Annotated in this window: 55 protein-coding genes and 3 pseudogenes (1 of these 58 running past the window's edge); 20 read left to right on the forward strand and 38 right to left on the reverse strand. The window is 42.3% G+C overall.

What is annotated here, in order from left to right:
- Positions 1-1,620: pseudogene (locus tag V5G28_RS10930) on the reverse strand (hydantoinase/oxoprolinase family protein); the annotation flags it as partial.
- A 136-nt stretch (positions 1,621-1,756) separates the two neighbouring features.
- On the opposite strand from V5G28_RS10930, the gene V5G28_RS10935 reads away from it, so the two are divergent.
- Both V5G28_RS10935 and V5G28_RS10940 read left to right on the forward strand, forming a co-directional pair.
- On the forward strand, positions 1,757-2,146 hold the full coding sequence (locus V5G28_RS10935) for a type II toxin-antitoxin system RelE/ParE family toxin (protein WP_332987422.1): 390 nt from the start codon (positions 1,757-1,759) through the stop codon (positions 2,144-2,146).
- The gene (locus V5G28_RS10940; RefSeq protein WP_332987423.1) at positions 2,139-2,468 is read left to right on the forward strand and encodes a helix-turn-helix domain-containing protein; all 330 of its coding nucleotides are present in this window, start codon (positions 2,139-2,141) and stop codon (positions 2,466-2,468) included. The genes V5G28_RS10935 and V5G28_RS10940 overlap by 8 nt, the downstream gene beginning before the upstream one ends.
- Positions 2,469-2,482: 14 nt before the next feature.
- On the opposite strand, the gene V5G28_RS10945 is transcribed toward V5G28_RS10940, so the two are convergent.
- From V5G28_RS10945 to V5G28_RS10965, 5 genes are all read right to left on the reverse strand, one after another.
- On the reverse strand, positions 2,483-2,722 hold the full coding sequence (locus tag V5G28_RS10945) for a hypothetical protein (protein ID WP_332987424.1): 240 nt from the start codon (positions 2,720-2,722) through the stop codon (positions 2,483-2,485).
- Positions 2,723-2,839: 117 nt separating this feature from the next.
- The gene (locus V5G28_RS10950; RefSeq protein WP_332987425.1) at positions 2,840-3,238 is read right to left on the reverse strand and encodes a type II toxin-antitoxin system VapC family toxin; all 399 of its coding nucleotides are present in this window, start codon (positions 3,236-3,238) and stop codon (positions 2,840-2,842) included.
- The gene (locus tag V5G28_RS10955; protein WP_332987426.1) at positions 3,220-3,498 is read right to left on the reverse strand and encodes a type II toxin-antitoxin system Phd/YefM family antitoxin; all 279 of its coding nucleotides are present in this window, start codon (positions 3,496-3,498) and stop codon (positions 3,220-3,222) included. Before V5G28_RS10955 ends, V5G28_RS10950 begins: the two co-directional genes overlap by 19 nt.
- A gap of 298 nt (positions 3,499-3,796) precedes the next feature.
- Positions 3,797-4,759, reverse strand: a complete 963-nt coding sequence (locus tag V5G28_RS10960) for a protochlorophyllide reductase (protein ID WP_332987427.1) — start codon at positions 4,757-4,759, stop codon at positions 3,797-3,799.
- A gap of 170 nt (positions 4,760-4,929) precedes the next feature.
- Positions 4,930-6,105 carry a GNAT family N-acetyltransferase gene (locus V5G28_RS10965; protein ID WP_332987428.1) on the reverse strand — a complete coding sequence of 392 codons (1,176 nt, stop codon included), beginning with the start codon at positions 6,103-6,105 and terminating at the stop codon, positions 4,930-4,932.
- Positions 6,106-6,110: 5 nt separating this feature from the next.
- Here V5G28_RS10965 and V5G28_RS10970 point away from each other — a divergent pair, with 5 nt between their 5' ends.
- Positions 6,111-6,233 (forward strand): hypothetical protein, encoded by a 123-nt coding sequence (locus V5G28_RS10970; RefSeq protein ID WP_336230387.1) that lies wholly within the window; start codon positions 6,111-6,113, stop codon positions 6,231-6,233.
- Here V5G28_RS10970 and V5G28_RS10975 read toward each other — a convergent pair.
- Complete coding sequence (locus V5G28_RS10975; protein WP_332987429.1) at positions 6,223-6,996, reverse strand: amino acid ABC transporter ATP-binding protein; 774 nt, start codon at positions 6,994-6,996, stop codon at positions 6,223-6,225. The two genes, V5G28_RS10970 and V5G28_RS10975, sit on opposite strands and share 11 nt — an antisense overlap.
- 254 nt (positions 6,997-7,250) lie before the next feature.
- Here V5G28_RS10975 and V5G28_RS10980 point away from each other — a divergent pair.
- The 3 genes and pseudogenes from V5G28_RS10980 to V5G28_RS10990 all read left to right on the forward strand — a co-directional run bounded on the left by V5G28_RS10980 (position 7,251) and on the right by V5G28_RS10990 (position 11,141).
- Positions 7,251-8,887 (forward strand): annotated as a pseudogene (locus tag V5G28_RS10980) (ABC transporter permease subunit).
- A gap of 514 nt (positions 8,888-9,401) precedes the next feature.
- On the forward strand, positions 9,402-10,298 hold the full coding sequence (locus V5G28_RS10985) for a helix-turn-helix domain-containing protein (RefSeq protein WP_332987430.1): 897 nt from the start codon (positions 9,402-9,404) through the stop codon (positions 10,296-10,298).
- Positions 10,299-10,403: 105 nt separating this feature from the next.
- Positions 10,404-11,141: an SDR family oxidoreductase gene (locus tag V5G28_RS10990; protein ID WP_332987431.1), complete on the forward strand. Its 738-nt coding sequence runs from the start codon at positions 10,404-10,406 to the stop codon at positions 11,139-11,141.
- Positions 11,142-11,333: 192 nt separating this feature from the next.
- Here V5G28_RS10990 and V5G28_RS10995 read toward each other — a convergent pair whose 3' ends face one another.
- From V5G28_RS10995 to V5G28_RS11035, 9 genes are all read right to left on the reverse strand, one after another.
- Positions 11,334-11,879, reverse strand: coding sequence for an EF-hand domain-containing protein (locus V5G28_RS10995; protein ID WP_332987432.1), 546 nt, complete (start codon positions 11,877-11,879; stop codon positions 11,334-11,336).
- Between the two features lie 484 nt (positions 11,880-12,363).
- Positions 12,364-13,686 carry a cytochrome P450 gene (locus V5G28_RS11000; protein ID WP_332987433.1) on the reverse strand — a complete coding sequence of 441 codons (1,323 nt, stop codon included), beginning with the start codon at positions 13,684-13,686 and terminating at the stop codon, positions 12,364-12,366.
- 75 nt (positions 13,687-13,761) lie between these two features.
- Positions 13,762-13,911: a hypothetical protein gene (locus tag V5G28_RS11005; RefSeq protein ID WP_332987434.1), complete on the reverse strand. Its 150-nt coding sequence runs from the start codon at positions 13,909-13,911 to the stop codon at positions 13,762-13,764.
- A 44-nt stretch (positions 13,912-13,955) separates the two neighbouring features.
- A complete protein-coding gene (locus V5G28_RS11010; RefSeq protein ID WP_332987435.1) occupies positions 13,956-15,278 on the reverse strand; it encodes an amino acid permease in 1,323 nt (440 codons plus the stop codon).
- A 364-nt stretch (positions 15,279-15,642) separates the two neighbouring features.
- Positions 15,643-17,040, reverse strand: a complete 1,398-nt coding sequence (locus tag V5G28_RS11015) for a sensor histidine kinase (RefSeq protein WP_332987436.1) — start codon at positions 17,038-17,040, stop codon at positions 15,643-15,645.
- A 130-nt stretch (positions 17,041-17,170) separates the two neighbouring features.
- The gene (locus V5G28_RS11020) at positions 17,171-18,052 is read right to left on the reverse strand and encodes an aspartoacylase (protein WP_332987437.1); all 882 of its coding nucleotides are present in this window, start codon (positions 18,050-18,052) and stop codon (positions 17,171-17,173) included.
- Between the two features lie 32 nt (positions 18,053-18,084).
- On the reverse strand, positions 18,085-18,567 hold the full coding sequence (locus tag V5G28_RS11025) for a GNAT family N-acetyltransferase (protein WP_332987438.1): 483 nt from the start codon (positions 18,565-18,567) through the stop codon (positions 18,085-18,087).
- A gap of 106 nt (positions 18,568-18,673) precedes the next feature.
- Positions 18,674-19,660 carry a homocysteine S-methyltransferase family protein gene (locus V5G28_RS11030; protein ID WP_332987439.1) on the reverse strand — a complete coding sequence of 329 codons (987 nt, stop codon included), beginning with the start codon at positions 19,658-19,660 and terminating at the stop codon, positions 18,674-18,676.
- Between the two features lie 214 nt (positions 19,661-19,874).
- Positions 19,875-20,669, reverse strand: coding sequence for a methyltransferase domain-containing protein (locus tag V5G28_RS11035; RefSeq protein ID WP_332987440.1), 795 nt, complete (start codon positions 20,667-20,669; stop codon positions 19,875-19,877).
- Between the two features lie 104 nt (positions 20,670-20,773).
- Between V5G28_RS11035 and V5G28_RS11040 the strand changes: the two genes are divergently transcribed.
- The gene (locus tag V5G28_RS11040) at positions 20,774-21,694 is read left to right on the forward strand and encodes a LysR family transcriptional regulator (protein WP_332987441.1); all 921 of its coding nucleotides are present in this window, start codon (positions 20,774-20,776) and stop codon (positions 21,692-21,694) included.
- A 63-nt stretch (positions 21,695-21,757) separates the two neighbouring features.
- On the opposite strand, the gene V5G28_RS11045 is transcribed toward V5G28_RS11040, so the two are convergent.
- Complete coding sequence (locus V5G28_RS11045) at positions 21,758-22,444, reverse strand: class I SAM-dependent methyltransferase (protein WP_332987442.1); 687 nt, start codon at positions 22,442-22,444, stop codon at positions 21,758-21,760.
- A 747-nt stretch (positions 22,445-23,191) separates the two neighbouring features.
- Here V5G28_RS11045 and V5G28_RS11050 point away from each other — a divergent pair.
- Positions 23,192-23,578, forward strand: coding sequence for a phosphomannose isomerase type II C-terminal cupin domain (locus tag V5G28_RS11050; RefSeq protein WP_332987443.1), 387 nt, complete (start codon positions 23,192-23,194; stop codon positions 23,576-23,578).
- An 897-nt stretch (positions 23,579-24,475) separates the two neighbouring features.
- Positions 24,476-24,883, forward strand: a complete 408-nt coding sequence (locus V5G28_RS11055; RefSeq protein WP_332987444.1) for a phosphomannose isomerase type II C-terminal cupin domain — start codon at positions 24,476-24,478, stop codon at positions 24,881-24,883.
- Between the two features lie 3 nt (positions 24,884-24,886).
- Here the strand turns inward: V5G28_RS11055 and V5G28_RS11060 are convergent, their stop codons facing one another.
- Positions 24,887-25,936: an isopenicillin N synthase family dioxygenase gene (locus tag V5G28_RS11060; RefSeq protein ID WP_332987445.1), complete on the reverse strand. Its 1,050-nt coding sequence runs from the start codon at positions 25,934-25,936 to the stop codon at positions 24,887-24,889.
- A gap of 482 nt (positions 25,937-26,418) precedes the next feature.
- On the opposite strand from V5G28_RS11060, the gene V5G28_RS11065 reads away from it, so the two are divergent.
- Complete coding sequence (locus V5G28_RS11065; RefSeq protein WP_096561316.1) at positions 26,419-26,925, forward strand: sterol desaturase family protein; 507 nt, start codon at positions 26,419-26,421, stop codon at positions 26,923-26,925.
- 16 nt (positions 26,926-26,941) lie between these two features.
- On the opposite strand, the gene V5G28_RS11070 is transcribed toward V5G28_RS11065, so the two are convergent.
- From V5G28_RS11070 to V5G28_RS11090, 5 genes are all read right to left on the reverse strand, one after another.
- On the reverse strand, positions 26,942-27,682 hold the full coding sequence (locus V5G28_RS11070; protein ID WP_332987490.1) for an amino acid ABC transporter ATP-binding protein: 741 nt from the start codon (positions 27,680-27,682) through the stop codon (positions 26,942-26,944).
- Between the two features lie 258 nt (positions 27,683-27,940).
- The gene (locus V5G28_RS11075) at positions 27,941-28,975 is read right to left on the reverse strand and encodes an amino acid ABC transporter permease (protein WP_332987446.1); all 1,035 of its coding nucleotides are present in this window, start codon (positions 28,973-28,975) and stop codon (positions 27,941-27,943) included.
- Complete coding sequence (locus tag V5G28_RS11080; RefSeq protein WP_332987447.1) at positions 28,972-29,889, reverse strand: amino acid ABC transporter permease; 918 nt, start codon at positions 29,887-29,889, stop codon at positions 28,972-28,974. The genes V5G28_RS11075 and V5G28_RS11080 overlap by 4 nt, the downstream gene beginning before the upstream one ends.
- Before the next feature lie 135 nt (positions 29,890-30,024).
- Positions 30,025-31,068, reverse strand: a complete 1,044-nt coding sequence (locus V5G28_RS11085) for an amino acid ABC transporter substrate-binding protein (RefSeq protein ID WP_332987448.1) — start codon at positions 31,066-31,068, stop codon at positions 30,025-30,027.
- 122 nt (positions 31,069-31,190) lie between these two features.
- Positions 31,191-31,709: a flavin reductase gene (locus V5G28_RS11090; protein WP_332987449.1), complete on the reverse strand. Its 519-nt coding sequence runs from the start codon at positions 31,707-31,709 to the stop codon at positions 31,191-31,193.
- A 276-nt stretch (positions 31,710-31,985) separates the two neighbouring features.
- On the opposite strand from V5G28_RS11090, the gene V5G28_RS11095 reads away from it, so the two are divergent.
- The 4 genes from V5G28_RS11095 (at position 31,986) to V5G28_RS11110 (ending at position 37,199) form a co-directional block, all read left to right on the forward strand.
- Positions 31,986-33,020 (forward strand): tetratricopeptide repeat protein, encoded by a 1,035-nt coding sequence (locus tag V5G28_RS11095; RefSeq protein ID WP_332987450.1) that lies wholly within the window; start codon positions 31,986-31,988, stop codon positions 33,018-33,020.
- 592 nt (positions 33,021-33,612) lie between these two features.
- Positions 33,613-35,067 carry a PQQ-dependent sugar dehydrogenase gene (locus V5G28_RS11100; protein WP_332987451.1) on the forward strand — a complete coding sequence of 485 codons (1,455 nt, stop codon included), beginning with the start codon at positions 33,613-33,615 and terminating at the stop codon, positions 35,065-35,067.
- A gap of 175 nt (positions 35,068-35,242) precedes the next feature.
- A complete protein-coding gene (locus V5G28_RS11105) occupies positions 35,243-36,172 on the forward strand; it encodes an SMP-30/gluconolactonase/LRE family protein (RefSeq protein ID WP_332987452.1) in 930 nt (309 codons plus the stop codon).
- 34 nt (positions 36,173-36,206) lie between these two features.
- Positions 36,207-37,199: a hypothetical protein gene (locus V5G28_RS11110; RefSeq protein WP_332987453.1), complete on the forward strand. Its 993-nt coding sequence runs from the start codon at positions 36,207-36,209 to the stop codon at positions 37,197-37,199.
- A 264-nt stretch (positions 37,200-37,463) separates the two neighbouring features.
- Here the strand turns inward: V5G28_RS11110 and V5G28_RS36645 are convergent, their stop codons facing one another.
- From V5G28_RS36645 to V5G28_RS11165, 11 genes and pseudogenes are all read right to left on the reverse strand, one after another.
- Positions 37,464-37,739 carry a glycoside hydrolase family 30 beta sandwich domain-containing protein gene (locus tag V5G28_RS36645; RefSeq protein ID WP_442994247.1) on the reverse strand — a complete coding sequence of 92 codons (276 nt, stop codon included), beginning with the start codon at positions 37,737-37,739 and terminating at the stop codon, positions 37,464-37,466.
- A gap of 88 nt (positions 37,740-37,827) precedes the next feature.
- A complete protein-coding gene (locus V5G28_RS11120) occupies positions 37,828-37,971 on the reverse strand; it encodes a hypothetical protein (RefSeq protein ID WP_332987491.1) in 144 nt (47 codons plus the stop codon).
- Positions 37,972-37,986: 15 nt separating this feature from the next.
- A complete protein-coding gene (locus tag V5G28_RS11125; protein ID WP_332987455.1) occupies positions 37,987-39,696 on the reverse strand; it encodes an ABC transporter ATP-binding protein/permease in 1,710 nt (569 codons plus the stop codon).
- Positions 39,697-39,728: 32 nt separating this feature from the next.
- Positions 39,729-40,583, reverse strand: coding sequence for an SMP-30/gluconolactonase/LRE family protein (locus V5G28_RS11130; protein WP_332987456.1), 855 nt, complete (start codon positions 40,581-40,583; stop codon positions 39,729-39,731).
- A 377-nt stretch (positions 40,584-40,960) separates the two neighbouring features.
- Positions 40,961-41,929, reverse strand: coding sequence for an aldo/keto reductase (locus V5G28_RS11135; protein ID WP_332987457.1), 969 nt, complete (start codon positions 41,927-41,929; stop codon positions 40,961-40,963).
- A gap of 831 nt (positions 41,930-42,760) precedes the next feature.
- Positions 42,761-43,135 carry a response regulator gene (locus V5G28_RS11140; RefSeq protein WP_332987458.1) on the reverse strand — a complete coding sequence of 125 codons (375 nt, stop codon included), beginning with the start codon at positions 43,133-43,135 and terminating at the stop codon, positions 42,761-42,763.
- 50 nt (positions 43,136-43,185) lie between these two features.
- Positions 43,186-43,398: pseudogene (locus tag V5G28_RS11145) on the reverse strand (sensor histidine kinase); the annotation flags it as partial.
- Complete coding sequence (locus tag V5G28_RS11150) at positions 43,368-43,979, reverse strand: PAS domain-containing protein (RefSeq protein ID WP_332987459.1); 612 nt, start codon at positions 43,977-43,979, stop codon at positions 43,368-43,370. The gene V5G28_RS11150 and the pseudogene V5G28_RS11145, both read right to left, overlap by 31 nt.
- A gap of 333 nt (positions 43,980-44,312) precedes the next feature.
- Entirely contained in the window at positions 44,313-46,622 is a 2,310-nt protein-coding gene (locus V5G28_RS11155) for a response regulator (protein WP_336230394.1), read from the reverse strand.
- 89 nt (positions 46,623-46,711) lie between these two features.
- Positions 46,712-47,404, reverse strand: coding sequence for a haloacid dehalogenase type II (locus V5G28_RS11160; RefSeq protein WP_332987461.1), 693 nt, complete (start codon positions 47,402-47,404; stop codon positions 46,712-46,714).
- A gap of 17 nt (positions 47,405-47,421) precedes the next feature.
- The gene (locus V5G28_RS11165; RefSeq protein ID WP_332987462.1) at positions 47,422-48,120 is read right to left on the reverse strand and encodes a GntR family transcriptional regulator; all 699 of its coding nucleotides are present in this window, start codon (positions 48,118-48,120) and stop codon (positions 47,422-47,424) included.
- A gap of 565 nt (positions 48,121-48,685) precedes the next feature.
- On the opposite strand from V5G28_RS11165, the gene V5G28_RS11170 reads away from it, so the two are divergent.
- Positions 48,686-48,895, forward strand: a complete 210-nt coding sequence (locus V5G28_RS11170; RefSeq protein WP_332987463.1) for a hypothetical protein — start codon at positions 48,686-48,688, stop codon at positions 48,893-48,895.
- Positions 48,896-48,963: 68 nt separating this feature from the next.
- A complete protein-coding gene (locus V5G28_RS11175) occupies positions 48,964-50,385 on the forward strand; it encodes an MFS transporter (RefSeq protein ID WP_332987464.1) in 1,422 nt (473 codons plus the stop codon).
- 207 nt (positions 50,386-50,592) lie between these two features.
- On the opposite strand, the gene V5G28_RS11180 is transcribed toward V5G28_RS11175, so the two are convergent.
- Both V5G28_RS11180 and V5G28_RS11185 read right to left on the reverse strand, forming a co-directional pair.
- The gene (locus tag V5G28_RS11180) at positions 50,593-51,705 is read right to left on the reverse strand and encodes an NAD(P)/FAD-dependent oxidoreductase (protein WP_332987465.1); all 1,113 of its coding nucleotides are present in this window, start codon (positions 51,703-51,705) and stop codon (positions 50,593-50,595) included.
- A 14-nt stretch (positions 51,706-51,719) separates the two neighbouring features.
- Entirely contained in the window at positions 51,720-53,177 is a 1,458-nt protein-coding gene (locus V5G28_RS11185; RefSeq protein WP_332987466.1) for a LodA/GoxA family CTQ-dependent oxidase, read from the reverse strand.
- 317 nt (positions 53,178-53,494) lie between these two features.
- Between V5G28_RS11185 and V5G28_RS11190 the strand changes: the two genes are divergently transcribed.
- Complete coding sequence (locus V5G28_RS11190) at positions 53,495-54,856, forward strand: flavin monoamine oxidase family protein (protein WP_332987467.1); 1,362 nt, start codon at positions 53,495-53,497, stop codon at positions 54,854-54,856.
- A 17-nt stretch (positions 54,857-54,873) separates the two neighbouring features.
- Here V5G28_RS11190 and V5G28_RS11195 read toward each other — a convergent pair whose 3' ends face one another.
- A complete protein-coding gene (locus tag V5G28_RS11195; RefSeq protein ID WP_332987468.1) occupies positions 54,874-55,011 on the reverse strand; it encodes a hypothetical protein in 138 nt (45 codons plus the stop codon).
- Positions 55,012-55,163: 152 nt separating this feature from the next.
- On the opposite strand from V5G28_RS11195, the gene V5G28_RS11200 reads away from it, so the two are divergent.
- On the forward strand, positions 55,164-55,469 hold the full coding sequence (locus tag V5G28_RS11200) for a hypothetical protein (RefSeq protein WP_332987469.1): 306 nt from the start codon (positions 55,164-55,166) through the stop codon (positions 55,467-55,469).
- Positions 55,470-55,573: 104 nt separating this feature from the next.
- Here V5G28_RS11200 and V5G28_RS11205 read toward each other — a convergent pair whose 3' ends face one another.
- A complete protein-coding gene (locus V5G28_RS11205) occupies positions 55,574-56,602 on the reverse strand; it encodes an aldo/keto reductase (protein WP_332987470.1) in 1,029 nt (342 codons plus the stop codon).
- A 317-nt stretch (positions 56,603-56,919) separates the two neighbouring features.
- On the opposite strand from V5G28_RS11205, the gene V5G28_RS11210 reads away from it, so the two are divergent.
- Both V5G28_RS11210 and V5G28_RS11215 read left to right on the forward strand, forming a co-directional pair.
- A complete protein-coding gene (locus V5G28_RS11210; RefSeq protein WP_332987471.1) occupies positions 56,920-57,126 on the forward strand; it encodes a hypothetical protein in 207 nt (68 codons plus the stop codon).
- Between the two features lie 96 nt (positions 57,127-57,222).
- Positions 57,223-57,671, forward strand: the 5' portion of a protein-coding gene (locus V5G28_RS11215; RefSeq protein ID WP_332987472.1) for a Uma2 family endonuclease. The gene runs 190 nt beyond the window's last position; 449 of the gene's 639 nt are visible here — the first part of the coding sequence; its start codon is at positions 57,223-57,225; its stop codon lies beyond the right edge, outside the window.

A 57,671-nucleotide genomic window follows, 5' to 3' on the forward strand; every position in this document is an offset into this window, starting at 1 on the left:
AAGATTCCATTAACTGCACTAGTTGAGGGATTAATGCTTGGGTTAGAGGCTTTTCTACTCCCCCTCTCTAATTGCCCGGACATCAGCTAATCCCATTCCATAAGCAGAAAGAACTCCAGCATAAGGATGAAGAAATATCTTTTTCATCCCCAAAGTATCGGCAATTAAACAAGCAACTTGCCCTCCTGCGCCTCCAAAACAACAAAGCACATATTGGGTGACATCATAACCCCGTTGTAGGCTGATTTTTTTGATCGCGTTTGCCATATTCTCCACAGCGATCGCAATAAATCCAGCTGCGACTTGTACGTTCGTACGGGTATTTCCTGTGACAGCTTCAATCTCTTGAGCTAATTGTGTAAATTTTTCAATGACAATATCTTTATCTAAAGGCAAATTGCCATCTAATCCAAAGACAGAAGGAAAATATTGAGGATGAATTTTGCCTAACATAACATTGGCATCAGTAACTGTTAATGGTCCGCCACGTCGGTAACAAGCAGGACCAGGATTTGATCCCGCAGATTCCGGTCCGACACGATAACGAGAACCATCAAAAAATAGAATTGAACCGCCACCAGCAGCAATCGTATTAATTGCTAATACGGGGACTCGCATCCGCGCCCCTGCAATCTCCGAATCTAGTTGCCGTTCATACTCTCCTTTAAAATGGGCAACATCTGTACTTGTCCCTCCCATATCAAAGGTAATGACTAACTCAAAACCCGCCCTTTTGCTAGTTTGTACTGCGCCGACAATTCCCCCAGCAGGACCACTCAAAATACTATCTTTTCCTTGAAATTGTTCGGCTGCGACTAAACCCCCGTCAGATTTCATGAACATTAATCTGACTCCAGGTAGGTGACTAGCTACTTGGTTAACATAGCGACGCAGAATCGGAGTTAAATAAGCATCGACGACTGTTGTATCCCCTCGGCTAACAAGTTTCATTAAAGGACTCACTTGATGCGATACGGAGATTTGCGTAAATCCTATTTCTTGGGCAAGTTGGGCGACTTGTTGTTCGTGGTAGGGATAGCGATCGCTGTGCATAAAAACAATTGCACAAGAGCGAATTCCTGTGTTGTAAACTGCTTGTAAGTCATTTTTGACTTGTTCAATATTTACCCGGATTAATTCTTGACCGTTAGCATCATAGCGTTCTGAAACCTCAATCACCTGCTCATAAAGCATGGTTGGTAAAATGATATGACGGGCAAAGATGTTAGGACGGTTTTGATAGCCAATCAAGAGTGCATCTTTAAACCCTTTGGTAATCACAAGTGCGACTCTATCCCCTTTCCTTTCTAACAGTGCATTTGTTGCTACTGTTGTCCCCATTTTGACCACTTCTATTGCTTCAGTTGGAATAAGTTCGTTGCCTGAAAGACCGATGATATCCCGAATACCTTGGATGACTGCATCTTGATACTGTTCGGGATTTTCTGAGAGTAATTTGTAAACTATGATCCATTGCTGGTTGGGAAGAGGCACAATTAAAAAACGTAACGGACTTCCTCCTACAGAATGTCTTGAGAGTTTATCTATAATTGCGCGATCGTCAGTCACCGCAACCAAATCGGTAAATGTACCACCCCGGTCAGCAAAAACTTTTAACATTGCTCTGTTTCCTCAACGGTCTACAGGTAGGATAACAAGGAGATTTGCAATGTTTCTACTTCAGGTAACGATTGAACCTCGACCAATGCCAAGATGTATCATTGACAAAATATGCCAAAACTAGCATACTGTCAGTATGAGTTTTTCATTAAAACCAGTTGAGTGGGTTGGAAGCTCGCTTGATGATTTGAGAGAGTTCCCAGAAGAAGTTCAGCAGGTGATGGGTTACGCTCTTTATTTAGCTCAGTGTGGCGAGAAGCATAATTGTGCAAAACCGCTTAAAGGATTTAAAGGTGCTGGGGTATTGGAAGTTGTAGAAGACTTTGATGGGGATACTTACAGAGCCGTTTACACAGTGAAATTGGAAGGCGTAGTTTATGTTTTACACGCGTTTCAGAAAAAATCAAAGCATGGTATTGCTACGCCAAAGCAAGACATTGAACTCATCGAAGCAAGATTCAAACGAGCAAAAGAACATCACGCCCAGAACTATAGCGCCAAGCAAAAGGAAGAGAAAAATGACTGAGGAAATCAACGTCAAAGCAAGTAGTGGTAATGTTTTTGCAGATTTAGGTCTAGCTAATCCTGATGAGCTACTTGTTAAAGCAGAACTTGCACGTCAAATTAGCGAAATCATCACCAAACACGATATGACTCAAATTGAAGCTGCTGAACTTTTAGGAGTCGATCAACCTAAGATTTCTGCCCTAATGAAGGGAAAACTATCAGGTTTTTCAACAGAACGGCTTTTCCGATTTTTGAATGCTTTAGGTTGTGATGTGCAGATTGTGGTGAAGGCGAAACCAGAATCTCGAAAACACGCTCAGATAAAAGTTTATAGTCTGTAGTAGGGTAGATTGGCTTACCTGAAATTTTGGTCTTCTAACTTAACTTGACAGAGCGACAACCTCTGTGGATTTAACCTCATATCAGCAATCGATGGATTGATCGATAAAGCGATCGCTCCACCAATTGGTACACCCAGCGCGGATCTTGTAGGTTGGGTTAAGGCAACGAAACCCAACAAACCAACCATCGTCTTGGTGGTGGATTGGAGAAAAATCAAATTGTAACTAAATGTTGGGCGGAGCGATCGCTCCACCCAACCTACATAAGATGTGGGATCGCTAATCTTGTAGGGACTATGTTAAAAGGAAGGCGAGCGCTCATGGATGATGGTTGATAAGAGTGCGATCGCTTTCTTAGGGGATAAAATCAACTACCATTCTACCTTGACTGAATAATTAGCAAAAACAGAATCACAACTAATCAGCACTGCATTTTCTATATTAGCCTGAGCAATCAGTAAACGATCAAAAGGATCTTTGTGAGAGATAGACAAACTATCTAAAGCTAAAACATGAGCAACAGTAATTGGTAATATTTCGATAAAATTATTTTGTTGAATAGCAACAATCTCTCCTAAGGTTTTATTTAATGTTAGTTTGCCTAACTGATGTTTAATTTGAATTTCCCAGAGACAAACTACACTCAATAACCTCAGATTATTCTTATCTTTTAATAACTCTAATGCGCGTTTAGAAAGTTTTGAGGGGTCACTATCCCACCAAATAAATGTATGTGTATCGAAGAGCAATTTCATGGATTTTGCAACCAAAATTCATCTGGTAAAGGTCGATCAAAATCATCACTCATTACCATAGCACCTAAATTTAATCCGGGTTGAGGTGTTTTTTCTAATTTCGATCTAATTTGAGCGACAGGATTAAGTAGAGTTAATCTAGCAACCGGAGTATTATCACTAGTAATGACTATCTCTTGGTCATCTTGAATTGAAGAGAGTAATTCAGTAACACTAATTGGCAATTCTTTAAGGTCGAATGTCTTGTTTGACATAGCTTTCGATCTAAAAATCATATCTCCTATTATAGGGTGATATCATGTCCGGCTAATCACTTGTCATTAAAATCTCTCCGCGTCCCCGCGTCCCCGAGTCTCTGCGTCAGTCTATATGATAAGTCTTTAAGCGGACATGATATGACGATATTGTAGTGCGCTGTGTAGCACCGCGAAAGTGCGATTAATTACTTACAATTAAGCCCGATTTGAGCTTACCAATGAAAACCTGTTAATCCCTGAATCAGAATACCAGCAATCGATGGATTGATCGATAAAGCGATCGCTCCACCGATTGGTAACGCCCAGTCCTACCTCGTTACGCAAGTCCAACCAGCTTGGCGCTTAGTTCCCACATGCGATCGCCTTTTTCATCATCGCGGGCTTGAGGAGAGACCTTTTGAACAAACGACTTACCATTTTTCTTCTGTCGATTCCCCCAGCTCCAATAAGCACCAGATTGTTTGTACTCGGGATCGGCTACCACCACTGCGACTCGCTCGCCAGCCAACTCCTGAGACACGTACCCCCCGGTGATGTACTTTTGGAATTTTGGGAAGAGTTTCTGAAACAGGGGATAATGGTTGCGGAATAGTGGCGTTTCTGCAACACACCCCGGATAGAGAGAGGTGAAGGTAATCCCGGTGGATTCGTGATAGCGTCGATGCAGCTCTCGCATGGTTAGCACATTGCAGACTTTGCTGTCCTTGTAAGCCTTAACTGGTTCAAACTTCTTGCCATCAATCATCGAGATTGGCTCTTTAAATCCTGCTGCAAAGCCATCCAGATTTCCTAAGTCCGGACGCGGCGGAATCTTGCCGCCAAGCTCGTCTGGATTGTGCGTTACAGTTCCCAAAATCACCAGCCTCGGGTCGGAAGAGGATGCGTGCTTCAGGTCTTCAAGCATAAGGTTACACAAAAGGAAATGACCGAGGTGATTTGTGGCAACGCTCAACTCAAATCCTTCAGGCGATCGCAACGGCTCTTTTAGTAAAGGCATATAAATTGCGGCGTTGCACACCAAAGCGTCTAGGGACTTTCCGCTTGCTCTGAAGTCCTTGACAAACTGTCGAACACTCTCTAAAGAAGCTAAGTCGATATGCATGAGCGTGTAGCTGTCCTGGGACATTCCCACCGTTTGGGCAGCTTTTTCAGCCTTCGCTAAATCCCGACAAGCCATCACCACATGCCATCCCTTTTGGGAAAGTGCTTTCGCGGCGTACAAACCGACCCCTGAGGATGCGCCCGTGATCACGACCGTTGAGTTCGGATGTTGTTCCATTCTGTTCAGACTTCGTTGACTGTCGTTGACTGTCTCTATGATCTCACACCACGCTCACCACCAGCGTTGATTTTTCGAGATGTCCTGCGGTTATTATTCACACTCCGTTAACTAAGCATAGGGGTGATTCCCATGCTTAGTTAACGGATGAACTTAAAAAGAACACAATCTTAAAAGAAATCAGCCATCCAAGGAGATGCGCCAGCAAATATTTGAGTTGCGGCTGACATGGCTGTTTCTGTAGCATCCAGTTGTCCTGCAAGCTGCAACTGCTGTGGGGTAAATAAGCCCGTGTACAGAGGTGCCAATCCTCTAATGTCTAGCTTCATCTCGCCTGTTCCACCGCTTGTGACTTCACCTCGTCCATTGGCAACAGACAGAATGAATCTACCATTGTTTTCAGCAACCAAATCATCTTGAACTTCCAAGTGCAGTTCTGCTTGAATTGCTGGCGAATAACCACGCTTTTCCAAAGCTGTACTAACATTAATCACGCGTAGCATCCAGCGCATGGCAGATTTTTGCTTGGCTGTTTGTTCTGGTAACAGTAAAGTTAGGGAGTCGTTAGCAGACCCTCTCCATCGCACATATTTAATTTGGGAGCGATGATTGGCAAGAAAGCTCCATAAAGTTTGTGCAGCAGCGGTTGTGAGAACTGTCCAATCCCTCAGCCGTATAGAAGAGCCATCTTGGTTTTGATGCTGGCTGAAGATGATGTAGCCTTGGGGTTGGTCTGCACAACCGATAAGATAGGCGTAGATTGCTTCATTCTCATCTGGTGTAGATATGCGCTGCCAAAGACCTTGGTGTCGGTCTAAAAGTCCATTATTGAGTTTTGCCTGATGCTGATAGAGTTGACGAAAGATTTCATGATTACCAGGAACATCGCAAACAGGTAGCGGCTTTTCCTTGACTAGGATGCTTTCAGTAGGAACTTCCCAAATACAAGAGAAACCCCCCTGCTCATACCCTGCTTTGCGGTATAGGCGTTGAGTCGCTGGATAGAGAGCGGAAATGGGTACTCCCTTGGCATAAAGTTCCTTAACAACGTGCTGCATCATAGCTAATGCAGCTCCACTTCCGCGATATTCTGGAGCAATGCCTACTGCTGCTATTCCCGTCATAGGTACGCGCTGACCGCCCCACCACTGACCCATTGAGATAGTTGCTAGTCCACCAGCAATTTGCTCACCTTGGTGAATGATACGGAAGTTTTCTAAGCCGAGGCGGTTGAAGAAAATTTCACTCTCACCTGGCGACATGAGAAAACACTGCTCGAGGATATTCCCTAGCCGCGCAATGTCCTTTTGATTAGCAATCAGGCTATATTCAAATTCAGAAGTCATAGTATATGCTGCTTAGCACGAGCACACTACAAAAATACTACAAGAAGCGATCGCGCCAGCACCTCACCCAAAAGGTTCACCCAAATGGGGGAAGTTTTTTAGCTTTATTCTTTATTCCTAACCTTTAATTCCCAACTCTCTACCATTGAGACGACTCAGAAAAGTACGTAGGCGATCGCTCTCTGGATTAGAGATAACTTTGGCAGCCGAACCTTGTTCTACCACGACACCTTGATCCAAAAACATAACTTGATGTGCCACTTCACGAGCAAATTGCATTTCATGAGTGACAACTACCATCGTCATACCTTCTGCTGCTAGTTGCTGCATGACTTGCAACACTTCACCAACAAGTTCCGGATCTAGGGCGCTGGTTGGTTCATCAAAAAGCATGACTTGGGGGTTCATACACAAACTGCGGGCAATAGCTGCCCGTTGCTTTTGTCCACCCGAAAGTTGTTCTGGATAAGCAGATGCTTTGTCAAAAAGTCCAACTTTTTCGAGATAAAATCCCGCCAGCTGTGTACTTTCTTTCGCAGATTTCCCCAGCACTTTACGCGGAGCAAGTGTGAGGTTTTCTAGTACGCTCAGATGAGGAAACAGGTTAAACTGCTGAAAAACCATGCCTACTTGTGTTCGTAGTTGGCGCAGTTGCCTGTTGCTAAAACTAGGTTGTGATACCTCAATACCATTGACGACTAAACGCCCAGAATCTATATTTTCCAAGCGGTTGAAGCAGCGCAGCAGAGTACTTTTGCCACAACCAGAGGCACCAATGACTGCGACGACTTCTCCTCGTTTGATTTCGCCCGTGATTCCCTTGAGTACTTTTAGGGAACCATAGCTCTTTTCAATGTCTTTAAAGATAATTGCAGGGGTGGAATTGTCCATTTCCCATGTTGATTACACTATAGCTAATTATACCTAAACAGTCTGGAATGAGAAAAAACAAAAGTTAAGCTAGTACGTATTTAATATATTTAGTTTTTCATGTTATTAATAGCATAAAATACAAAAAATAAAAAAGAATCTACACTTGATAGAAACTTATTACTCGCTTCTGTAGTACCTGAAAAGATGGTTCTTTGAAAATCTCATCTATGTTAGCAATTATTTATCCGAAAAAAACAATGTTCGAGGAAAAAATGAGGCGATCGCATTTCATTAAACATTTTTTAGCGGGTTTTGGTGCAGCTATCATTTTGTCAGCTTGTGACTCAGGCAGCAATACTAGCAGTTCCTCTAAGAACGGAAATTCTCAACAAACAGCTACAGCAGGTAAAACCATCAAGATTGCCACAGACGGAACCTTTCCGCCCTTTGTATTTAAAGGAACGGGAAATGAAATTGTGGGTTTTGACATTGACGTGATCAAAGCAGTCGCAAAAGTAGCTGGAATGACAATTGAATTCCAGACTATGCCTTTTGATGGCATGATTCCCGCACTACAGGCAAATACTGTAGATGCAGCCGTCGCTGCTATGACGATAACACCCGAACGCGCCCAGACAGTATCCTTTTCTCGACCTTATTTTAAAGCAGGGTTGGCGATCGCAGTCCGCCAAGACAACGCAACTATTACCAACTTAGATAGTTTAAAAGGCAAAAAAATTGCCGTCCAAATTGGTACAACCGGAGCTAAAAAAGCCAGAAGCATTTCAGGTGCCGAAGTGCGGGAATTCGACTCAGCCCCTTTAACTTTCCAAGAACTAGCAAATGGCAATGTGGATGCAGCCATTCATGATGCTCCCGCGATTCAAGAAGCTATCAAGACTGGTAACATCAAAAGTATAAAGGTAGTTGGCGAACTAGTTACCGAAGAATATTATGGCTTTGCCCTGCCGAAAAACTCTCCCAACCTCAACGCCATCAACACAGCTTTGACAAAGATAATTTCAGATGGTACCTACGCTCAAATTTACAAAAAGTGGTTCGCTTCAGAACCTGGAAAACTGCCAGAAAGTGTGCCAGGTTCCTCATGAGGACTGGGGAGAATCAATTCACGCCACTGCATTCACGCATTATAAGTCTCTTCCTCATCACCCCACCTCCCCACCACTCCATAATGATTCAAAGTCTAACTATCATTCTCAACGCCCTGCCAGATTTACTTCTTGGCGCTGTAGTCACACTTGAGATTACTGCACTGTCCGTGATTTTTGGAATGATTGGCGGCTGCTTGATAGGAATTACCCGACTTTCGCCAATTGTGCCTCTGAGATGGGCAATTCGCGCTTATATCGATTTCTTTCGCGGTACGCCTCTGCTTGTGCAGATTTTTATGATTTACTTCGGCTTGCCAGCACTGGCGCAAAGCTTAGGCATACCCCTGCGCTTTGACCGTTTAGTTGCTGCGGTTGTTGCTTTGAGCCTCAACTCTGCTGCATATATGGGGGAAATTGTTCGCGCTGGAATTCAATCGATTGAACCAGGACAAGCAGAAGCAGCAAACTCCCTAGGTATGAGTGGAGTGCAGACCATGCGCTACATCATTTTTCCCCAAGCGTTGCGTCGCATGATTCCACCACTAGGAAATGAATTTATTACCTTGCTCAAAGATACCAGTCTCGTAGCAGTTATCGGCTTTGAGGAATTATTCCGACGCGGTCAATTAATTGTGGCTAATACTTATCGGGCTTTCGAGATTTACACGGCAGTTGCCTTAGTTTATCTGGTTCTCACCTTAGCTTTATCTCAATTGTTTTCTTTTCTGGAACTTTGGATGAACCCAATCAAGCGTAAAAAAAGCAAGCCAAAGTCGATTGAGTCTCTAAAAGCTTAACGGAGAAGTTATTCTTCATATTACTAATTTCTTTGGAGATAAAGCAAGCGTCACCCCTTCGGGGAAGTCAAAAGTCAAAAGTCAAAAGTCAAAAGTCAATAAGCTGAAAATCCTATAATTTGCATACTATATTTAAATGAAATTATTGTGGGGTAGGCATCCTGCCCGCCCAGATTGTGCAAATTAAAGGCACAACAACTTAACACAATTTTAACTTAGGGATTTCCAAGAAATAAATTATCCATCTTGTGGGGGAACCAGCGCGAATGACGGCTTCGCCGTGAGCGCTCAGCCGAACGGTTTCCCTCGTGCCGGCTCTGGCGTTGGGCAGAAAAGCCCGCCCTGAATATTGGGACGGGTGGGGACACCCATCCCACAAGAAAATTTGGGATATTTTTTTATTTGGAAGTCCCTTAGCGCGCGCTTGAACTTTGATACCAGTTTTAGACGAAGCGAACCGTGGATAAAATTGAGAAACTGCAACTACAACCTAGCTAACAAAACAAGAGCAAGATTGAAAGCACAAAAAGAAATCCAATTTTTTCAGGAAATTAACGAACTATATAAAGCTACGAATTCTCGACATAGAGCAGTTTGTAATTTTTTTGATCTTCTTAAATTAGAGGACTTAGAGGTAGAAGCAGTAAAAGCACTGCCGCCCTACCGAAAAGGCTTTTATCATGTGAGCTTCAAGAAAAGCCCAAGTAACTCATCTATTTTTATAAATGCTGACAAATTTGAAAACAGACGAGGTTGTCTTGTATTCAGTTCACCCTATCATATCTATTCTTGGCAAAGAGACTCAAACACCAAAGGCTTTGTCTTTTACTTCAAAGATGAATTTTTATCCTGCGATATTTTGAGCGAGTTTCCCTTCTTCAAGGTTACGGAAAGCAATCTCTTTGAGCCGGAACAAGCGGAATCAGAAAAGCTACTAGGCTACTTTCAAATGATTTGGGCAGAGTTTACAGGTACAAATTCCTACAAAACTCATATCACTCAATCGTTGGTACTGGCTCTACTTTATTATTGCAAATCACTTTATGAAAAATATACAGCCCAAGCAAAAAATCAACCTCGTAGCCTCATCATCTTAAACCAGTATCAGCAACTCATTAATAAATTATATTTACAGAAAAAGACAGTTGAGGAATACGCAAGTTTGTTAGGCATTACCTCTAATCATCTAAACGATGTTATAAAGCAAGCCACAGGTAAAACAGCCCGTAGCTTTATCGTTGAGCGTATTCTGTTAGAGGCTAAGAGCCTTTTAACTCATACGGAATTAGATATTGCTGACATTTCCCATAATTTACAATTTGACGAACCCACGAACTTTGGCAAGTTCTTCAAAAAATATGTTGGGCTGACACCCCTGCAATTTCGTAATCAGAAGCAGCTTAAGAATTAATCCGAGTTATTTACCATTTTATCCACCAATTGTATTACCACCGCGTAGCAACTAACGACTACCTTTGGAATGTCATGTTTTGGTCGTCACATTATTGTAATAACAATGAAAACCACAAATAATACTATCCTCATTACAGGTGGAGCAACGGGAATCGGATTAGCCTTAGCAGAGGCTTTCCTAAGAGAAGACAACAAGGTAATTATCTGCGGAAGAAGAGAGAAAAAATTACAAGAAGCAAAGACAAAGCTTCCTTCGCTTCATGTCATGAACTGTGATGTTTCAAAAGACAGCGCCAGAGAAAACTTGTTTCAATGGGTTACGAATACATTTCCAAATTTAAACATATTGATAAATAATGCAGGGATTCAAAAAGAAGTCGATTTGACAAAAGGAGCAGTAGATTTATCGGGAGAAGATGAGATAGATATCAACTTAAAAGCTCCAATTCATCTATCCACAATGTTTATACCTCACCTAATCAAGCAGAGAGAATCGGCAATTGTAAATATTACCTCTGGTTTAGCATTCACACCGCTTGCAGTTGTTCCTATCTATTGTGCGACAAAAGCAGGTTTGCATTCATTCAGTCAATCTTTAAGGCATCAATTGCGAAATACATCAATGAAAGTCTTTGAAGTAGCCCCACCCATTGTTGATACAGAGTTAGACAGGGGTGCAAGAGAAAACCGAGAACAAGAAAACGTAGTCATTTCACCTGTGGAGGTTGCTGAGGCAACTCTTAAAGGTATAAGAGAAGACCAGCTTGAAATTGTCATTGGTTTAGCAAGTAACTTACGTTCTGCTCCTGAAAAAATGTTTAATATCATTAATCGCTTTTGAGTCCGCTGTGGAGTACTTTGATTAACCCGCAACTCGTGAGGAGGCTTTTGCTGACTTCAACACAGATCAATATGCCTACCTATCGACAACATTAGACACTGCCCCTTGGGCGATCGCCTGTTGAAAGCCAGTTAGAGAGTAGTATTGGCATTTTTCGGAGATGTTTATTACAACAGGTGGTGGACGTAAGACCTATATATGCGGACCAAAAAGTAAGTTTCCAGGAGCGTTCGGATCATCACTGAGATAAAATTCACTAATCAACTGCAATACCTCGTCTTTGGAGAGGATGCCGTCACCATTGAGATCCAGTTGTGGAAAAGTATATTTCACATAGACGCGAGGAATATTGCACGTTACGAAAAGCTCTTCCCATTTTTCAGCAGTCATCTTCTCTTTGCCATCAGGATTAAATAGGTCAAAAACCGCAGAACCCAACGACTCGATTTCATTGTATTTGTTCGCTGCACTCAGTAGCTGCTCGTGATATTCTAACCACTCCTCTAAAGTCACTTTTTCGTCACCGTTTTTGTCAGCCGCCTCTTGTACGCGCTTCCAGTAGAGTAATTGCTTATCATGAATGTTGCTATATTCTAATGAGCCCGGTTGCCAACCACGAACTTGTGCCAGCCGCTGAACAAATTGCTCAAAATCTTTTTGGTCTAGCACCCCATTATTGTTTGCATCGAAGATAGCAAAAAGAGTTGTCCATTTTCGCTTTTGCAATTCAGAAACCATGAAAACTCCTTAATTTTGTTATTTTTTACTCTAAATCGCTTGAAGTGTGTAACATTACATTCCATATTTGTTAATTTCTCAGACTAATAATAAAAATGCAAGGACAGTTAAGACCTATTAAAAAAAAATATTAATTTAATATATGCATTAACTTTATTTATCAAATATAGAGATTTTGGCAGAAAAATCTGCTTGACTCAGATCTTGCACCTCTCCGTAGAACCCAGAGCTTAGTCAAAAGCAGCGCAATAAAGTTATATTGTTTTACAATGAGGCTGCATAGAATAAAAAATCACTTGCATTGTGATTACCCTTGATTGATAACCATCTTAAAGTTTTAACATTCTGTGCAAGCTCAATGTAATTTGATATCATAAAGCAAGGCAACAGACGAATATGCCTAGCTATCGACAACATTAGACTTCTTGCAAAAGTCAAAAAAATCGGCATAAGTCATCTTTGGGCTTTAAAAAGCTAAAGAGGATTATACTTTGTAGATTTTAACTTTTAAACCAGAGTGAGGATGCAAAATTGGGATAACCTTGAAAGTTAAGTTTTGGTTTGGTAGCAATTCCCAATTATATTTTCCTAATAGATGTGAAGCAAACACTTTAATAAGTGTTTTGGCGAAAGCTATTCCTATACAGCTATGTGTTCCTCCTCCAAATCCAACTAAACTATAGTCTACAGTTTTATTACTTATTTGTTCTGGAGCAAAACGATCTGGGTCAAAGCGCTCTGGTTCGGAGTAAATTCGGCTGTCTTTGTGAGTACCGATGATAGAATACATTACATTCCAGCCTTGCGGTATGTAATAGTCTTTAAATACGAAAGGTTTGAGTACTCTCCGGTAACCTGAGGGGATTGGCGGGTAACAGCGCTCAATTTCTTTTAAAACCCGATCAAGGTAGATTATCTGTTTCAGGTTTTCAAGAGTTAAAGGAGATTCGTTAACTATTTGTTGTTGCTCATCTTTAACTTTCGCCAAAATATCTGGGTGCTGAGCGAGTACCATGCATAAGCTGGTCAACATTGATGCCGTATTAGCAATTGTTCCAATAAAAAGAGAAAAAGCTTGAGATTTTATTTCATCGTCACTCAAACCTTTACCGTTTTCATCTTTTGTTTCCATCAACATTCCCAATACATCTTTGGTAGGCGATTTTCTCCGTAAATCCATAGCTTTTTCGATATAAGCTAGAGTTTGCTTACGGGCTTGGAGAGCTCTACCAAAGGGAGTCCAAGACCAAGGAGTTGGTAACGATAATAGTCCTGCAGTAATTTCTAGAAACCACTGACATAATCGCTCATTATCCTCTCGAGATTTACTTCCAAGCAATAGTTGGCAAGCAATCTCAATCGTCATCTTCCTTAGCTCTGGAAACCAAGTCACGCTTTCCATTTGTTCCCAGGCTTGTAGATAGGTCAGAGAAATCTCTTCAATAGTAGCGAGATAATTGGCAAGCGCTGAACCATGTAAGGTCGGCGTCAGCAGCTTGCGACTGCGTCGGTGTTCTTCCCCTTCTTGAAATATAAGAGCCTGCTTGCCAAACAAAGCTTTGAAGTTATCTGGCCAGCCTTCAGTGGAAAAATGATCTGCATGACTGGAAAAAATGAATTGATTGGCTTCATAACCAACCATGACAGCTGTTGGACGATCAAATATTTTAGTTTTAAAAATTGGACCATAGAGTTTTTGCCTTTTCTCGAGAAACTTTGAATCGTTTATCAGACTAAGTGTTTCTCCAAGAAGAGGGAAACCAAAACTACCGGGAGGCAAAGTTTCTTTTTTGTTAGCAAAAGTCATAAAGAAAAAGCCAACATTTTCCTTTCACAAAATAAGAGTGCATCTTTAAAGATAAGAATAGAAGATTCAACTGCATTACAAAGGTGAATTTTTGACCTGATCAGGTTTTTGGGACGGTTGTCGTTTAACCCACCCCAGAGAACTCAGGTAGGTTAGCGATCGGTACGCCTCTAATTCCTTGTTTTCACTACCACCAATACTATTACTATCTTTTTTTGTCAACATTTCTTTCTTGCTCGACGCTCTAACAGGTGCGTTAGTCCAAATAATCAGTGTTCCAATAAACCCCACATTGACACAACTTGTTTCCCTATCAAAACCAACGCAACACCAATGATCACAATCAGCGTCACCCGACCACCAGGAACAAGCGGTTGGCTCATGCCATTTGATTGTTCCTGCTCTTGACGTTGCTTCCAAATCATCAACGCAGGAATAATCCCTCCTAAAACTGAAACACTGAATGTTCCAGCATAGTCTAAAGCAGCCACGAAAATGTTGGGATTGAGCGCCCCAAGACTCATAGGCGGAAAAAGAATCAGTGAATAAAGCGGTAGGCGCTTAGACGGTTCACCCTGTGTAACAAGTGAAATATCTTTGAAGAAATCCAGCAAACCATACACAAACCCAATAAATGATGTGACGATCGCAAACTCAGAGAAAATGGACACTAACACTCCCAACCATTCTCCCGCGCCTCCACTACGTAACATTTGCAGTGGATCAAAAACAGTTGTGCTACCAGAGGTACCGTGTACCATATCGGGACTGACGCTTCCCAAAATCACGGCATTCCAAGCCAAGAACATGACCAAGGGAATCGCAGAACCAATAAAGATGGATTGACGTATCTTACGGGCATCTCCTTCAAGTTGAGTCACAACCGTTGGCACTACATTATGATAAAACAGTGCCACAAACATCACCGAAACGGCTGGAGGAAGCGCACTCCAATTTTGAAATGAGAAAGAGGAAGTGTTAACGTGCGTTGTTCCCAGCAACAACAGTCCGAGAAATGAAGCAAGGACAATTGCCACAAACGCGCTGTTTAATTTTTCTACAAACTTTTCTCGCCCAAGATACATGATGCCGCCAAATAAGAGAGTGAAGGTGGTTGTCCCTACCCAAGGAGGCAGAATGTTCTGCACACCTAACACTTTTTCAACCGCAGATATTAAAATCTCTCCACCTTGGGCAACATACGCTACAAGCAAGGCGTAGTGCAAGAACAGATACGCGCCACCAGCAACCCGCGCACCCAGCTTCCCAAGCGTCCTCTCAATCATCGTTAACAAACCTAAACTCGGACGTCCCACAAGACGCATCGTGTTCAAAGTCACTTCTGCAATCAAAAGACCAGAGACTAAAGCATAAAGCCAAACAGCAATCAGTAGAACTGTCGATGGCACAACGCCAGATGGCAGAGTCACGGCAGGTAAAGCCAGAATACCAGCACCAACCGTCGTTCCAGCAATAAGTGCAGTACTTCCTAAAATACTACCCGGTTGATGACTGAGTTTACTGCCATAGAGTTCAAGGTTAGAAAATAACCGAGTGACTTGTGGGGTTTGCGAGTTGATAACAGCCTTCATATGGGTTTTACTAAAAGACGCACATTCTGAAACAATATGAAACAGAATATAAATTAATGTAAATTATCTTATACCAATTCGGTATGAAGATGCACTTAATATTTTTAAACGAACCACAAAGACGCAAAGAACACGAAGGAAGAAGGAATAATTATTAAGTGCAAGTTTACGGAGAATTGGTATTAGCAAAAACTCTTTCAGGACTTCTGCCCTAAGTACAACTTTTCATAAATTCATAACGTTATCGTAAATTAGGGGGTTTAAGACCCCTTTGTCTATAGGTAATCTCAGTTTCAAACGGGGATTTCAACCCCGACTGAAACTGTCTTGAATTTTGAATTTTGAATGAGCGAATTTTGAATTGTTAATGAGTGGGCAACCAGACGGTAAAGCAAGTTCTTCCGGGGACAGACTCAACTAAAATGCTGCCGCGATGACGATTTTCTACAATTCGCCGGACAGTTTCTAAGCCAAGACCCGATCCCTTACCTACGGGTTTGGTCGTAAAGAATGGCTCAAAGATGCGGGATTGGATATCTGCTGGGATGCCTGAACCTGAATCGATAATTTCAACCCGGACATGATTTGGTTTAGAGAATGTGGTAATTTCCAAGGTGCCTTGACCGTTCATTGCGTCAATGGCGTTGTCAATGAGATTGGTCCAGACCTGATTAAGTTCGCTGCCGTAGGCTAAAATTTTGGGAAGGGAAGGATCGTAGGAGCGATGCACCGTAATACCGTATTTCAGCTTATGGCAGAATAACTGCAACGTGTCTTCTAGTCCTTCATGGATGTTGACAATTTGTTGTGCGCCTTGATCTAGATAGGTATAGGATTTCATTGCACTGACAAGCGTAGCAATCCGTTCAGCTCCACGTAGTCCGCCACGAATCATAGACAAGACCTCAAAGGATAATGCCAGCCAGCGAAGTCCTTGATCACGCAGTTCTGTGGGGTCATTTTTCCAGGGCTGAGTCAGTTCCTCAAGAGTCTGAATCTCGACTCCTGCGGCTGCTAAAGGTGCTGCTAGTTTCCACGCTTGGTTAACTCCGTAGTTTTCTAGCCATTCCAACAGTTCATCTTCGCGATCGCTTAAGCTAATCAGGTCAACACGATTATTGGCAATAGCATCAAACCCAGCATCTCGCGCTGCTAGCCATCGTTGGGTATCTTCAGGCGCTACTTGGCGTTGCCCATAGATCAGGTTCATCCGCTCCAGTTCCTGTATTGCTGGAATAATCCCATTGAGCGATCGCACAAGGGCAGCTGCCGGATTGTTGAGTTCATGAGCTAATCCCGCAGCCAGAGTTCCCAGTGCAGCCATTTTCTCGCGAACGCGAATAAAGGACTCCAGACCCCGCAACCGTTGTTGAAAGGTGCGAAAGACAGCTCGCTCGAAATCACGACACTCGTGCAGCAGCGTTAGGAAGTCAGCAGCAGCAACTTCGTAAAACTGACAGTCGGTTACGGCTCGCATGGTTACTAGTGCTGGTTCTTCGGTCAACACCGGAACTTCCCCAAAATAATTAGGAGCATCGTGCTGTCCAATGGGCATTTCAACTCCATCCTGCAAACGAGTAATGCTCATTCGTCCTTTAGCCAAAATAAACACGCCTCTTGTACTTCTCTTGTCACCTTCTGGAAAGAGTATTTCTCCTTGGAGCAAATGGATAGGTTTGACGCGATCGCATACCCATGCCAGTCGCGCTTGCGGAAGCTGCCGAAAGGCATCCAGTGTCACCAAATCATCCACGCACAGCATTCTTGCATCTCCCTCTGAATATGAAGGCTTCAAGTCTTATCGCACATCACTAAGTACAAGATTGCACAAGTTCGTAACGATTTTCATCTCAATGCAATTGCGTCCCGTCATCAGCACTGACTAACAATTTTTACTCTGATACCTGCTTTTTCCTTGTAAAACACATTGCTATTCCCTTTTCATAATAAGCAGCTTCATTAATAAACACGGGATAGACCGATGATTCTTCTTCATAGTAAATAGTTTTGCCATCAAAAGTGATAAACAGAGGGTCGCCTGGTTTCAATTCCTCATAATCTCTACCTTGAAGCTGAGGATGAATCATGCCTTCAATTTCCCCATTTTCATTCTTAGGATAATCCACGACTTTTAAATGTTGATAAATACTTACATTATGACTGACTTGTGGAATTTCGCCTTGATTATATTTATCTAAATAATCCAGAATGGCATGAATAAGCTCTTCAGTTTTTTGAAACAGACTTGCTTGGAGAGTTCCCTGTGGAATGGGACCAACTTCAATACCAAAACCTTTGTCACGTATAGAATTTAAAAAAGATGATTCTTTTTCTGGTTCAATCCAACTGTATATTTTCACTGTAGGTTCGATTGAATTCAAATAAGCTGCCAATTTTATATTAAATGGGTTGTCATCCAAAAGGACGATACTCAGTCCCATATTAGCTGTAGAACTGTGCAAATCCATGATAAAATCAACTTGCGGATTGCCTTTTGGTCCCAGAACTTTATTGATGAATCTTGCTCTATCCTGTTCATGGGAAGACTCTAGAGAATTATTCAAGTCTTCTATAGAAAAGCAGCGGTTTAAGTCTTTGTCAATATATCTCCTGTTCGCTTGAAAAGCCTGCGGGTTAGCAAGCATTACCAGTGTTTCAAAGCTAGGTCTTTTAACTAGTTCTGGAAATTTCTCAAATTTTTTAATGAGATATGCACCTGTGAATTCGTTTCCGTGGGTTCCTCCCACAATAGCAACCTGTCTGAATTTTTCCATGTTCAACAAGTAAGGATTCAATAACCAATCAATTAGCTAGGGATTAAAAACTTCTCCAAAAACTTCTCCATTGCATAATTTACGAAATGTTCTCCTCTACGTTCCACCTGCTGCTCCTTGATGATGGAGAACCCCATGTGCAAGAAAAACGGCTTGGCAGTAATACTTGCTTCAACGTACAAGCGATTAATCCTTAATTCATAAGCTTTGGATTCAATTGCAGAATAAATTTTTTTACCAATACCCATCCCTAGATAATTTTTATGACAGTAAAAGCAATCTATATGCCCGTTTAACTCTAACTCGCCAAAACCTGCAATGACTCCTTGATCATCAGCAACATAAGTAAATCGTTGTGAACAAATGTTTGCCCAGTCTCTAAAATAAATATTATCTGGAGCCCATGCTTTGACTTGATTGTTTGAGTAGTGCTTAATATTAACTTCACGTACTGTTTCGTGAAATAAGCGTGCTATCTGTTCTGTATCCTCTAGGCGAAACAACCGTATTTTCATAGTAAGCTTTACTAGCTCATTGCACTATTTATGATCGCATAGTCGGTAAATTCTACCAATTCTCTAAAAAGCGGCAACAGAGCGAGTTGCCTTTAGCAAAGCACTCTCAGGTGTTCCGTAATAGCCGTTTGTTGGAGATGTGGTTCCATAGTACTGGCAGGCAGGCTTCGCAAATAGCTGTGATATGGCGATCGTCGGTGCCACAGCAACCACCCAAAATGTTGAGATGGGGTAATTTATTTATCATCTCACGGTATTGATTAGCCAATTCCAGTGGGTTCCCTTCATCTAAATCTACCGCTTCATTCAGTTCAGCATGGCTTCTAGTAGAAGCATTGGCACGGATACCGCGAATGCGGCTCACCCACGCTTTACTCTCTGTGAGTAAGTCGGCAAAATGGGTAGGATGAGCGCAATTGATCATGTAGTAGGCAGGTGCATTATCTGTAGCAGCATCGACCTGCTGTATGGCATCCTGTAACGTCTGCCCCGTTGGTAGCTTACCATCGTTTTCAACTGTAAAAGAAATCACCACTGGCATCCCAACAGACTGGGCGGCACAGGTAATGCCGATCGCTTCTTCGACATAATTCATAGTGATAGCAGTAACCAAGTCAGCATCCGCATCCCGGAAGGTTTCAATTTGGGGGCGGTGGTATGCCTCAGCTTCCGAGATAGTCATAATTGCCGATGGAACATAGCCATCCCCACGCGGTCCGATGCAACCACTAATCACCATCCTGGAGGTTTCCGTCGCGTATTCTTGACGAATTTCATGGAGTAGCGCGATCGCCTTGCGGTTCATCTGTGCCAGTGCTGCTTGGTTATAACCAAGTTTAGTACCCCAATCCGGGTTAGCGCGCCAGGTTGCACTTTCAAGAATCAATCCCACCTGATACTCTCTGGCGATGCTGGCGTAGGTGCGAAAATATTTTTGCAGCGCCTGGTATCCTGCCTTATGCTTCAGCAAATCAAAGGCTGCAAAGTCAGGTAAATCCCATCCTTCATGAAAGATGAGTGTGGTTTCAATGCCACCATCACTGATGAATAAGCCACTTGATAATTGTGGTAAATGATTTCTGTATTGTCCCATTGTCTTCCTCCTGTAAGTTCATCCACTTAGTCATTAACCATGCCAATGAATTGCCGCAAAATCTATCACAAAAACTTGTTTAGTTTACTTAAATTCGAGAAATTCTATAGGCAATCAATTTAATCTAGTTAATGTTGATTTTAATCTAGAGACAAATCGGGAAGAACTAGGGAAGATTCCAGTGATATTTGCACGCTGGCAACTATCAGCAAAGTTAACTTTTTTGACCTACCACTTCACACCAGGTTTGAGCAAAAAATCCATCTGGGTGCTGGCTCCATTCCCGCAAAGCTTTGCTCATCATCGTAATTGATTGCACATCAGCCCATCCCTTTTCCACCGCTTGCTCAACCTTTTCAGAAGCCTCAATTCGCAATGCCAAATATTCTGTAATCAAACTTAACGGCTCATAGCACTGGTAGGAAGCAGAAACTTTGATTTGAGTAAACCCAGCTTGTCGTAGCAAAGCACGTAACTCTCTGCCCACATAGACATTACCGCCATTGTGCTGTTGAAGAAACTTGTAATACGAAACTGCTTGCTCCAATTGAGGCGTAGAAGGCGCAATCAAAAAACCTCCCCAATCTGGACTGCGAATCCCCACCTCCCCTCCAGGTTTGAGAACTCGCAACAGTTCCCGCAGCGCCTGTAAAGGTTGTTGAAGATGCTCGAATAAAGCATGAGAAAAGACTGCATCAAAGGAATTATCAGCGAAGGGTAAGCTATAAACACTTGCCTCGATGAAATCAACATTATCGATCGCTTGCTTTGTAGCATTTTCCTGAGCAATGCTAATTTGAGAGGCTTCCTGATCAATTCCCGTCACTGTACCAGGAAACATTGCTTGCGCCAAACCCAAAGTTATCGTACCAGGACCGCAACCGCAATCGAGCAATTTCATCCCTGGACGCAGATAAGGCATGAAAAACGCTCCATGAAATTCCGCTGTGCGATGCATCATAAACTCAGTTGCATTGGTTGAATAGCCTGGAGTGTAATTCTTGGGCATCGTTTTGACTCCTGAATTGTTGTTGTATGAGCATCATAAGTAGACCGTTTTCAGATGTCCAATATATATTTGTTTGTATTTGAAACTTTTAAAATATCAAAATTATGGAACTGCGACATCTGCGTTACTTTATTGCTGTGGCTGAAGAACTGCACTTCAGTCGAGCGGCTTCGCGACTGCACATAGCTCAACCACCCTTGAGCCAACAAATTCAGCAGTTGGAAGCAGAATTAGGAGTCGAATTGTTTCATCGCAAAACTAAGCGACAGGTGCAAATCACAGAGGCTGGACGGGTATTTTTACGAGAAGCTTATCAACTGTTGGCGCATTTGGAAGTGGCAATTCAGGTGACTCAGCGTACGGGACGAGGAGAAATCGGACAATTGCGGGTAGGGTTTATCAGTCCAGTCACTTATGATTTATTGCCTGGTATTCTGCAAAAATTTCGGCAACAGTTTCCAGAGGTAGAATTGGTGTTGCAGGAGTTAACAACGGCTGAACAAGAGCAAGCACTTCGCGATTGCGCGGAGCGCACTGCCCCTAAGGGCAATCGCCGCATTCATGTTGGCTTTGTGCATCTACCTTTAGAAGATGACACCCTAAATTGGGAGTGCATTCAGCAAGAAACTCTGATTGTAGCGTTAGCCCAAACTCATCCCTTAGCGCAACAAGAAAGTATCGCAGTCCAATCATTAGCGAATGAGCAGTTTATTTTATTTCCTCGTTATTTAGGAGTCGGACTCTATGACAAGATTATGGCTCTTTGTCAGCAAGGCAATTTCACTCCCAAGGTAGGACAAGAAGCGATCCAGATGCAGACGATCATAGGACTGGTTTCAGCCGGAATTGGAATTGCAATTGTGCCGTCCTCTTTGCAAAATCTTCAGCGTACTGGAGTCGTTTATCGAGCGATCGCGCAACAAACACCTTTAATCGAAACTGCGGTGGTGTGGCGAGGTGAGGAAGAAATACCAGTGTTGCGCAAGTTCCTCAAAGTTGTCAACAGCGTTAGTAAAGAACTTTGACACTCTTTTAGGGTACGTATCCTGTCTAGCTTGGCTCAATCACTTTCTCAATTAAAACGCATTTCACTTGATACCTTTTGCATAAATAAAATAATTATCTGTCACCTTCACATCAGCATGAAATCCTACTTGCGTTAGCTTGTCCCGCAGTTCTTCCGGCTGATAAAAAATTTTAACTATCTTAAATTCTTGCTCATTATTTAACTTTCGTGTGATGTAAATATCGCCGTTGTTTTCTAGGATATGATTTTTAGCTGTCGATGTTGGTTCAAACCGAGAGTCAAGGATAAAAACTTGTCCACCAACACGAACCGATTTATAGACTTTTGCGAAAAAAGAATCAACTAATGTTGGCGGTACATGAGACAACCAAAAGGAAAAAAATACTAAATCATATTCAGCATCTGGTTCCCATGAGAACAAATCGACAAGTCCATAGTCTACGTTAGCAGCACCTAACTTTCTGCGGTTAATTTCAATCACTTCTTGGGAAGCATCAAGCGCTGTAATGTGCTTGCCAATTTTTAAAAGTTTCTGCGTCCAAATACCTGTCCCACACGCTAACTCTAAGATGTTTTCTACCGCACCAATCTGGTATAATGCGTTTTTGACCACAGCAACTTCATTGAACCAACGCTGGTTGATTTCCTCCCCACGATCATACCTTCCAGCTCTGTAGAACAATTCATCATATTCCTCGGCTCTAGCACTATAGTAAGTAATTTGTTGTTGAATAGTATCATCTGTCATAAGTTGCTTCCTGTTTGCTCCATGAACTTAGATTTGCCTGAGACACCTATGGGTTTTCTCTTAGTTATACAAACTTTAGGTATATTTATTTGCTCAAGCTGGAGGTACTCCCTTGGTTTATGTTGCTTATGATGCTTGGAGTCCCAAGGCTGAAGCCATCCTCGTTCCCAAAAATTCACCCATTAAACGTAAAGAGGCTCACTGTTTCTATGAGAAAATCGGCTACAGCAATATAAAACAATCCCTGACATTTTATAAAACATTGATTTAGAAAAACAAAGAACGAAATCTGATCACTACTCCTGTCACGCTCAAAAATTACCTATTAACGTAGACGCAAGAGGGGCGATGCCCGAAAGCAACGCGCGGCAATCCCGACGCCCTCAATGCCTTACAGCAAGCGCTAGACGATCCAGAGCGAGATGTTGTTATCTACTCCCAACGGGCGATGCACTATTTAAGTCATAAAAGTATGTTACTGCTCGTCATTTTTTCATGTCAAGAATTCATTTGTGTAAGCGGAGGGACTCAGGGCACTGGGAAGCACGAGGGCAATCGCTATTTGGTGTTGCGGACAAGTCACTCTCTTTCCTCTCCAAAATTACTCAATATATAGATTGGGTTGAACAGTAGCGAAACATAATTACTTCAGTAAAAAGTCAAAATTGTTACAATAAGTGCTATAAATTTTCTGATGAAAGCAGATATGAATTCTGCTGCAATAGTTGTTTAGTGGAGAATCTAGCTATGACTCAAAATGAGAATGGTACTTTATCGAATATCAATCAATCTTCTTCACATTCAGGTATCCGATACTGGGGTAAAGTTGAGCTTATAGAAGAAGGAAAAAGTTATAGAATTAATCGTCTTGAAATCAAGCCTAAGCATAGCATGAAAGCACAAATTCATTACCACCGTAGTGAACATTGGGTCGTAGTTTCTGGTGTTGCAAAGGTGACTTGTGGTAACGAGGAAATATTACTGAATCGAAATGAATCAACTTATGTTCCTCCCGCCACCCTTCATAAGGTAGAAAATCCAGGATTTATTGAGCTAGTTATTCTGGAAGTTCAAAATGGTGAGTACTTGGGAGAGGATGATATAGAGCGCCCATTGGACTTGACGTTGGTCTAGCCAAAAAAGGTGGGCACTGCCCACCCTACAACCTGCTAACCTAGCTGTAAAGCTTCATAAAGAAACGGTATTAGTAGGCAGGATTCTTCACTACATATAAATGCAGTACACGTCATTCCAGCACAGCGAAATGTTGCTATGGGTACGTGGATTCTCAGTTAAATACAAGCGCGTGCAAAGCTTTTGCAGTTATCTGTTGTCAAACTAAGACTGTTCCAGACAAATGCCAACAAGTAATTATATTGCAATACGCTTGGTGATAAGACCAGAACCCTTATCAGGAAAACAATGTAGAGACGCGCCACCTCTCGTCTCTACACACCTGATTTTGACACATCAACCTTAACTGAACCGTATTGAATTATATTGAAGTATATTTACACCACGGTTTTCAAGATGTGGTTGTGGAACACTGTGTCTTTATGGAATAACTTTTTCTTTGGCTAAACGATAAGAAACTTTTCTCAATCAACGTTTTTTTAGCTCTGTACTCGTTTTCCGCCTAACCCCTAAAATTATAGTCGGTAAGATCATATCCTTTTTTATTAGCATTAACACATATTCTTCCAGAGAAATTAAGAAATTTGGTTCACTACTATCCTTGACAAATCGGTCGTTAAGCAAGCTAATTCTTATTGGTGGTTTATATTCTCAAATTACAAAAATTATTATAATTTAATATTTTTTTCGCACCATTAAAACCTTGTATTTTTAATTGATGAGAGTTAAAATCCTCTAGAAGCTGGGTATACAATGTATGAAGTATCGAGTTTCTAATTTGATTGCTGAACTTTCCATGCGGAGGTTTGTAGTTGGTTACAAATTATCACAATACCCGTCCCTTTAACCGACATATTGCCGAACAGTAGTGATGGTTGTCTAGTTGAGAATCTAGTTATGACTCACAATGAAAATAATGTTTTGCCAAATGTCAATCAATCTTCTTCACATTCAGATATCCGATATTGGGGTAAAGTTGAACTCATAGAGGAAGGAGAGACTTATAGAATTAATCGTCTTGAAATCAAGCCTAAGCACAGCATTAAACCACAAATTCATTATCACCGTAGTGAACATTGGATCATAGTTTCTGGTATTGCAAAGGTGAGTTGTGGTAACGAAGAAAGAGTACTTAATCGAAACGAGTCAACGTTTGTTCCTCCTGCAGCGCTGCATAAAGTAGAAAACCCAGGGTTTATTCCGCTGATTATCCTGGAAATTCAGAATGGTGAGTACCTGGGTGAAAATGATACAGAGCGCCCATCGGACTTGACTTTGGTCAGCTCTGTAGCTGAGAGTGAGTAAGCGTCAAAAAACCGCTTGACGCAACTGTGGGAAAACTTTAGATACCTTGCTCAATACGTAATCACCATACGTTCCACGAAATTCGTGAACACTAGCCCGATCCCAGCGTTCCTCTTTGTTATCAGGCACTACCCCCACGCTGTCCAGTTCAATTGGCTTCACTTCGACGTTGAAGTTGGGATCGAAGAAGAATGGGAAAGAAAGGCGGTTTCTTCCCGACTTATTTTGAACGCGATGAGGTGTGGAGCGATATAGTCCTCGCGTCATGCGGTCTAGCATATCGCCGATATTGCATACAAAAGAATTTGGAACAGGGGGCGCATCTATCCAGCCCGATTTCGACTTTATCTGCAATCCGCCTAAGTCGTCCTGCTTTAAAATCGTCAGAACGCCGTAATCTGTATGTTCGCCTACACCCCACCTCTTTTCACTGTCAGAGGGTGATGGATTAGGGGGGTAATTGAAGATGCGGAATAATATAAGCGGATCTGATGTGTAACGCTCAGCAAAGTAGGACTCCTCTAGTCCAAGGCTCAAAGAAATGGCAGCCATTAGCGAATGACCCAGCTGGGTCATTGCTGCCATATACTCTATGACTGTCTCCCGAAATAGCCCAATGTTCGATGGAAAGAGGTTAGAACCGTGCATGGGGGTATCTGCTTTTACAAGCGGGTGCTCCTCTCCTAACTCAGCCCCAAAGTAAATACCTTCTTTCAAGTCAGGTTTTCCTGAGGTGAGTTCACCCCCAACTGGGAAGTATCCCCGCCATGCTCTACCTCCCAAAGCCATACGGATTTTAAGCTTGGTTTGCAAATCTTGGGCAAAAAACTGCCGACTAAGCTTTTCCAACCTCTGCTGCAATGCTTCGTCCACCCCGTGTCCCACAATGTAGAAGAATCCATACTCGCGACACGCTTGTCCAATTTCAGTGGCTACCTGGTGGCGAGCCTCCTTTGGAGGAGCTTCGCTAACGCCAGTTCCAGACACCAGCGCACTGATGTCAATGATTGGAAAGACTGAAAATTTATCATTTTTAATTTGCAAGATTTCCATCCTAGGATTCTGCTGGGGATTGTCCTGGAAACAGTTAAGGAGAACCTTAACCTAAACTTGTACAAATTTTAATTCAACTTTTGCTGTTTCTATCTTACCTTATCTAAAGTCTCTAGAAATCATTGTACTAAACTACGGTAACTTGATAGATTTTTAGAAATATGCAATTATGTCAATAGCTGAAAACAGTCAAAACTCTCTAAAATTGCTAGTCAAATGCTACTTTGCTTTGCCTAACAACTCGTAATGCCGTTGGTTCTAGAAAATAAATCATTCTAAAACTGTCATTCAAAGCAAAACCAACAAAATCTAAGAATCTCAGCCGAAAGCGAGAATCCTTGCAAAATGCTTGACAGTCCTATCGCTTTGTATGCTTTGTAACCTGCGGCAAGCGGTGCACAGCATGTCTATGGGAACGCCTACAGCATACGGATTTGGATTCTTTTTTGTGTGGTGGTTTCTACTGAACTTGAGGAGTAAAAATGTTTAAGGCGATCGCGTGTGCTTGGATACTTCTTGTTGTTGGCGACTTCCTTTCTACTTTTTGCTATCACGTACCTGAGCATGTTTTTGGTCATCTTCATGTGCAAACTCACCATTCCTACAAGAAGAACTTTCGCCATTACGCTATTCTGACGCTCAATCTCCAGGTTCTTCTAGATGGTATTCTGGGTGCTTTGCCTTATTTACTGGTAGCAGCATTTCTATGGTACTTTTCCCCCATAGGCGTTTTGTGTGGGCTACTGTTTGGTCAGTTTCATGTATGGTGGAGACATACGAGCATCTTGGATTGGCAAACTCCCAAGTCAGTGGATCTTTTGTGTCAGATTCTATTCATCACAACTCCAGAAAAACATTGGCAGCATCATCAAAAAACGAACCAGGGTTACGGCGATATTTTCACATTCTTTGAACAGCCAGCTCAAGGCTGGTTGCGTTTGCTACGCCTGTTGAGGTTGCGTTTTTCGCACCGAATCGTGTCCCAATAATATTATTTACGTTTGGCTAGAGAATCTGAGATAAGAACTTGCGAGTGCGATCGTGCTTGGGGTTTTGAAAAAAGGCACTTGGCGTAGCTTCCTCTACAATCGTACCACTATCCATCAAAATCACGCGGTCAGCGACTTCGCGAGCAAATCCGACTTCATGGGTGACGACTACCATTGTCATACCATCAGCGGCGAGGGTTTTGATCACGTCCAAAACCTCTCGCACCATCTCTGGATCTAAAGCGGAAGTGGGTTCATCAAAAAGCATAATTTTGGGCTGCATAGCTAATGCTCTGGCGATCGCCACTCGTTGCTGCTGTCCACCCGACAATTGTCCTGGATATTTGTGTGCTTGTTCCAAAATACCCACTCGTTCCAGCAACTGCATCGCCACTTCTTCTGCTTTGACTTTCGTCCACTTCCGCACCCAGGTTGGTGCTAAAGAGATATTTTGCACCACACTTAAGTGAGGAAACAAATTGAACTGCTGAAACACCATCCCTACTTCTCGCCGAATTGTCTCAATATTTCGCATATCATCGGTAAGAGCGATACCGTCAATTTCAATTCGTCCTTGTTGATATTCTTCTAAAGCATTAAAGGTACGAATAAAAGTTGATTTTCCTGAACCCGAAGGTCCCATCAACACCACCACTTCTCCCCGATTTACTGTCAGGCTAACACCTTGGAGAACTTGGAATTTTCCGTACCACTTGTGAACATCTTGAGCAACAATAATAGGCTGTTGAGTCATGATTTAATAGTGATTTTACAAAAGTATGATTTCAGGATATTTAGAACCACAGATGGACACAGATTAACACTAGTTAATTATCTGTGTCCATCTGTGTCTATCTGTAGTTTTATTTTCATTACTCTTGACTTTTCTCAGAGGTTAAATAAAATTTTTCTAGCGCTGCGTTGAAATTCCGATTAGTCCATTGATATCCGATTCTCGCTCATTGCTGATGACCAGTTGCCGTCCTGATTGCAAGTAGTTTCCCCTCATCTTCCATCACCGTTGACCAACACCCAATTGCTTTTCTAAACGTTGAGAAGCTAGGGACATGGAGTAACAAAAAACCCAATAAATGAGTCCAATAAATAAATAGACTTCTGCATAACGGTCAAGAAATTGAGGTTGAGCCAAGATAGAGCGAGAAATTCCTGTTAATTCCAATAATCCAACAATTGCTAACAGGGAAGTGTCTTTAAATAGACCGATAAATTGACCAACGAGGGGTGGGATAACAGCACGCAACGCCTGCGGAAGAACTATAAGTAGCATTGTTAGGGGAGTATTAAATCCTAGTGCTTTAGCGGCTTCGAGTTGTCCGCGTGGAATTGATTGAAGACCACCACGTACATTTTCTGCTAAATAAGCGGCACTAAATAGAATTAAACCAGCAATTCCCCGCAAAACTCTGTCTAAACGGATTTCTGGTGGCAGGAACAAGGGTATCATCACTTGAGCAAAGAACAAAATCCCAATCAGTGGTAGTCCCCGGATAATTTCAATATAAAGGATACTAAACCAACGCACAAAAGGCAGCTGACTCTGACGCCCCAACGCTAGTAAGACACCCAAAGGAAAAGAGAGAAGAATACTAACCAGCGCCGTCACCAAAGTGAGCAGCAAACCATTCCACAAACCGCTTTCTACGGGTTGCAGTCCAAAGCCACCGCCAATAAGCCACAGGATGATTGGGAAGGAAAGCGCCCACCCAAAGGGTAGCCAACTGTTGACCCTACCGGGTAAGCGTTTCGTGAGAGTTCCCCAGGACAAGCCACCGAGACCGAGGATAATCAAGAGTGCAAGCCACAGTCGCCAATAAAGTTCCTGCGGGAAACGACCAACAAAAAATAAAGAGAAGTTAGCTTTGATGACTTGCCATTTTGCTTGAGTCAAGACCCAAGTCAAGATACCTTTGATACCAAAAAACAGCAAACACAGGCAAAGAACTGTGAGAATGCTGTTGTACCAGTTGTTAAACAGATTTTTATGTAGCCATTGTAAAATAGTTGGTTTTTGACTTTTAAGAAAACTCATCTCTCCTTAAGTTGCACGCTACGGTTTAATAAATTCATTACTAAGGAGACGGTTAGGCTGATGGTTAAATAAGTAACCATAATTAACAGCATAACTTCTACGGCTCGCCCTGTTTGGTTAAAAGTGGTGGAGGCAACAAGGTAAATATCGGGGTAGCCAATCGCAATTGCTAAACTAGAATTCTTGGCTATATTAAGATATTGACTTGTCAGTGGCGGAATAATCAGCCGCAAAGCTTGGGGGAAAATCACTAGCCGCAATACTAACCCAGGCTTTAGACCTATTGCTCGTGCTGCTTCCCATTGTCCTTTAGGTACTGATAAAATCCCAGCTCTGACAATTTCGGCAATGAAGGCACCAGAGTACAGCGTTAATCCCAGAATGAGTGTTGATAATTCGGGGGAAAATTGTATTCCAAAAGGAAGGGTGACCCCCCGGTTGTTAATATTTATAAACCCAAGCAGAGAAATTTGATTTTCTGTTTTTGGCAGACTTAGGAAAACGGCGAAGTACCAAAAGAACAATTGCAGAAGTAAGGGTGTGTTGCGTAAGGTTTCTACATACACTAGAGCTAGCTGACGCACTAACCAGTTATCTGATAGCCGCGCCACTCCCACGATTATGCCAACAATTGTTGCCAGAATGATGCCAAAAACTGTGACTCTTAGGGAGTTCACTAGCCCAACTAATAAAGCGCGGCTATAGGGGTCAGAGGGCTGGTAAGAAATTGGAGTTTCGCCAATGTTGAACGATGCTTGGGATTGTAGAAAATCAAATCCCAGTTGGATTCCGAGTCGCTGTAAATTGTAGGTCAGGTTGTGCCATAGTATCCCTACTAAAGTAGCAACTATGAACACAGCTATTAACTGACCGACAACAGGAAAAAACCGTCGGTTGCGCCAAATGGGAGTCATAGGCAATGCAAAATTCGCTCATTCAAAAACTGACTGCTAATGAACATCCTAACTGCTGCTTATAAGGGAATTAAATGGAAGTCTTTAGTCCTTAATTATGAGTCATTAGTCAAATACTTTTAGCTTTTGACTTGTTTATCGGAAGGGGGGAGCATAAAGAATACCACCTTTATTCCAAAGCTTGTTTGGACCTCTATCCAGTTTCAATTCAGAATTTTTCCCTAAATTCCGTTCGTAAACTTCACCATAATTGCCTACGTGTTTAATAATGCGAGATACGAAGTCGTTTGTCAAACCGATGCCTTTTCCAAGGTCGCCTTCTGTACCTAATAAGCGCTTCACTTCAGGGTTCGGACTGCTGGCTAATTGGGTAACATTTTGGGAATTAACTCCCAGTTCCTCGGCATTAATTAGAGCAAATACAGTCCATTTCACCACATCAAACCATTTAGAATCCCCATTGGCAACAGCTGGTGCTAGGGGTTCTTTCGACAACACGACATCGAAAACAAGATGCTCATCTGGTTTAGGTAGGGTGGTGCGCCGGGAAACTAATTGAGAACGGTCTGAGGTTACGGCTTCACAGCGACCTTGCTGGTAGGTAGTGAAGGTAGTGTTAACATCTTCAAAGACGAGAGGCTTGTACTCAATACCCCGCTGCCGCATTTGGTCTGATAGGTTTTGTTCGTTGGTGGTTCCTGTCTGGGTGCAAATGGATTTGCCTTTGAGGTCTTCCAGCTTTTTGATATTGCTACTTTTTTTCACCATTATGCCTTGACCGTCGTAAAATACCACAGGAGCAAACTCCAGACCCACAGAGGTATCTCGGCTAATTGTCCAAGTGGTATTCCGGCTGAGGATGTCTACTTCGCCAGTCTGGACCGCTGTAAAGCGTTCTTTGGCGTTTAAGTTGCGGAACTCTACTTTCTTGGGATCATCAAAGAGTGCTGCGGCGATCGCACGGCAAACATCCACATCTAACCCTGCATATTCACCGTTAGGCTTAACATAGCTAAATCCTGGTAATTGTCCACTGACACCGCAGATAACCTTGCCACGGCTTTTGATTGTATCCAACCGACTTCCACTACTTCCTCCTGATTGTCCAGCGCAAGCATTCAGTGAAAAGACTAGAGGTAAAGTAGCTAGCAGTAACAACCGCCATTTACGCTTCAACATTGACAAATTTTCTCCTCTACTCAATAAAGACTAAGATAAACTCTATTGTTTCTCAGATGGTTGCAGAAGCGAGCTATTTATACTGGCAATGCTTTGTCTTGATAAACTCTTGTTGCCCAATGTCAAATTTTTTGGCAAAAGACGCTATCTCTCAGGTTTTTGGAGACTGATAAGTCGGGCGAGCAAGCTCGTATAAATCTCTTGTGCGAGTATATCAGTTTCCACAAAGGCGAGCGATCGCATGGAGCTTCGATAGATCTATCGTGTTTTGCGGTGTGAGTAAATCGTCGCATATGTGCCACAGCAATGCCGAGAGGAATAATTAAACCAGATGGGCTGCTCTCGTTTTCTACATCAATCACTTGTTTAAGCTGACACTCAATATGAATTTGTGACTCAGCAACTCGCGCCGCACGTAGTTTCATGGAGGGAACGGGAGTCGATCCCGCTTCTTGAAACTCGTTCACCTCTGGCGGAAAATCGGCACTGGTGATGTTCATTTGCTCCTCTATTTCTTCGACAACTACGTTAACCACCAGTTCTCCCGACGACTCTGCATTCACCAAAGTATCCTTTTTGTCAGCGCCGCGCCGCGAACCGCAAGAAATAGCTAAAGTCGGTGGATTACCTGTCACGCCCATAAAGAATTTGGAAGTATTTAAACTTAGGTATACTTTACATTTATTTACAAGATGCTCCCAAGTTACTCACTTTTTTCCAATAATCTTGAAGATAAATCGTGGACCACTGCTTGCCAAATATCACCAATTACCGGTGGTGATACTTCTCCTTTCTCGTTCACTAAGGGTATACAGTCTGAATAACTCAGTGAATTATTCACTACTAAGTAATATTACATCGCAAATTAAGAAAAATTTTATGTGTGAGAAGTTAGCTGTAAGCTATGGATGAGTACTATGAATCAAAAACGCTGCCAATCCTATCTTGAACTGATAGTAGTGCTGCTGATGAATTCTAAAGCCGCAAGATGTGAAATTTTGAAATGTAACCAAAGTCTAGTAAATACGGATTTGATCCAGACAACCCTACAGAGTGCATCTGTTCTGACAGTGCTAAGAAGAGACTGCCACTTTTCTAATAATTTCATGGAACTCATTCGTCAGTTGTTGGGGCTGTATACCGATAAACCTTTACAAGGAATATCATCAGAATTTGTCATTGGAAATGTTTGTTTAGATATGCGTGAGTTCTCCAAGGCGAGAGAGTTTTATGAACAAGCTTTAGACATTTTCAGGATAGTCAGTGACCGCTCAGGGGAAGGGAATGCCCTTGCACTTATAGGAGACACTTTCTATCACCAAGATGCTTTTTATCAAGCAATCAAGTATTACAAGCAGGCTCAAGCCATATTCCTAGCAACAGGCGCCCTTCTTAGCGAGGCGATGGTTCTTTATCAAATGCGAGCGTCTTACTATTTCATGAGCCAATATGCTCAAGCCATAGAATTAACTGAGCGGCGTTTGGTCATTGCACGAGAGCTATTATTGCGCTCTTTGGAGGCTCATGCTTTACACGAGCAGGGAAATAACTATCAGGCTATGAACAACATATCTCAAGCAGAAAAGTGCTACAAGCAAAGTTGGGCAATCGCCAAGGAAATAGGTGCTGGCGAGTTACAAGTCCAAAATCTAAGGGGAATAGGAGACTTTTATCTGTCTCAAGGCTGGATCAAGGATGCAATTTGGATTTACCGAGAGGGTTGGTACAGCGCTCGTCAGTTAAGCTATCGCCAGGGGGAAGCTAGTTGTCTGCAATCTTTAGCAGAGGCTTACTTGTGCTTGGGAGATTTAGAAAAAGCAAAGAAGTACAACCAGGAGAGTGTGAAGATTAAGCAAGACATTGGCATTGCCTTTGTACAGAAACCTGTAACCTTGGTGGGATGTGATTATCTTTTTCAAGGTAACTTTACTGATGTGGAGCGATCGCCCTAACTCAAAATCTTGCTTAATCAAAAGCTGACGTGGACAAGACACATACGGACAGCAAAATTTTCTTCAGCCAAGCGAGATATTGAAGATGTGTTTTTGCCTTTTTAATTTAAATTGTTGCCACTATGTGAAAGCAGTTTTTCTACTACCCAGCGCGTCATAGGATCATTGACATTCTTTCAAGGTAGTCTATGAAAGCTCCAGTGCATAGTATGCTCCTGCTCGCACCAATTACCCCTTCGTAAAGGATGCAGTGATGAAAGCAATGTTATTTCGATGAAATTTTCTCATATGTTCCCGTGATTGTAAACTTACTACAGGCAAACCAGCACCACCAGCCAGGGTAAGCTCATCTAATTTAGTAGAAACTTGACTTGACAAATGAAAGACAATAAGCATAAACGCCAGGGAAAAAATGTACTTGACGAGAAAGCAAGATCAATGAGATGACTTGAATGCTGTTATGAAAAATCTTCAGGAGTCAGGTTGATGTCAGAGGGCTTTGAAACTAAATCTGCTGAACAAGCACGATGATATTGAACGATTAATTCCTCTTGCACGTAGTTATGGTTTTGACATTAGCATTTCCAGGTGAATGAAAAAGTTATACGTTATTTTTTGTATTTCCTTAGTTATTATTTCAATTTTAGCTTTTTCTAGTATTTCTTTTGCCCAAATAACTGACCCGATTCCTGAAAAAATAGAAAAATCAAAACTAGCTGTAGGGCTGCAAGAAATTGTACAAATTCCCAAAAGCGGAACTGGGCGAGAAAAAGTAGCACGATTGAATTTTTTAACCCATGCAGGTGACGGTAGTGGCAGGTTATTTGTTAATGATATGCGAGGTAAGTTTTATGTGATTATTAATGGTCAAGCTTCTTTATACATGAATTTTCAAAAAATAGTATGTTCCGGGTTTAGCTATGACACTTCACAACAGGGTTTTTCCTATTTTGCTTTTCACCCAGAATTTGCTAAAAATGGAATTTTCTACACGGTACATAGTGAAGAGAAAAATAATCGCATTCCCGATTTTCCTGTTAACAAAAGGATTACTGATAACAAAGGTAATACTATAGAAAGTTCTCACCACGATGTAATTCGGGAGTGGAAAGCTGCTAACCCTACAGCAAATACTTTTACCGGAAGATTTCGGGAAATAATGCGTATTGAACAGCCCTACGAAGACCATAATACAGGACAATTAGGCTTTAATCCTAATGCTAAACCTGGAGATGCTGATTATGGGATGTTGTATATTGCGTTGGCTGATGGGGGTAGTAACGGCTTTCCTGTCAGTGATACAGATCCCCTCGATAATGGACAGGATCTGAGTACACCTTTAGGTAAAATTCTGCGGATAGATCCTTTTGGTAACAATAGTGCCAATGGCAAGTATGGCATTCCTGGGGATAATCCTTTTGCTAATGATAGGAATTCAAAAATATTAGGGGAAATTTGGGCTTATGGGTTTCGTAATCCCCATCGTTTTAGTTGGGATATGGGTGGCGATCGCAAAATGTTGATTGTTGATACTGGTCAGGCTTTTATAGAAGAAGTAAATCTTGGTATCAAAGGGGCTAATTATGGATGGGGGAACCGGGAAGGGACTTGGGTAATAGATGAAAGAAATGAGAATGTTCTGTTTGCTTTACCTAAAGATGATGCCAAGTATGGTTATACCTACCCTGTTGCTCAATATAACCATCATGTACCAAAGGACTATCCAGGTTTTTATGGAATTGCAATTACAGGTGGTTATGTTTATCGGGGTAAAGCGATTCCCGAATTAATCGGTCAATATATTTTTGCTGATTTTGGCAGTGATGCGCGTTTTTTTCATGTACCTGTAGATGAACTTGTGAACGGAAAACAGGCAAAGATAAAAGAATTGAGACTATTTGATGGCAAAAAAGAAGCTACTTTTCTGGAAATTATTGGTAGCAAACGTTCTGATGTCCGGTTTGGGATAGATGAAGAAGGAGAAATATATGTTACATCTAAGAGTGATGGTAAAGTGAGAAAACTTGTTCCAACACCAAAAAATTAATCTTGACGTGTTACGGATATATCAATGCTGAATCGGTTGATGGCGTAGAAGATAATGCAGAAATTATGAACTATGTAATCAATCTTGCTTTTCCGGATATTTTTAAAGAAAATGCGGTATCAGCGTAGTATTAATGTTAACAAATGGAATTTTCGCTTCAGTTGGGCAGGTAAGAGTGAAAAAAACTTTAGGAATAGGTGCGTGCAATTTATTACTTAGCTTATTGATGGTACAGCAAAGCTGGGGGAATACCTCCGCTAACGTACCAGCCATTATGGACAGTAACGCTAAAGTAGAAAAATTATCTAGTGGTTTAAAATTTACAGAAGGACCAGTCTGGAATCCAAGCGGCTTTTTATTCTTCAGTGATATCCCCGCCGATACAATCTATAAATGGACAACTAACGGTATTTCTGTATTGCGTCGTCCTGCGGGAAATCCCAACGGTAATACTTTTGATCGACAAGGACGATTAATTACTGCTCAACATAACCGCCAACTGACACGTACAGAAAAAAACGGTAAAATAACAATCCTGGCTGAACGCTACCAGGGAAAACGCCTCAATAGTCCCAATGATGTTGTAGTTAAGTCGGATGGTAGCATTTATTTTACTGACCCACCGTACGGTATTCAAAAGGAACAGGAAGAACTTGGGTTTTATGGTATCTATCGCTGGAAACCAGATGGAACCCTAACATTGTTGAACAAAGAGATGGTGCGTCCCAATGGAATTGCTTTCTCGCCAGATGAGAAAAAATTATACGTTAGTGATTCCGAAAAATTACATATCCGCGTTTTTGATGTCCAGTCAGATGGGACATTAGCTAACAGTAGGGTGTTTGCAGAGTTGCCTGGAGCGACAGATAAAGGTGTACCTGATGGTATGAAGGTGGATGCCAAAGGCAATATCTACTGTAGCGGTTCTGGAGGAGTATGGTTTTTTTCGCCAACAGGTCAACTTCTGGGCAAAATACCTGTTCCCGAATCAGTAACAAATTTAGCTTGGGGCAATAAAGATTACAAAACGCTTTATATTACGGCAGGAAAGAGTATTTACCGCATTCGCTTGAATATTGCAGGCGTCAAACCGGGGCAGAATTAAAATTGCAAACTTATAGTGAAATTTTGGATAAACTATGAAGACCAAAAGCTTGCTATTATTTTGTTTGGGATTCTTGCTCACAGTTTCTTGTTGTTTAGGAGTAACCGCAAGTATCCCGACAAAAATTACAGTTACCAAAACCAATTACCAAGGCTGGCGAGATTCTTATATTTTAAGTAATGGTCAAGTAGAAGCGGTTGTAGTCCCAGCAGTAGGACGGATAATGCAGTTTCGCTTCAAAGATGGAGAAAGTACATTCTGGGAAAATGACCAGGTGTATGGTAAAGCACCTAACATCAAATCTGAAGCATGGGGTTACTTTGGTGCTGGGGGTGATAAAACGTGGCCCGCACCCCAATCTGAATGGGAAAAAATCACAGGACGAGGTTGGCCTCCTCCAGCTACGTTTGATTCTATACCAGTTACAGCAAGAGTTAATCGCAGCGAGGTGACGCTGATTTCTGCCATTGACCCTTTCTACGGCATTAGGTTCTACCGTAAAATTACACTTGAACCAGAAAAAGCTGTAATGAAAGTAACTACTACTTACGAAAAAGTTAAGGGTAAGTCAAAAGATGTTTCGGTATGGATTGTTACACAGTTGCGCGACCCCCTTGCAGTCTACGCAGCACTACCCCAACCGTCCATTTTTCCTGAAGGTTATAACAAGCAATCTGAAGATTTACCAGCTAACTTAAAGGTAGACAACGGCTTATTGTCCTTGACACGCGATCGCAATAAATCCCATAAAATAGGCTGTGATGCTAGTACATTATTATGGATGGGTGAAAAAGTCGCAGTCCGCATTGACTCACCAAGAGTATCTGGAGCAAGTTATCCCGACAACAACAGTAGCGCCGAAATTTATACCAACTTAGACCCAAAGGCTTACGTAGAGCTTGAATTCCTCAGTACGCTAAAAACACTGCGAGTCGGGGAAAAAATGGATTTAACTACCACATATACTTTAATTCCACGCATTACTAAGAATGCTGAACAAGAAGCCAGAAAAATTCTGGGACGATAATTCAGGCAGTTCTATATTAGACCAGCCCGGAATATTATCAGGGTCTAAAAAAATGGTAGAACGGAATTTTGATCGTCTACCAAGTAGAGTTGGGCGATCGCCCAAAACCTATGAAAAAAAGTCCGGTTAAGTTTATTCATCTTGTTGTTTTTTTAAAACTTAAAACATTTACAGTGTCTGTGCTACTGTGGGAGCTTTTCCTAAACTTGAAGGGAGGAAATCACTTGCTTATCCAAAAAGTATTGGAATGGTACCCACATACTCCTAAGATTTTATTTTGACCATCACCACTCCATGAGAAGGAACTTTAGCAGCAAAAAGACCTTTGTATTTTCCTAAATTTTTCTTTTGCCAAAGGTCTTGGACTACAAATGTTAGGTTTGTTGGATATCCGATTTCTGTCCAGGAAACAGATATATTTGCTTGAGCGTTACTACGATTAAGTAGTACAACGGCACGAGTTCCATCAACAAGCGGTTTTGCCCAAACTTCAAATTCACCATCGTCCCTGACTTTACGACCTTGTATAGGCCAATACAGTTCAGTTAAGGATTGATCCTCCCTAGCCCTCCTTAAAAAGGAGGGAACTAAGCCCCCTTTTTAAGGGGGTTGGGGGATCTTAACAAAACTAAACACCACTAACTGAACCGTATTGTTGTATAGCCAAAGCATCTTGATTTATGGCGATGACTTCCTTGTTGGTCAATATTTGAGTAATTTCCGGTTTCATATTTCGCAAGTCATTACCTGCCATAAGTGGAGCAGATAAAATCGACTTCTATTTGGTTTATGGCGATGTTAATTCTAAGGTTATCTGGTGATATTTGAAGAGAGTAGGACGGTGACCGACACTCATGAAAGTTGTTTGTGTATCTAATAGATGCTGATAAAGGTTTTCCTCGTTCTTGATATCCAAAGCGCTAGTAGCTTCATCCAAAATCACATATTTTGGCTTAGTAATCAGCAGCCGCGCAAAGGCAATACGCTGTTGTTCACCTAAAGAAAGTACATCAGCCCAGTCTCTTTCAACCTCAAAACCACCGCATCTTTCAACTAAATTTGGTAGGTTGACCTGTTGCAAGATTTGATGAAGTTCATCATCAGTCATATTCACATTGAGCTGAGGATAGATTAACTGATTGCGGAGAGTCCCCAAAACCATATAAGGACGTTGAGGCAAAAACAGAATTTCCTCTAGTTTGGGTCGGATAATTGTACCTGTACCAGAATCCCATAGCCCAGCGATCGCCCGTAATAGAGAACTTTTCCCACAGCCACTCGTCCCTTTAATTAACAGCCCTTGTCCTGGTTGCAGTTCGGCTGAAATATCACGAAATAAAGTTCTCTGATAGTTTGGTGTATACAAAGTCAAGTTTTGGATAGCTAAACAGTTATCTTCAATCGTATTAATGGTTGTATACTCAGTTACCCCGGTCTTAATTTCTCTTTTTGGTTGTTGGAGAAAATCATAAAATTCAGACAAACGCTCAATTCCTGCACCCAAACTCGTTAAATTTTCAAACCTCCTGATAATGAGATACATGGCTCTATTGAGAGCCATAAATGCTCCTGATGCTTCTGCAATTTTACCAACTTCAAACTCACCAGAAATCACCTTTGGAGCTAGAACCAAGGCTGGTAAAATAGGAGGAATAACTTCATAAGATCTAATGAAAGAACCAAAATAGATTTGTTGCCAAAGTATCCAATAATTCAAATTTTTAAACACTTGATTGAATAGGAATTTCAGCAGGTTTGTTTCCTGTGCTTCTCCGCGATAAAAAGCAACAGATTCAGCATTTTCTCGGAGGCGGACTAAACCGAAACGGAAGTTACCTTCTTTTTTCTGCTGCTCGAAATTGATTTGAACTATTTTTTTTCCAAAGAAACCAATCGCTATGAGAGTACAAGTGACAGCATAAATAACTAGAAAAATCATGAGAATTGGTGAAATTCCCCAGAGAACCCCACTAAAAGCAATCACCTGTACACAAGTATTGAAAATATCCAAAAATATAGAGAAAGAGACTTCAGTAAAGCCTTGGATATCTTCAGATATCCGTTGGTCTGGGTTATCAATCTCTTTTTGAAAGTTATTGAGTTCATAAAAAGCTCGGTTACTTAAATATTCTCCGATAAAATGATTAGTTAACCAGCATCGCCAACATAAAATGAGTTTAAATCGGACATAGCTGTAGCAAGTTCCAACGGGAAGCAAGATAATTTGTAACCCTAAAAAAATGCCAATACTTGTCCAGAACCTGTGAGCATCTTTCGCCGCGAGAGCGGAAAGAAAATTACCCTGTTGAGTGTTTGAAAAGACATTAAGCTGGGTGGTTACTTGCAACAATACCAAAAGAATCAAAGCAGAACTAATCGCCCTCCATTTTTCATCACTACACCAGTAGATCTGAGCAACTGTCCAAAATCGCTGGAAAAACTTTAGGTGATTTTTTGGATATTTTTTCTGGCTCATGGGAACAGAATTCTTTGCCATATTCGACAATGAATACACATTGAACAAACAAGTTATTTTGTATGTACAGGAAATACAGATTGACCGGGTTGCACCCCTGCAATATTGAGGCGGATGCGGTAAATAGCAGTGGCTGCAGTTATGTAAAGAGTTTTATAGTCCTTATCACCCCAAGCCAAATTTGTTACCACCTCTGGCACGAAAATCTTGCCCAGGAGCTTTCCTGATGGCGAAAAAACCCACACCCCTTCTGACCCAGTAGAGTAAACATTGCCGAACACGTCCACTTTCATACCATCGGGCACGCCTTTTTCTTTCGGACCAGGTAACTCTGCAAAGACCTGTCCCTTACTCAGCGTTCCATCTGGCTTAACCTGGAAGACTTGGATATGTCCCTTTTCCGAATCACTTACATAGAGTTTTTTCTCATCTGGTGAGAAAGCGAGTCCGTTAGGACGTACCATCTCCTTGGTCAGCAACGTTAGATTTCGATCTGATGACAGCCTATAAACTCCATAAAAGCCGAGTTCTTCTTTTTCTTTACCGATGCCATAGGGAGGGTCAGTGAAGTAAATGCTAGCATCTGACTTGACCACGACGTCGTTTGGGCTGTTCAGCCGCTTGCCCTGGTAGCGTTCAGCTAAAGTCATGATGGTACCGTCCTTTTCGGTACGTATTAAGCGACGGTCATGTTCAGCAGTAATTAAGCGTCCCTGCTGATCAAGTGTATTGCCGTTGGAATGTCCCGCAGGACGACGAAATGCAGAAATCTGACCGGCAGGAGTCCATTTATATATCGTATTGGCACCCATATCACTAAACAGTAGAAAGCCACGTCGCTCCCAAACTGGTCCTTCTGTGAACTTAAAGCCACCAGACAGCTTTTCCACTTTGGCATTGCTGCTCATGATGCTTTGTAGACTATTAACGCTATTTCCGTTACTTTGTTGTGCAGTCAACACACTCAGTAACACACTGCACACAGCTATTTTCAAAGTAAAATTCTTCACTATTGCATACCAAAATTCAGTATTTATATGATTTTGTGTGAAAAGGTAGCGCTTGTATGACAGGTATCTTGCCTGAACTATGTCTGAACTCGCTTTGATTATCTAAGAAGGAGCATTACAGCGGTTTTCTGTAGTGTGGGCATTGCCCACTAATATCTCAAATGTCTATCACATAAGCTTTTGTAAGCAATGTCACCCTGCGATTTATGATCTAATAATTTGAAAAGTGCTGTAAGTACCGTACTACTGAAAGTTCGTCCTGTACGTCGGCTATACTAACCCCAAGAGCGGTAGAATGTGGTGTCCTGCCAAATTTTGGCAGTGCGTTCTTCAATAGCAGCAAGTTCCGTATCATTCAGTTGTCTGAAAATACTTGCTATCCAGGCATTTTCTTCTAGTTGTTTGACGTTATCAGCAGAAATTATGCAACAATGAACCCCAGGCTGGGACAAGCTGTAATTGAAGGCTTGCAGCATACTTGTCAAACCACCTGCTTGAAACAACTTCCCGTAAGCAGGGACTTTCATTGCAATCACCCCGACATTTTGTTTCTGAGCAACTTCTAGAACTCCAGGGAAGTACGGGCGTGGATGGTGTTTGTCTGCCGCATTGACAGGAATCAAAGTCGTGTGGAAGGAATAACGACGCAGCGCTTCAATCATGACATCTGGTTCACGGTGTCCTGTAATACCAACAAAACGCACGAGTTTCTGCTGTTGAATTTCTTCTAGAGCTTTAATTGCACCAGAGGGACTAAAAATGGTTTTTAGTTGTTCGGGAAAAGCAATACTATGCAGTTGCCACAAATCAAGATAATCTGTTTTGAGACGTTTGAGCGATCGCTCCAATTCTCGCCATACACCATCCCTATTTTTTTCATAAGTTTTACTTGCTAAAAACACGTTTGAACGATGGGGTGGTAAGACTTTACCTAAATAATCTTCACTTGGTCCATAACTAGCAGCAGTATCAAAGTAACGGATGCCAAGTTCCAAGGCTCTTTCAATAATTGCCACAGCTTCGCGCTCTTTTCCCTTTTGGGATAGTGGCATTTTTGTACTCCCACATCCCAACCCGAAAATCGGAACTTTTACTCCTGTGCGTCCCAACACTCGCTCTAGCATTGTTGCTGGTGATGTCGCAGCATTGGAACTATCAGTTTGCAAGGCATTAGCTCCTACAATGCTTCCAGCTACAGCAACACTGGTCAACAAGAAATTGCGCCGCGTCGTTTTTTCTGTCATAGATTGTTTAGGTAACAAAATCTCTTATAAAAGTAGTTCATAGAATCTACGCGCTATACAAGTGCGCCTAAGTTAGGACTAACCATCGACAAAAAGTTGATCAAGTTAATTCAACCCAACCTTTTGCTTGGGGTGTATCAGAAGAAATTGCTTCAGGTAATGAAGCAACAAATTTGTCTATACTTCGTAGTAGTCACAACAAACACCAAGGTATGTAAAAATGAGATCCTAAAATCATATTTATGTCAAGATGTAAATCCTAATTAACTTGAAAAAAGGAAATTCGTTTGCAAGGCAACAATAAACTGTATTCCAAGAACGACATGAAATGTTTAAAGATTTGATTTAGCGTTGCATAGTTAATTTTCTTAAGAGATTTGGAGAAATAGTAATTAATTTCTCGTTACATAAACAGTTTTAATAGCTTACCTTTTAACAGTGAACAGTGAACAGTAAACAGTTATCAGTTAAATACGAGTGGTTGCGCGTCCCCCACCTATTGGTGGAAGGCGTTGGTGGCGGGTTGAAATCCCCCACCATACGCCGTCAGGACTGATAACTGATAACTGATAACTGATTTAAGAAACTCCATTGTTTAACCTGCTTTTTTTGAATTTTTGACATTTAATCATTAGCCCAATTATGTAGGACTGACGCATTTATATACGTTATATAAAAAAAGTGAGAAAGTAGTGAAGTCATTGTAAAGTTTTGCAAATCAATACAGGAAAAATCTAAATATTTGTCAAAAGTGAAATTATTTCTTATTAGTTTTTTATATGATTTACATAATTCCAACAGACTTAACCAAAGAGAAAATGTAGGATTTTATCAACTAAGCTTGAGCAGCTTAGTCACTTCATCTGCCAGTGTCAAAGCGTCAAAAGGCTTGGCTATCACTCCAGCGACACCTAGTTGAGCAAATTGAGCCTGATCAACAGGTTGCATTTTAGCTGTCAGCAAAATGACTGGAATAGATTGAGTTGCAAGGTTCTGCTGTAAATGACGAAATAAAGTGATACCATCCATTTCAGGCATCATCACATCTAATAAAATTGCATCGGGATGTTCCTTCTGGGCTTTGAACAAGCCTTCTTTTGCTGTTGCTGCAGTTAGTACTTCCCAACCCGCCATGATTTCTAAACAAGTTTGAACCACTTCGCTCAGACGTTCTTCATCATCTATAAGTAGAATTCGCTTTGGCATAATTTAAGATAGTTTCCTAAAGTATTGGTGACCAGCATGATACTTTACCTCTACTTTGGTAAAAGTGGTAAGGTAAAGTAGAAAATACTTCCTTGTCCTAAAACGCTTTCAGCCCAGATTTGCCCGCCGTGCTGCTGCACAATACTCCGGCAAATAGCTAATCCTAACCCCGTTCCTCCCTTAATTCGGGAATCTGAAGCATCGACTTGCTGGAATCGCCCAAAGATGCTTTCTAGCTTTTGGTGTGGAATACCCCGCGCTCTGTGATGTCACGTCCTGCAGATACCCGTACCACACGCCCCTGATAGATACTGTTTTTCCCAACCACTTCTAACGGGAAAGTTGTTCCATCTTTCTTTACACCAGTGACTTCGTATGGTTTTTCATATCCAGACACAGTTTTTTCCATCACCAGTGCTAACGATTCTGGTGTTAAAAAATCCTTTGCCGACATACCAATAACTTCGTGAGTTTCGTAGCCGAACAACTTAGCAAACGATTGGTTGGCATCAATAACTTTTCCCATGGAATGAACCACAATGCCTTCAAAAGTCGCCTCAGTTAAAAACTGAAAACGCTGCTCACTCTCCCGTAGAGCCTGTTGTGCTTGCTGACGTCCGCTTATTTGGCACTTTAAAAGATAGTACATTAAGCACAAAAGTACAAAACTTAGGGTGAAAGCCACTAACGCAAAGATAAAAATGATATGAGATTGAATGGCAGATTGCTCAATACTCAGAAACGATAGCTGCTGTATACGATAATACGCCCAACCAACACCCAAAAGAATTAGTAATATAAACGCGAATCCAGTGGAAATAAATTTACATTGGTGGCGCTTCATATAGTCAAATAATTTCTTGAAGTAGTTAGCGATTATACAGCACCATTGTCTATCCCTGTTAGTACTCGCTTTTGTCCCATATCCTTAGTACATGATTCCATATAGTTGATAGCGAAAACTTGAACGAAGACTCTGTGTACCTTTGTCTTGAAAAGTTTCCTAGGTCGGGAAACCCTTCGGGTATGCCTTCGGCACGTCTTCGACGAACGCCAGTTGCCTAGGTCGGGAAACCCTCCTGCAGCACTGGTCTCACCTCCTCCAGAACTTTTCGCTGCGTTTACCGAGAGCGCTCCTCTGCGTTTAAAAACGTTACGAATTAATGAAATACTGTACTTAGTTTAATACACTCACCGTAGTATAAGCTACACGGTAAAGTGCTTGCAGGTCAGCACCATCCTTCGGGTATTCTGCCACCCCAGCACTGCAACTGACAGAAAAAGTCTGATTATTAGCATCAGTAAAGCCCTGCTGATTCCAGATGTTTAGGAACCTTATCAGCAACTTTATGCCTTGTTCTTGCTTCACACCGTATAAGCCAATCACAAACTCCTCACTACCCCAACGCGATAAAATATCACTCCCTTGCAAGGACTGCTTTAAGAGTTTTCCGAATCGGCTAAGAACCATATCTCCCGAATCATAACCGTATTGCTCATTCACCTGCTTAAAGTTGTTTAAATCTAGCAGCATAAAACAAAAAGGTTGACGATGCCTTTCCGCCAGATATAACAAATTGGTTAGCTGTTGGATAGACTTTCGCCGATTGGTAAGACCAGTGAGCTGATCTATTTCTGCTAAATCCCGATGGATTTTGGTTCGCTCTAACCGATTCAAAACACGGGCAATCAGTTCTGGTTCCACAATCGGCTTTTGGATATAATCATCTGCACCTGCTGTAAATACCTGATGCACTGTTTCCACATCATTACAGGCAGACAAAAACAGTACGGGCAGTTGACTCCATTGAGGATCATTGCGTACTATCTGACAAAGTTCAACCCCGTTGAAGTCGGGCAGTTTTACATCTAAAATCAGTAGGTCTGGAAGCGATGTTTCCAGTACTTGCCAAAATTTTTGTGGCTCTGCAAGGGTTATGACATCAAGCCCCCACGGTTCAAGTAATGCAGACAGACTCACTAGCACTATTGGGTCATCATCGACAACCATAACTTTAGCTTGCACGGTTTGAGTATGATTGAGTACCTGAGTTACTGCCCTAAGTATTTCACTAGAGGGAACTGATTTGTGTACAAAAGCATGACCCCCTAAACGAGCAACTTCTAACCTGTCAGTTAAACTATTTCGTCCTGTTAAAACTATGACTGGAATTGCCGGGTACTGGTTTCTCAGTTGGGCTAAGAAAGCCAATCCACTCTCAGCCGGTTCAGCAAACATCAGGTCGAGCAGGATAACATCAGGAGGATTGCTGGCGATCGCCTCACTTGCAGCAGTCAAATTTTGGGCAACTTCTACCTGAAAACCCCACACAGTTGCTTCAAGCTTAATTCGCTCTGTCAGTACCGCATCATCATCAATTACCATTAACAAACCGTGTTGCACACAATAGACAGAAGCAGAAGCGGTTAAAACCGGAGGCTTCTCTAGCTCTTGTTGTAATAAATTCCCCAGTTTTGATAATTGTTCTATTTCAACCCGTTCTAAATTTGTTATGCAAAGCAATTGCTCAATTTCCCTTGCCAAACTTGAACCTTCATAAAAACCGAAAGACCCCAATGCTCCTACTATTTTGTGGGCTTGCTGCTTTGCTTTTTGCTGTACTTCAGCTTCAAAAACACCTGCTTCCAAAACAGTTATGACCTGTGATAGCATTGCCACTTCATCAATAAAGCTATGCTTGTACCGTTCCCACAGTTTAGCGAGCGATGCAACAACTTTAGTTTCAGCTTGTTGCCTGTTGGTTTCTACCGACTGTGAAGATGATATTGCAAGTCTAGGTTGCTCACCTGCGGGGAGGCATTGCCGATACCCCAAACCATAGACTGTTTCAATTAAATCTGCGCTCACTCCACCTGCTTTTAACTTCTGCCGGAGTCCCTTAATATGGGTTTTAACAGCATCCTCTCCTGGATATTCTGGATAAGACCACAGGTTTTCTAAAATAGCAGTTTTGCTAAAAATCCGGTGTGGATTCCGTAGAAAAAGCTCTAGTAACTGATATTCTTTTGCTGTCAGATGTAGGGGCTGTCCATCACAGGTGACTAAACTTTTGCTAGTGTCAAGTTGCAGGTTTTCCCAACTCAGTACAGGAGCCAGAATGGCACTTTTCGGTCGTCGCAATAAGGCGCGAATGCGAGCAATGAGTTCTGACACATTAAAGGGCTTGACTATGTAATCATCTGCACCTGCATTTAACCCCATGACTTTATCAATGCTGCTATTTTTTGCACTCAGTAGCATGATTGGCATTTGATACTGCTGAGAACGCAGTTGGCGACAAATACTAATGCCGTCCAAACGGGGCAACATGATATCCAACAGGATGAGGTCATATTCAAAGTTTTGTACGAGTTGCAGACCTGCTTGGCCATCAGCCACCGTATTGACTACATAGTTATGAGCGGTTAGCACTTCTAAAAGAGCTGCAGTGGTTGGTTCATCATCCTCTACAACCAGAATTTTCATCGAGCATTCCCTTACAAAACATCGATGTATATTTTAGACTTGATTGTTGAGGAAGTTGTGGGGACGCACTTATCTATAGTGCGATTCGTTCAGTCAACAATTGCAGCTAAACTTTTTAAATCTGGCAGTTCCAAATCTGCTTTACCTTGAGCAGGTAGATAAGCTCCTGAACCTTCTTGACCTAGTCTGCGATTTATCCAAACCGTTGATAACCCTAAGGAATTTGCCGGAACAATGTCGTGGTAAACACTACAGGCAACGTGCAGCACTTTCTCAGAGGGTAGTCCAATTTTTTCAAGCGCCACCCGAAAATTTTGCACTGAAGGCTTGTAGCTTTTCACCTGCTCGGCAGTTACAATTTCATCAAACTCAACTTGCAAATGTTTTGCCGTGAAAGCAAACAGTTCATCATCAACGTTGGAAATGATTGCGAGTTTGAATCGTTGTTTGAGAGTCTTGAGGGCTTCAACTGTATCAGGAAAGGCTTGCCAGTGCTTGATAGAATCAACAAGCGCGTTCAACTCTGTGGCAGAAGGCGTAAATCCAAACTGATCCCCAAACTTTTGCACAACCCCCCTCAGAACATCTTTATACTTGCGGTACTCTCCCTGCTCCAGATCGGATTCAAAGCGAGCGAACCACTCAAGGATTTCGTTCTCACTCAGTTGAATCTGATGGCTTGAGAAAACTGGTTGCAACGCGTCCAGCACTCCTTTTTCCCAATCAATCAGGGTTCCATAGCAGTCAAAAGTCAAGATTTCATATTGGTTCAGGTCAATCATGGTGTATGGTTCCTAATTCAAGACTTTGTTTGCTCTAAATTTTGTTTTTCTATTGCCCGTAGATGTTCCACCAGTGCTTTACCGTCAATATTGTGGTCTCGGGCAATTTGCTCCGCACTCTTATCATCGCCTGAGCAAATTGCGTTTACTAATTTCCGGTGCTGCTCTACAATGTCATCCAAATCTGGATGTATTGCGTTGCAGGAAATAATGTAAAGACGGATTTGCTGTTCAACAATTTTGTACTGCTCCTGTAATCGACGATGACCAGCAAGTTGAATGATTGCCTTATGCAGGGCAAAGTCTGCATCAGCGATTTGGCTCCAATTCCCCTTCTGGACAGCTTTGACTAACTGTTGCAAGCCAGCATTAAGCTCTTTTGCCTGACTCGGTGTTATTGCAACAGCCGCCAGTCCCGCCGCCAGACTCTCAAGCGCACTCCGCAGCGTGTATAGCTCCCAAGCATCCTGCGAACTTAGTCCCGAAACAGTACAACCTTTATAGGGCAACTGTACAACCAAGCCTTCATAAGTTAGTTGCTGCAATGCCGAGCGTATAGTTGCTCGACTGAGATTAAATTGCTCTGCCAGGTTAATTTCTAGCAAACGACTCCCCGGTGCAAGTGTACCATTGAGAATTTGTTCTCGAATGACATCAGCTGCTTGAACATCCAAACTCCGAGGTATGATGGCAGGCTGGAGTTGCTTCCCTTTCATTTTGATTTTTGTAGAAATGCGAACAAGTTGAGCGCAGTTGCTGACTTGCGACTGCTCTTTTCATGCAAACTACTCATACTCAGACTTTATCTACAATATTGTAGATTGTCAACAATCTACAATTTAAATAAACACTGACTTGGATTCATCCTGCTTGCTTTTCGCAACTAACGGTGATAAAGTTCTACCTATCAAGAAAAATACATATTACCGACCAATTTACCGTATTTAAAATGAGTAAGTTGAACGGCAGCGCTATGATTCGTAGTTAGTCATAAAATTACGAAGTATCTTTTCATTATCTGTAGAAGAGAAATAAAAAGCAAGTGTAGCATCTCATTTATTTAATTTAGGAAAATTTCTATAGATTAACTTTAGTAATTTTGAGAAATTAATCTCATTTTTTTTAAGCTTGAATTCAAGCAAATACCAGAAAATAAAAACAAAACTTTTGTCTATTGATGGTGTGGATGAGTGACAATTGAAAATTATTTTTTCAATATTAAATTGCCAATTTTGAATTTTTCTACCTCTTAACATCCCTATTAAGCAGAGAGTACTATATATGGATATTGGGCTTTTCCATCAAATGTGGGCATCTCCTGGAATTGCAGACAAGGAATTTTTTGCCCAAACTGTAACTGATGTGCAACTGGTTGAAACTCTCGGTTTTGAATCTTGCTCGTTTGGAGAACATCATTTTGTGCGAGCGAAGGCTTTCTACGGCCGATTGTCGGTTCCTGAAGTGTTTATTGCTAAACTGGCTGCGGAGTAAAGCACGCATAATATTACTTATACAAATTATTGATCAATCTAAATTTTAGGAATTGAGGAGGCTGAAGATTGCCGGACTTACAAGCAAAACCCCAAACTTTAGCTGCCTCTCGAAAATGGTTGGTGATGCTCAGTATCGGTCTTGGGGTATTCATGTCTACTCTCGATGTGGGCATCATTAACGTGGCTTTGCCTACCCTGGTTCAATATTTTCAAACCAGTTTTCCTCGGGCGCAGTGGGCTGTGCTAGCGTATCAGCTCATCAGTTCCAGTTTAGTTTTGGGAGCGACTCGCCTAGGTGATATATGGGGTAAGAAATACCTCTACTTAGGGGGACTCGTTTTATTTACCTTGAGTTCGCTGTTGTGTGGAATGGCACCCAGCATTGATTGGTTGATTGGGTTTCGCGCACTTCAGGGATTGGGTGCTTTGTTTATCTCCGGGCTTGGTTTGGCAATCATTACAGAAGTCTTCCCTTCTTCGGAGCGCGGACGAGCCGTGGGGATCATTGGTAGTGTTGTTTCACTGGGAATTGCCCTTGGTCCTTCGGTAGGAGGGCTGCTTTTGGGATGGGCTGACTGGCGTATTCTGTTCTTTATCAATGTACCACTGGGCTTAATAGCGAGTTTCCTCATAGCATCGGTTGTGCCTCCTTCTGAACGGAAAAAGGAAAAACAGCACTTTGATTTGCTCGGAGCCTTATTAACTCTGGTGACACTCAGCAACTTTGCACTAGGCATGACTTATGGGCAAAGCGAGGGCTTCGGCAGTGGTAGTGCATTGTCGTTACTGTTGCTTGCGGCGATCGCTCTAGTAACTTTTCTTTTGGTTGAAGCTCTTGTGGAAGAACCACTGCTACAGTTGCAGATGTTTCGCAATTCTCGCCTGAGTGTCAATTTGTTCAACAACTGGCTCGTTTTCATTGTTCTGACTGGTGGGTTACTGATCACCCCATTCTTTCTAGAGCGAGTCAAACAGTATCCAACCTCAAAAGTGGGCTTGTTGCTAGCAGTGTCACCTGTTGTTAGTGGGTTGATTGCTCCACTAGCGGGTACGCTGTCAGACCGCTTTGGCTCTCGGTCAATTTGCTTAATTGGGCTGGGAGTGATGATTGGCGGTTGTCTGGGTATTAGTACTTTGGACGCTCAAACCACTGAACAAGATTATGTGCTGCGCTACCTTGTGTTTGGCACTGGGTTGGGTTTGTTCCGCTCACCTAACGATAGCACTGTCATGGGAGCGGTGCCTCGGGAGCGTTTGGGAATTGCCTCTGGGTTATTATCTTTGTCTCGTACCTTGGGGGTTAACGTCGGAGTTTCGGTGATAGGAGCGGTGTTTGGAGCGCTGATTGCAAATTTGGCTCCAGGTACAGATGTTGCTGTTGCTCCCGCTGAGGCAGTTGTTGCAGGGTTCCAGGGAAGCTATCGCCTAGCGGCGTTGATTCTTTGTGGAGCAGCAGTTATGACAACTCTGAGATTTGGCAGAGTATAATGAATCGCCTACTTTCATCTCTTGCGTCGGTATACCTTACTGCATTATGTCTTACGCAACATCTGATCACTGGAACCGAGTCTTTACTGAGCGGAAGGAGGCTGGCGATGATGCATTTGCTGAAGAATTGGTGAATTTTTTGATAGCTGGAATTGTGGTTTAGGTGGCGAACCTGCGAATAGAGCGTTTCTGCTTGCAGGTGCTTGTTCATTTTGCAGGTACAGTTTGGCGTCGCTGCCAGAAGACAGAATCGGACCAACGTCTTTCTCTGTTATAGTATGCTGCCCACATTTGCAGATATTCTGCAAAACTCTTTTCCACATGAGCAGCATATTCGTTCAGCGACGCTTGACAATTGCTTTGGCTTGCCTTGATAACTCTTGCAGCAGTGATACCAGATTGCAGCGCCTTATAAATTCCTTGAGATGAGAGTGGATCAAAAGCAGATGCAGCATCGCCAATTGCAAGCCATTGATGATCGGCAACACAATTCCTGCGATAGCTAAAAGCTGCAACAGTATGAAAACTGGAGTTCCAAAGGCAAGATTCCACACGTGCTTGCGTGTGCGGAACCTTACGGACGCATTCCTGCCAAAAATCAGCCAAAGGAATACTCTTTCTAGGAAGTAAATCGGCATCTGTCATATAGGCAACAACAAGATTGTTGTTGGGCAAAACGGCAGAATACCACCAACCTTCGTTGCTGGCTTCCACTAAGGTGCGACAGTCACAGGCAAGGATGGGAGAGTTAATTGTTAAAAACTTTATGACTCCCACAAGTTTGTCATAAATCATTCTTTTTGTTGCAGGCTTACCCGCAAGTGAACTGGTTCGCCCAGTTGCTTCCACCAAAAAGTCTGCTTGGAAACTTATTGGTAGACCATCACACAAAGCCTCAATCCACCAACAACCAGATGGTTGCTGAGTACAAGTGACAACTCGTGTAGAGAGGTAAACACTTGCTCCTACCTCTTTTGCTGCTAAAGCAAGCATTGCATCGAAACGACGACGGTCAAGATGCCACCCACATCCATAAGGATTGAAAATGAAGTCGTTCTCGTAGAGTTCTTCACTACCCCAAGCTGAAATAATACCAGGAGAGGGGAGATGACCATCACTCTGAAAACGCTGCCACACTCCCAGTTGCGATAACAACACGCGCACAGGTGGTGATAGGGTTTCTCCGACTCGTGTTGTCTCGTAGCGTGAGCGCTCTAGAACTGCCACAGTCTGTCCAGTCTTTGCTAGGGCGATCGCAGCAGCAGTACCTGCCGGACCTCCACCGATAATTAATACATTTACTCGTTGACTAGATGGCATTTCTGTTTAACGACTCAGTACTTTGGGGCTTTTGATTTAGGAGTAAGAGCAGAACGAGGGAAATTTGGATCGCGCTCCTGTTCTACAAAGACAACTTCACCCACTGAATTTTGTTTTGGTACGACAAACCCAAGCTTGCTAAAATTTTGTACCATACCGTTTCCATCAGCAACTCCAGCATCCCAAAGTTCTTTGGGTGGACCATAATCCGGCGCGAGTTGAACTGTGTTAGGACGCTGTGACGGCCACCAATTGTCACCACACGCTGAGAAGTCTGCTTGCCAAGGAAGAGACATTCCTTGAGTTAACGAGCCAGGAAGAAGGATTTGCTGAGATAACCGAAGATACCCGGAGTATATCTGAGGAGATGTTATGAGAAACCCGGCTTCGATGCCTGGAGCAAAACTACTGCCAATACAGGCTTCTAGTGCTGCTCGGTCTAAATTTTCAGGTGTTAAAGTTACATTAGAGGAGTCAGGTGTCCAATCATCTATAAAGTTGCCTTCTTTCCAGTGCTGAAGTATTAATTTTTGAACCTCTGTCAGCTGTACACCATTGAGCGGTGGAAATGTTATAAATTCAAAGATTTTCTCGCGGATTTCTGGTGCAGTTGGGTCTTGCAAATCGGAGAGTTTTTTCCAGTCTGTCGGCAGCGCATCATTCCAAGTCTCCCAATGATTAACCCAGCGTAATGAAACAGCACGATTCAGGATAGGAAAAATATCAGACTTAAAGGACGGTGGAGTGGGTGGAAAATACCATCCACTGGTAACAGCTGCTTGATTCACAACATCATAAAGGGTGACAATACCCTGAATGTCGGGTGCAAAGTCTGGTGGTCCCACAATGACCCAAGCTGAATTGTCTACTTGCCGTGGGCGTTGTCCGGGAAAGGTAATCTTTGCCGTGACAGGACCATCGGAAACATCGTCATACCAACCATCGCTGAATAAACCAGTTATTTCTTTGCCATTTGGAGAAGCGGATTTGCCTCTACCGCCAAGAACAACCAGTCGTCCTGATGCATCCGTCTGTAGTTCCCCTAGATAGACGTTGACTCCCAAAAATTTGCCTGTGTGGAATTTAACACTCTGTTGTTGTCCACAAATGCTTCTCACTCCAGGATCGATAATCAGTTGGTCTCTGGGTACCCCTTGATTAAGATTTTCACTTGCTGCTTTACGATTCACAAGATGAACTTGCCATTCGATAGTCGCTTCGTCAGCAGTTATTTCACGTCCTGAGCTTATAACACCCTCTTCATTCTGCTCATATTCAAAAACTCTAAAACGAGCAGCTTGTCGTTTTATGAGACCATGTTTATCTTTATACTTCTGAAGAGGTCGTTCTTGTCCATTGACAATCTCCATTGGTGGTACACCTGGTATTTCTGGTCCGATAAAAAACTGAGTAGGGCTGTTGCCCACTCTGGCAATCCCAATAGATGGATGAATTTTGTAGATTTTTACCATTGATTCGTTGTTGATTATTTCTAAACGACTTATTATTGGCGATCGCCTAGGGAAATAGGACGTAGAAATTGATAATATGCACAAAATGTGCATATAACAACAGCAGTCAAGTGAACTTTTGGACTGAACTATATAGATCAAACCAAGATTGATTTATGCAGCAATAAGGTTAATTGACATAGTTTTGCCTAAGCGACACCCAATTGTGTAGTATAAAATTTATACTTTTGAGCTTTTAGACTACTGCCTATAGTAGGCTATCCAATTTCCCTAGCAGCAACGGTAAATATCATAATTTCTTAAAAAAGGTCATCAACATGAGTTTTCATGTAGAAGTTGCAATTGTGGGTGCAGGCATTTCTGGTCTAAGTGCAGCCTGGGAATTGCATAAGTTGGGAATCGAATCTCTAGTTGTGCTGGAAGCCAATTCACGAGTGGGCGGACGAACTCTTAACCATCCACTCGTGTCGGGGGGTTATGTTGAACAAGGCGGTACTTGGGCAGGTCCTACCCAAACCGCTTTGCTTGCTTTAGCAGAAGAAATGGGAATTTCTGTCAAGAAGGGTAAGGTTGAAGGACAAACGCTATATGGCTTTCGGCAGAAATGGACCATGCTAGAACCATCTCCATCATCTGAATCGGACATTGCTCAAAAAGATTTCGCTGAGGCGATGACGACATTTGAGGCTTTGTGCCGTACTGTTCCAGTCGAAGCCCCTTGGCAAGCTCCTGATGCAATCATGTTAGATTCTATGACAATGGGAGCTTGGATTGAGCAGAACACAAAGACTGATGAAGCACGGGCTTGGTTCGAGGGGTGCGTGCGGCAAATTCTCAGTGGCGATCCAAACAAAGTTTCGCTTTTATGGATGCTTCATTTTGTCCACACAGCAGGATTCAATGATTTACTAGAGACTGCTGAGGATTTTGGCTTGGTTGGTGGAACACAACAGATTTCTTTAAATATCGCACAACGCCTCGGGGAGAGGGTTTTAGTCAATGCGCCTGTCACGGAAATTTCAGGTTACGATGGTTCGCTTGTTCAACTGGTTTCTGAACGTGGAGTTGTATATGCTCAGGAAGTCATTGTGGCGATGATGCCCAAGACTATTGCTCGTATCGAATTCCATCCCCCTCTTCCCTCAATTCACCGTCAACTGATTGCACAATGGGAGACGATGAGTTGGATAAAATTCCATGCTATTTATGAAAAACCTTGGTGGCAAGGTCAAATCATCAGCGGTCACTTTCTCAGTATTGATACTAAAATTGAGGCAATTGATATTTCGCCAGAAGATGCAAGCAAAGGTGTTATTGTCGGATTGTTAGCTCCTGATTACGCAATGTTGCCAGAGTTAGAACGCAAAGAAAAATACCTTGCATTTCTTGGAGAAACTTTTGGTGAAGCAGCACGACAACCATTAGAGTTGGTGGAATTTGATTGGAATAGCCAACCTTGGACAGGCGGATGTATTTCTGCATTACCACCTGGTTTACTGACTACTTTTGGTTCTGCTCTTAATAGTCCAGTAGGTCGGATTCATTGGGCGGGTACGGAACGCTCTAGTATTTGGGTTAACTACATTGAAGGTGCTATTCGTGCTGGACAAAAGGCTGCTCGGGATGTTGCGGCTAGGCTGAGACCACCCATTTGGGGAATTCAAAATTCAAAATTATGAATTCAAAAATTATAAATTCAAAATTTTTGATGAATTGCAGGGATTGAAGTAGCTGTAGGTTCAGGGAAAATATCGGGACAAAGCTGATTTAGAATCACAAAGAAAGTTGTACCATCTTTGTACCAAAAATACATGAAATTTTCTTCTAACCACATACTTTTATCCTGGCTACCGCAACTCAATTCTCAGGTTTGGATTCTTGCGGTTGCTCGATTTTTATCTCAGAGTGGTAGCGGTTTTACTTTATTCTATGCTCCAATTTTTTTCGTCAATCAGGTCGGCTTATCAGCAACAGCAGTAGGAATTGGTGATTGCGATCGCCCACGTTACATACAGCCCCTTTGCAACTGCTTTTGTTGCAGAGATAGCTCCTGAATCACTGCGGGGTATTTATCTTGCTATTAACGCCCAATGTTGGGGAGTTGGCTTTTTTGTTGGTTCCTTTGTTGGTGGCTTGGCTTTAGATAATCAGAAAGTTGCAAGTCACACTATGACCTCTGGGTTCACTGCAAATAACTTATGGTTAGCAGCAGCAGCCAGTACTCTTGTTGGTTTTGTGATCTTGAAGACTCTTGATTGGATGTGCGATCGTCAAGAAACCACCTTCATTTGAGAGGGATACTGATTTTTGTTGAGTGCGTAAAAATACAGAATAGACGAGCAGCATTAAGCCAATCGCCTATTCAAAAACATTTATTCCTTTCAGCTTCACAATGCTTATTGTAGAGATTGTGGAATGCGCTCAGAACCGTACTTCTGCTGATGCCAATACGGATAGATCGGTGGTACTGCACTGACCGAATGGAGTTGTTTCAATTCGTCCGATGTCAGTTCCCAATTTGCTGCTGAGAGATTATCTTTGAGCTGCTGCTCATTACGTGCTCCAATAATGACTGATGTAATACCAGGCTGACGCAAAAGCCAATTGAGCGCTACCTGAGCAACGGTGACTCCACGATTACGAGCTATTTCATCCAAAGCTTCTACAATATCGTACGCTTTCTCCACGTCACTAACCGTTCCAAAATCACCCATCGTCGCCCACCGTGTCCCCTCTGGTTCTGGTTGACCGCGACGGTACTTACCGGTGAGGAAACCGAAGGCTAGCGGACTCCACACAAGGATACCAACGCCTTGGTCGAGACCAAGTGGAATAAGCTCATACTCCAACTCTCGCGCTACAAGCGAGTAGTAGACCTGCTGTGATACATAGCGCTCTAATGCCAATCGCTCCGACACGCTCAGTGCTTTCATTAAATGCCAAGCTGAGTAGTTGGAACAGCCAATGTAGCGAACCTTTCCACTGCGGACGAGATCATCCAAAGCTCGCAGGGTTTCTTCAAGTGGAGTGAGCGCATCGAACCCATGAACTTGATACAGGTCGATGTAGTCAGTACCAAGCCGTCGTAAACTATCCTCACAGGCGCGGATCAGATGATATCGTGATAGACCGAGATCGTTCGGTCCCTGCCCCATACGTCCGTACGCTTTCGTTGCGATAATTGCTTCAGAGCGACGTTTGCCAAGAGCTTTGCCGAGAATCTCCTCAGAGAGTCCTTGTGAGTAAATGTCTGCGGTATCGAAAATATTAACACCTGCTTCAAGACAAATCTCAATCAAACGTTGGGCTTCATCGACTTGGGTTTTCCCCATGTGCTCAAAGAAGTTACTGCCGCCAAAAGTCATTGTGCCAAAGCTTAAAACGGAAACTTTGAGACCAGACTTGCCTAAAAACCGTGTTTCCATCGTCTTTGCTCCTTGAAATCATGACGAGAGCGCAAACCAATCGAACATCATCCCACAAAACACATACTCTTTGACGTTTTTTTTATTTTGAAAAAAACACAGTACACTTTCTGTTCCCTGTCAAGAGCTCCCTACCTCAACGAGTCAAAGCAAATTGCCCTCCGATTGTCTTCGTTACCAGCAACGATGAAAAGGATTTACCTGATGCTTTCCTACGGCGCTGTCTGTTTTATTATATTCAGTTTCCACACTCACAATTAGCTAATATTGTCAAGTCCCACTTCCCCGAATCTTCCTCTGATTTAGTAGAAGCTGCGGTGAAGCGTTTTAGCGAACTGCGGCAGAAAATGGAGAAGGGTAAAGCTGGTAAAAAAGTTAGCACCAGTGAGTTGCTTGATTGGTTTGCGGTGTTACGTCAATTTCCTCAAGATGAGGTGTTAAAGCAGCTTGAGGGAGAAATCCCGTTCCCGGAAGTTTTGCTGAAGAAATGGGAAGACCATCTGCGGTATTTGCAACAATCATGAAATTAGAAGAACTACCACTACTAGAAATTTTTAACACTCTACGACTAGTGTGTTGCGGGGTCGATATATTGTAGTAAAAGAGTTGGATGAATCTTTATGCTATTAGAGTTAAGACAATTGAGGATTCAACCGGGACAGCAACTGCTACTTGAGGACATTAGCTGGCAGCAATTTGAAAATATTTTAGCAGAATTGGGAGAACATCGTGCAGCCAGACTTTCCTATAGTCATGGATTTTTAGAAATTATGGTTCCTTTGCCCGAACATGAAAAAGCTAAAGAAATTATTGGCGATATGGTAAAAATTTTATTAGAGGCACGACAAATCGCGTTTGAGTCGTTGGGTTCGACAACTTTGAAAAATGAACACATGACTCAAGCAGTCGAACCCGATGCCTGTTTTTACATTCAAAATCAAGCGGCAGTTATCGGTAAAAATCGCCTCGATATGAGTGTCGAGCCACCCCCAGATTTAGCGATAGAAATTGATTTAACTTCCCGCACGCAATTGGACAATTACCAAATTTTGGGAGTACCAGAACTTTG

It is taken from the genome of Scytonema sp. PRP1, from assembly GCF_036697665.2.
GTDB lineage: Bacteria > Cyanobacteriota > Cyanobacteriia > Cyanobacteriales > Nostocaceae > Kalymmatonema > Kalymmatonema gypsitolerans.

Bases quoted from the DNA above. Each gene is read 5' to 3' on its own strand.
- V5G28_RS10970 (WP_336230387.1), top strand. From the start codon at position 6,111: ATGCTGCTTAGCACGAGCACACTACAAAAATACTACAAGAAGCGATCG.
- V5G28_RS11100 (WP_332987451.1), top strand. From the start codon at position 33,613: ATGAAAAAGTTATACGTTATTTTTTGTATTTCCTTAGTTATTATTTCA.
- V5G28_RS11185 (WP_332987466.1), bottom strand. From the start codon at position 53,177: ATGGTAAAAATCTACAAAATTCATCCATCTATTGGGATTGCCAGAGTG.
- V5G28_RS11060 (WP_332987445.1), bottom strand. From the start codon at position 25,936: ATGGAAATCTTGCAAATTAAAAATGATAAATTTTCAGTCTTTCCAATC.
- V5G28_RS11180 (WP_332987465.1), bottom strand. From the start codon at position 51,705: ATGCCATCTAGTCAACGAGTAAATGTATTAATTATCGGTGGAGGTCCG.
- V5G28_RS10940 (WP_332987423.1), top strand. From the start codon at position 2,139: ATGACTGAGGAAATCAACGTCAAAGCAAGTAGTGGTAATGTTTTTGCA.
- V5G28_RS11055 (WP_332987444.1), top strand. From the start codon at position 24,476: ATGACTCACAATGAAAATAATGTTTTGCCAAATGTCAATCAATCTTCT.
- V5G28_RS11030 (WP_332987439.1), bottom strand. From the start codon at position 19,660: ATGGGACAATACAGAAATCATTTACCACAATTATCAAGTGGCTTATTC.
- V5G28_RS10955 (WP_332987426.1), bottom strand. From the start codon at position 3,498: ATGATTTTTAGATCGAAAGCTATGTCAAACAAGACATTCGACCTTAAA.
- V5G28_RS11000 (WP_332987433.1), bottom strand. From the start codon at position 13,686: ATGACTTTTGCTAACAAAAAAGAAACTTTGCCTCCCGGTAGTTTTGGT.
- V5G28_RS11085 (WP_332987448.1), bottom strand. From the start codon at position 31,068: ATGTTGAAGCGTAAATGGCGGTTGTTACTGCTAGCTACTTTACCTCTA.
- V5G28_RS11165 (WP_332987462.1), bottom strand. From the start codon at position 48,120: ATGAAAGGGAAGCAACTCCAGCCTGCCATCATACCTCGGAGTTTGGAT.
- V5G28_RS11135 (WP_332987457.1), bottom strand. From the start codon at position 41,929: ATGACAGAAAAAACGACGCGGCGCAATTTCTTGTTGACCAGTGTTGCT.
- V5G28_RS10995 (WP_332987432.1), bottom strand. From the start codon at position 11,879: ATGGTTTCTGAATTGCAAAAGCGAAAATGGACAACTCTTTTTGCTATC.
- V5G28_RS10990 (WP_332987431.1), top strand. From the start codon at position 10,404: ATGAAAACCACAAATAATACTATCCTCATTACAGGTGGAGCAACGGGA.
- V5G28_RS11035 (WP_332987440.1), bottom strand. From the start codon at position 20,669: ATGCCCAAGAATTACACTCCAGGCTATTCAACCAATGCAACTGAGTTT.
- V5G28_RS11050 (WP_332987443.1), top strand. From the start codon at position 23,192: ATGACTCAAAATGAGAATGGTACTTTATCGAATATCAATCAATCTTCT.
- V5G28_RS11150 (WP_332987459.1), bottom strand. From the start codon at position 43,979: ATGAAGCGCCACCAATGTAAATTTATTTCCACTGGATTCGCGTTTATA.
- V5G28_RS11190 (WP_332987467.1), top strand. From the start codon at position 53,495: ATGAGTTTTCATGTAGAAGTTGCAATTGTGGGTGCAGGCATTTCTGGT.
- V5G28_RS11020 (WP_332987437.1), bottom strand. From the start codon at position 18,052: ATGGAAAAATTCAGACAGGTTGCTATTGTGGGAGGAACCCACGGAAAC.
- V5G28_RS11065 (WP_096561316.1), top strand. From the start codon at position 26,419: ATGTTTAAGGCGATCGCGTGTGCTTGGATACTTCTTGTTGTTGGCGAC.
- V5G28_RS11110 (WP_332987453.1), top strand. From the start codon at position 36,207: ATGAAGACCAAAAGCTTGCTATTATTTTGTTTGGGATTCTTGCTCACA.
- V5G28_RS11125 (WP_332987455.1), bottom strand. From the start codon at position 39,696: ATGGCAAAGAATTCTGTTCCCATGAGCCAGAAAAAATATCCAAAAAAT.
- V5G28_RS11010 (WP_332987435.1), bottom strand. From the start codon at position 15,278: ATGAAGGCTGTTATCAACTCGCAAACCCCACAAGTCACTCGGTTATTT.
- V5G28_RS11040 (WP_332987441.1), top strand. From the start codon at position 20,774: ATGGAACTGCGACATCTGCGTTACTTTATTGCTGTGGCTGAAGAACTG.
- V5G28_RS11205 (WP_332987470.1), bottom strand. From the start codon at position 56,602: ATGGAAACACGGTTTTTAGGCAAGTCTGGTCTCAAAGTTTCCGTTTTA.
- V5G28_RS11140 (WP_332987458.1), bottom strand. From the start codon at position 43,135: ATGCCAAAGCGAATTCTACTTATAGATGATGAAGAACGTCTGAGCGAA.
- V5G28_RS11045 (WP_332987442.1), bottom strand. From the start codon at position 22,444: ATGACAGATGATACTATTCAACAACAAATTACTTACTATAGTGCTAGA.
- V5G28_RS11025 (WP_332987438.1), bottom strand. From the start codon at position 18,567: ATGAAAATACGGTTGTTTCGCCTAGAGGATACAGAACAGATAGCACGC.
- V5G28_RS10960 (WP_332987427.1), bottom strand. From the start codon at position 4,759: ATGGAACAACATCCGAACTCAACGGTCGTGATCACGGGCGCATCCTCA.
- V5G28_RS11005 (WP_332987434.1), bottom strand. From the start codon at position 13,911: ATGTTGACAAAAAAAGATAGTAATAGTATTGGTGGTAGTGAAAACAAG.
- V5G28_RS10975 (WP_332987429.1), bottom strand. From the start codon at position 6,996: ATGGACAATTCCACCCCTGCAATTATCTTTAAAGACATTGAAAAGAGC.
- V5G28_RS11095 (WP_332987450.1), top strand. From the start codon at position 31,986: ATGAATCAAAAACGCTGCCAATCCTATCTTGAACTGATAGTAGTGCTG.
- V5G28_RS11130 (WP_332987456.1), bottom strand. From the start codon at position 40,583: ATGAGCAGCAATGCCAAAGTGGAAAAGCTGTCTGGTGGCTTTAAGTTC.
- V5G28_RS11170 (WP_332987463.1), top strand. From the start codon at position 48,686: ATGGATATTGGGCTTTTCCATCAAATGTGGGCATCTCCTGGAATTGCA.
- V5G28_RS11080 (WP_332987447.1), bottom strand. From the start codon at position 29,889: ATGACTCCCATTTGGCGCAACCGACGGTTTTTTCCTGTTGTCGGTCAG.
- V5G28_RS10935 (WP_332987422.1), top strand. From the start codon at position 1,757: ATGAGTTTTTCATTAAAACCAGTTGAGTGGGTTGGAAGCTCGCTTGAT.
- V5G28_RS11090 (WP_332987449.1), bottom strand. From the start codon at position 31,709: ATGGGCGTGACAGGTAATCCACCGACTTTAGCTATTTCTTGCGGTTCG.
- V5G28_RS11015 (WP_332987436.1), bottom strand. From the start codon at position 17,040: ATGCTGTGCGTGGATGATTTGGTGACACTGGATGCCTTTCGGCAGCTT.
- V5G28_RS11195 (WP_332987468.1), bottom strand. From the start codon at position 55,011: ATGTGGTTAGAAGAAAATTTCATGTATTTTTGGTACAAAGATGGTACA.
- V5G28_RS11160 (WP_332987461.1), bottom strand. From the start codon at position 47,404: ATGATTGACCTGAACCAATATGAAATCTTGACTTTTGACTGCTATGGA.
- V5G28_RS11075 (WP_332987446.1), bottom strand. From the start codon at position 28,975: ATGAGTTTTCTTAAAAGTCAAAAACCAACTATTTTACAATGGCTACAT.
- V5G28_RS11155 (WP_336230394.1), bottom strand. From the start codon at position 46,622: ATGAAAATTCTGGTTGTAGAGGATGATGAACCAACCACTGCAGCTCTT.
- V5G28_RS10965 (WP_332987428.1), bottom strand. From the start codon at position 6,105: ATGACTTCTGAATTTGAATATAGCCTGATTGCTAATCAAAAGGACATT.